General features: G+C 68.9%; 54 protein-coding genes and 1 pseudogene (1 of these 55 cut by a window edge). 11 read left to right on the plus strand and 44 right to left on the minus strand.

Going from position 1 to position 57,671, the window contains the following annotated elements:
- From RH94_RS41360 to dndB, 15 genes and pseudogenes are all read right to left on the minus strand, one after another.
- The coding region (locus RH94_RS41360) for a DUF4158 domain-containing protein (protein ID WP_199880946.1) at positions 1–1,629 on the minus strand (1,629 nt) is incomplete at its 3' end.
- 306 nt (positions 1,630–1,935) lie between these two features.
- Positions 1,936–2,094 (minus strand): annotated as a pseudogene (locus RH94_RS14005) (dihydrofolate reductase family protein); the annotation flags it as partial.
- Between the two features lie 92 nt (positions 2,095–2,186).
- Positions 2,187–4,547, minus strand: coding sequence for a UvrD-helicase domain-containing protein (locus tag RH94_RS14010; protein WP_073947932.1), 2,361 nt, complete (start codon positions 4,545–4,547; stop codon positions 2,187–2,189).
- Between the two features lie 54 nt (positions 4,548–4,601).
- Positions 4,602–7,235 carry a sigma-70 family RNA polymerase sigma factor gene (locus tag RH94_RS14015; protein WP_073947933.1) on the minus strand — a complete coding sequence of 878 codons (2,634 nt, stop codon included), beginning with the start codon at positions 7,233–7,235 and terminating at the stop codon, positions 4,602–4,604.
- A 166-nt stretch (positions 7,236–7,401) separates the two neighbouring features.
- The gene (locus tag RH94_RS14020) at positions 7,402–7,866 is read right to left on the minus strand and encodes a DNA phosphorothioation-associated protein 4 (RefSeq protein ID WP_073947934.1); all 465 of its coding nucleotides are present in this window, start codon (positions 7,864–7,866) and stop codon (positions 7,402–7,404) included.
- A complete protein-coding gene (locus RH94_RS14025) occupies positions 7,866–9,902 on the minus strand; it encodes an AAA family ATPase (protein ID WP_234425757.1) in 2,037 nt (678 codons plus the stop codon). The genes RH94_RS14020 and RH94_RS14025 overlap by 1 nt, the downstream gene beginning before the upstream one ends.
- A 17-nt stretch (positions 9,903–9,919) precedes the next feature.
- Complete coding sequence (locus tag RH94_RS40730; RefSeq protein ID WP_019524112.1) at positions 9,920–10,084, minus strand: hypothetical protein; 165 nt, start codon at positions 10,082–10,084, stop codon at positions 9,920–9,922.
- Positions 10,085–10,130: 46 nt separating this feature from the next.
- Entirely contained in the window at positions 10,131–12,275 is a 2,145-nt protein-coding gene (locus tag RH94_RS14030) for a DEAD/DEAH box helicase family protein (RefSeq protein ID WP_073947936.1), read from the minus strand.
- Positions 12,275–14,257, minus strand: coding sequence for a hypothetical protein (locus tag RH94_RS14035; RefSeq protein WP_073947937.1), 1,983 nt, complete (start codon positions 14,255–14,257; stop codon positions 12,275–12,277). Before RH94_RS14035 ends, RH94_RS14030 begins: the two co-directional genes overlap by 1 nt.
- An 83-nt stretch (positions 14,258–14,340) precedes the next feature.
- Complete coding sequence (locus RH94_RS14040) at positions 14,341–16,572, minus strand: ParB N-terminal domain-containing protein (protein ID WP_073947938.1); 2,232 nt, start codon at positions 16,570–16,572, stop codon at positions 14,341–14,343.
- A gap of 7 nt (positions 16,573–16,579) precedes the next feature.
- Positions 16,580–17,266, minus strand: coding sequence for a GIY-YIG nuclease family protein (locus RH94_RS14045; RefSeq protein WP_143204017.1), 687 nt, complete (start codon positions 17,264–17,266; stop codon positions 16,580–16,582).
- Between the two features lie 890 nt (positions 17,267–18,156).
- Positions 18,157–18,537 carry a DNA sulfur modification protein DndE gene (dndE, locus tag RH94_RS14050; RefSeq protein WP_073947940.1) on the minus strand — a complete coding sequence of 127 codons (381 nt, stop codon included), beginning with the start codon at positions 18,535–18,537 and terminating at the stop codon, positions 18,157–18,159.
- On the minus strand, positions 18,527–20,554 hold the full coding sequence (gene dndD / locus RH94_RS14055; protein WP_073947941.1) for a DNA sulfur modification protein DndD: 2,028 nt from the start codon (positions 20,552–20,554) through the stop codon (positions 18,527–18,529). Before dndD ends, dndE begins: the two co-directional genes overlap by 11 nt.
- Entirely contained in the window at positions 20,541–22,121 is a 1,581-nt protein-coding gene (dndC, locus tag RH94_RS14060; protein ID WP_073947942.1) for a DNA phosphorothioation system sulfurtransferase DndC, read from the minus strand. The genes dndD and dndC overlap by 14 nt, the downstream gene beginning before the upstream one ends.
- Complete coding sequence (gene dndB / locus RH94_RS14065) at positions 22,118–23,257, minus strand: DNA sulfur modification protein DndB (RefSeq protein ID WP_073947943.1); 1,140 nt, start codon at positions 23,255–23,257, stop codon at positions 22,118–22,120. The genes dndC and dndB overlap by 4 nt, the downstream gene beginning before the upstream one ends.
- 262 nt (positions 23,258–23,519) lie before the next feature.
- Between dndB and dndA the strand changes: the two genes are divergently transcribed.
- Positions 23,520–24,674: a cysteine desulfurase DndA gene (gene dndA, locus RH94_RS14070; RefSeq protein ID WP_079189021.1), complete on the plus strand. Its 1,155-nt coding sequence runs from the start codon at positions 23,520–23,522 to the stop codon at positions 24,672–24,674.
- Here the strand turns inward: dndA and RH94_RS14075 are convergent, their stop codons facing one another.
- Together RH94_RS14075 and RH94_RS14080 are read right to left on the minus strand one after the other, a co-directional pair.
- Positions 24,675–26,117, minus strand: a complete 1,443-nt coding sequence (locus RH94_RS14075) for a DNA phosphorothioation-associated putative methyltransferase (protein ID WP_073947944.1) — start codon at positions 26,115–26,117, stop codon at positions 24,675–24,677.
- 102 nt (positions 26,118–26,219) lie between these two features.
- Positions 26,220–26,876, minus strand: coding sequence for a DUF6308 family protein (locus tag RH94_RS14080; protein WP_158073050.1), 657 nt, complete (start codon positions 26,874–26,876; stop codon positions 26,220–26,222).
- Between the two features lie 85 nt (positions 26,877–26,961).
- Between RH94_RS14080 and RH94_RS39600 the strand changes: the two genes are divergently transcribed.
- On the plus strand, positions 26,962–27,120 hold the full coding sequence (locus RH94_RS39600; protein ID WP_234425758.1) for a hypothetical protein: 159 nt from the start codon (positions 26,962–26,964) through the stop codon (positions 27,118–27,120).
- Positions 27,121–27,546: 426 nt separating this feature from the next.
- On the opposite strand, the gene RH94_RS14085 is transcribed toward RH94_RS39600, so the two are convergent.
- From RH94_RS14085 to RH94_RS14215, 27 genes are all read right to left on the minus strand, one after another.
- Positions 27,547–28,914, minus strand: coding sequence for a DUF317 domain-containing protein (locus RH94_RS14085; RefSeq protein ID WP_073947946.1), 1,368 nt, complete (start codon positions 28,912–28,914; stop codon positions 27,547–27,549).
- 63 nt (positions 28,915–28,977) lie between these two features.
- A complete protein-coding gene (locus RH94_RS14090) occupies positions 28,978–30,102 on the minus strand; it encodes a DnaB-like helicase N-terminal domain-containing protein (protein WP_073947947.1) in 1,125 nt (374 codons plus the stop codon).
- A complete protein-coding gene (locus RH94_RS14095; RefSeq protein ID WP_073947948.1) occupies positions 30,102–31,376 on the minus strand; it encodes a DNA cytosine methyltransferase in 1,275 nt (424 codons plus the stop codon). Before RH94_RS14095 ends, RH94_RS14090 begins: the two co-directional genes overlap by 1 nt.
- Positions 31,373–33,160, minus strand: coding sequence for a type IV secretory system conjugative DNA transfer family protein (locus tag RH94_RS14100; RefSeq protein WP_073947949.1), 1,788 nt, complete (start codon positions 33,158–33,160; stop codon positions 31,373–31,375). The genes RH94_RS14095 and RH94_RS14100 overlap by 4 nt, the downstream gene beginning before the upstream one ends.
- 42 nt (positions 33,161–33,202) lie before the next feature.
- Positions 33,203–33,976 (minus strand): DUF317 domain-containing protein, encoded by a 774-nt coding sequence (locus RH94_RS14105; protein WP_073947950.1) that lies wholly within the window; start codon positions 33,974–33,976, stop codon positions 33,203–33,205.
- Between the two features lie 626 nt (positions 33,977–34,602).
- Positions 34,603–35,418 carry a DUF317 domain-containing protein gene (locus RH94_RS14115; protein WP_073947986.1) on the minus strand — a complete coding sequence of 272 codons (816 nt, stop codon included), beginning with the start codon at positions 35,416–35,418 and terminating at the stop codon, positions 34,603–34,605.
- On the minus strand, positions 35,409–35,765 hold the full coding sequence (locus RH94_RS14120; protein ID WP_073947951.1) for a hypothetical protein: 357 nt from the start codon (positions 35,763–35,765) through the stop codon (positions 35,409–35,411). Before RH94_RS14120 ends, RH94_RS14115 begins: the two co-directional genes overlap by 10 nt.
- A 28-nt stretch (positions 35,766–35,793) precedes the next feature.
- Positions 35,794–36,594 (minus strand): DUF317 domain-containing protein, encoded by an 801-nt coding sequence (locus RH94_RS14125; protein WP_073947952.1) that lies wholly within the window; start codon positions 36,592–36,594, stop codon positions 35,794–35,796.
- Positions 36,591–36,974 (minus strand): hypothetical protein, encoded by a 384-nt coding sequence (locus tag RH94_RS14130; protein ID WP_073947953.1) that lies wholly within the window; start codon positions 36,972–36,974, stop codon positions 36,591–36,593. Before RH94_RS14130 ends, RH94_RS14125 begins: the two co-directional genes overlap by 4 nt.
- Positions 36,975–36,999: 25 nt before the next feature.
- Entirely contained in the window at positions 37,000–37,188 is a 189-nt protein-coding gene (locus tag RH94_RS40345; protein ID WP_143204019.1) for a hypothetical protein, read from the minus strand.
- A gap of 64 nt (positions 37,189–37,252) precedes the next feature.
- Positions 37,253–37,723, minus strand: coding sequence for an AAA family ATPase (locus tag RH94_RS14135; protein ID WP_199880947.1), 471 nt, complete (start codon positions 37,721–37,723; stop codon positions 37,253–37,255).
- A gap of 229 nt (positions 37,724–37,952) precedes the next feature.
- Positions 37,953–38,711 (minus strand): hypothetical protein, encoded by a 759-nt coding sequence (locus RH94_RS14140; protein ID WP_073947954.1) that lies wholly within the window; start codon positions 38,709–38,711, stop codon positions 37,953–37,955.
- 121 nt (positions 38,712–38,832) lie between these two features.
- A complete protein-coding gene (locus RH94_RS14145; RefSeq protein ID WP_073947955.1) occupies positions 38,833–39,273 on the minus strand; it encodes a hypothetical protein in 441 nt (146 codons plus the stop codon).
- Positions 39,274–39,374: 101 nt separating this feature from the next.
- Positions 39,375–39,872: a hypothetical protein gene (locus RH94_RS14150; RefSeq protein ID WP_073947956.1), complete on the minus strand. Its 498-nt coding sequence runs from the start codon at positions 39,870–39,872 to the stop codon at positions 39,375–39,377.
- 73 nt (positions 39,873–39,945) lie between these two features.
- Complete coding sequence (locus RH94_RS46340; protein ID WP_324614268.1) at positions 39,946–40,305, minus strand: hypothetical protein; 360 nt, start codon at positions 40,303–40,305, stop codon at positions 39,946–39,948.
- Positions 40,280–41,047 (minus strand): hypothetical protein, encoded by a 768-nt coding sequence (locus RH94_RS14155; RefSeq protein ID WP_324614269.1) that lies wholly within the window; start codon positions 41,045–41,047, stop codon positions 40,280–40,282. Before RH94_RS14155 ends, RH94_RS46340 begins: the two co-directional genes overlap by 26 nt.
- A 425-nt stretch (positions 41,048–41,472) precedes the next feature.
- The gene (locus RH94_RS14160; protein WP_073947957.1) at positions 41,473–41,928 is read right to left on the minus strand and encodes a hypothetical protein; all 456 of its coding nucleotides are present in this window, start codon (positions 41,926–41,928) and stop codon (positions 41,473–41,475) included.
- A gap of 35 nt (positions 41,929–41,963) precedes the next feature.
- On the minus strand, positions 41,964–43,064 hold the full coding sequence (locus RH94_RS14165) for a hypothetical protein (protein ID WP_073947958.1): 1,101 nt from the start codon (positions 43,062–43,064) through the stop codon (positions 41,964–41,966).
- A 108-nt stretch (positions 43,065–43,172) separates the two neighbouring features.
- Positions 43,173–43,955, minus strand: coding sequence for a hypothetical protein (locus RH94_RS14170; RefSeq protein WP_073947959.1), 783 nt, complete (start codon positions 43,953–43,955; stop codon positions 43,173–43,175).
- A 319-nt stretch (positions 43,956–44,274) separates the two neighbouring features.
- Positions 44,275–44,934 (minus strand): hypothetical protein, encoded by a 660-nt coding sequence (locus tag RH94_RS14180; RefSeq protein WP_234425759.1) that lies wholly within the window; start codon positions 44,932–44,934, stop codon positions 44,275–44,277.
- 210 nt (positions 44,935–45,144) lie between these two features.
- The gene (locus tag RH94_RS14185) at positions 45,145–46,650 is read right to left on the minus strand and encodes a VirB4 family type IV secretion system protein (RefSeq protein ID WP_073947962.1); all 1,506 of its coding nucleotides are present in this window, start codon (positions 46,648–46,650) and stop codon (positions 45,145–45,147) included.
- Between the two features lie 28 nt (positions 46,651–46,678).
- Positions 46,679–47,134 carry a DUF6238 family protein gene (locus tag RH94_RS14190; RefSeq protein WP_107428710.1) on the minus strand — a complete coding sequence of 152 codons (456 nt, stop codon included), beginning with the start codon at positions 47,132–47,134 and terminating at the stop codon, positions 46,679–46,681.
- A 54-nt stretch (positions 47,135–47,188) separates the two neighbouring features.
- On the minus strand, positions 47,189–48,661 hold the full coding sequence (locus RH94_RS14195; RefSeq protein WP_073947964.1) for an SCO6880 family protein: 1,473 nt from the start codon (positions 48,659–48,661) through the stop codon (positions 47,189–47,191).
- A gap of 81 nt (positions 48,662–48,742) precedes the next feature.
- On the minus strand, positions 48,743–50,134 hold the full coding sequence (locus RH94_RS14200) for an SCO6881 family protein (RefSeq protein WP_073947965.1): 1,392 nt from the start codon (positions 50,132–50,134) through the stop codon (positions 48,743–48,745).
- A gap of 15 nt (positions 50,135–50,149) precedes the next feature.
- A complete protein-coding gene (locus RH94_RS14205) occupies positions 50,150–50,836 on the minus strand; it encodes a hypothetical protein (RefSeq protein WP_073947966.1) in 687 nt (228 codons plus the stop codon).
- Positions 50,836–51,147, minus strand: a complete 312-nt coding sequence (locus RH94_RS14210) for a DUF6112 family protein (RefSeq protein WP_107428712.1) — start codon at positions 51,145–51,147, stop codon at positions 50,836–50,838. The genes RH94_RS14205 and RH94_RS14210 overlap by 1 nt, the downstream gene beginning before the upstream one ends.
- Positions 51,148–51,243: 96 nt before the next feature.
- Positions 51,244–52,359, minus strand: coding sequence for a C40 family peptidase (locus tag RH94_RS14215; protein ID WP_073947967.1), 1,116 nt, complete (start codon positions 52,357–52,359; stop codon positions 51,244–51,246).
- A 510-nt stretch (positions 52,360–52,869) separates the two neighbouring features.
- Between RH94_RS14215 and RH94_RS14220 the strand changes: the two genes are divergently transcribed.
- From RH94_RS14220 to RH94_RS14260, 9 genes are all read left to right on the plus strand, one after another.
- The gene (locus RH94_RS14220) at positions 52,870–53,625 is read left to right on the plus strand and encodes a DNA-methyltransferase (protein WP_073947968.1); all 756 of its coding nucleotides are present in this window, start codon (positions 52,870–52,872) and stop codon (positions 53,623–53,625) included.
- A 209-nt stretch (positions 53,626–53,834) separates the two neighbouring features.
- A complete protein-coding gene (locus RH94_RS14225; protein ID WP_073947989.1) occupies positions 53,835–54,368 on the plus strand; it encodes a DUF4913 domain-containing protein in 534 nt (177 codons plus the stop codon).
- A complete protein-coding gene (locus RH94_RS14230; RefSeq protein WP_073947969.1) occupies positions 54,365–54,850 on the plus strand; it encodes a hypothetical protein in 486 nt (161 codons plus the stop codon). Before RH94_RS14225 ends, RH94_RS14230 begins: the two co-directional genes overlap by 4 nt.
- 59 nt (positions 54,851–54,909) lie before the next feature.
- On the plus strand, positions 54,910–55,629 hold the full coding sequence (locus RH94_RS14235) for a hypothetical protein (RefSeq protein ID WP_073947970.1): 720 nt from the start codon (positions 54,910–54,912) through the stop codon (positions 55,627–55,629).
- Between the two features lie 151 nt (positions 55,630–55,780).
- Complete coding sequence (locus RH94_RS14240; protein WP_199880948.1) at positions 55,781–56,128, plus strand: SH3 domain-containing protein; 348 nt, start codon at positions 55,781–55,783, stop codon at positions 56,126–56,128.
- A 58-nt stretch (positions 56,129–56,186) separates the two neighbouring features.
- Complete coding sequence (locus RH94_RS14245) at positions 56,187–56,648, plus strand: hypothetical protein (RefSeq protein WP_073947971.1); 462 nt, start codon at positions 56,187–56,189, stop codon at positions 56,646–56,648.
- On the plus strand, positions 56,645–57,094 hold the full coding sequence (locus tag RH94_RS14250) for a hypothetical protein (protein WP_073947972.1): 450 nt from the start codon (positions 56,645–56,647) through the stop codon (positions 57,092–57,094). The genes RH94_RS14245 and RH94_RS14250 overlap by 4 nt, the downstream gene beginning before the upstream one ends.
- A 7-nt stretch (positions 57,095–57,101) precedes the next feature.
- Positions 57,102–57,515: a hypothetical protein gene (locus RH94_RS14255; RefSeq protein WP_073947973.1), complete on the plus strand. Its 414-nt coding sequence runs from the start codon at positions 57,102–57,104 to the stop codon at positions 57,513–57,515.
- A gap of 41 nt (positions 57,516–57,556) precedes the next feature.
- Positions 57,557–57,671, plus strand: partial view of a winged helix-turn-helix transcriptional regulator gene (locus RH94_RS14260; RefSeq protein ID WP_073947974.1) — the 5' portion only. Its footprint extends 746 nt past the window's final position; only the first 115 of its 861 coding nucleotides appear in the window; its start codon is at positions 57,557–57,559; the stop codon falls past the right edge of the window.

Below are 57,671 nucleotides of genomic sequence, written 5' to 3' on the forward strand. Positions count from 1 at the left end.
CCCCGCCGGTGGTGTCCTCAACCAGCGCCGTCTCCAGCCGGTCCAGGGAGGTCGCAGCCGGCCCTGCAAGGCGGCGATGAACTCCTCCGGGTCCTGCGGCTGGCGGATCGCCGCGTAGTGCACGTCCCGGTTGTCCTCGAAGTCCGGCGGCAGGTCGTCCTCCGGGTTGCGCCACCGGTTCGCCCCGGCCACCCAGATCGACCGCCGCCGCAGCGCGTCCCGCAGGGACACCAGCACACACAGCTCGTACGGGATGCGCTCCACCCGGCCCCGCTCGTCCACCACGGCCGCCCGCCACTGCTCGGGCACCACCTCCTTCAGCGGAATCCGCTCCGCCTCGTCGAAGAACGCCCCCTCCTTCAGCGGCTGGTCCAGATAGCGGGTGAGCAGGCCGATCGCGTCCATCACCGGCCGGTAGGCGGTGTTGTTGCACTTCAACTCCAGCGCCTTCAAAAGCGGCTTGAGCATCCGCCGCCAGTGCGCCGAGTACGCCGACCGCAGCACCGTGCGCACCCTGGCCTTGTAACGGGCCTCATTCGCCGCGGCCTCCGCCGCCAGGGCCTTGAGCGTCTTCTCCCCGCCGACCACCGGGTAGATCACCCGCCGTACCACCCCCGCAGGCTCCGCCAGCGCCGCCTCGGCGACCCGCAGCAGCATCGCCTCCTTGCCGCGGACCTTCTTCAGCTCCGCGCCCAACTCCCGCTCGACCTTCCGCTCCGCCCGAGTGTTGATCTTCAGCACGAGCTGGATGAACAGCTCCACCAGCGAGTCGGTGATCTCTGTCTGCCGTACGTGGCACAGCGCCGCCAGCAGCGTCAGGCGCACCGGCCGCTTCATCCGCAGCAGGTTCGCCGGGTACTCCTTCGACGCCCGCGCCCGCCAGGCGTCCACGAGCTTCTCCGACACGTCCGCGAACAGGTCCCCGGGCAGCTCCAGCCGCTTGACCCGCTCCAGCTTGGTCACCTCCGCCAGCAGGCTCTCCAGCCCCGGCGCCCCCGGATCGGCCTTCAACTCGGTGAAGAACGACCGTCCCCCGCCCACCACATCGGCCTCGCTCTCGCCGCCGGCGAGCTCCTCACCCAAGATCAGCTCATCCAGCCGATCCCGGGTCGCCCGCGGCAGCCGCTCCGTCGTGGTGCGGCAAAACCGCTCCTCGAACGCCCGGATCGCCCGGCCCACCAGGCGGTCGACCTTCGCCAGGGCGGGCGGCTCGATGCGGTCGTTGCGGCAGCGGGTCACCACCGCGGCCACCAGGCGTTCACGCGACAGCTCCACCGGGCACAGCTCCGCGCTCAGCCACTCCGCCAGCGCCGCCTGGTCCTCCTCGGTCGACTCGCGGAACTTGTACGCGGCCCGGATCTCCGACCGGTGCCGCGTGATCGCTCGCCCCGCCCAGTCGTACGACGCCCACTCCTCGGCCGACACCTTCACCTGCTGGGCCACGTACGACACCACCGGCTCCGGTATCTCCCCGGCGCTCTCCGGGAAACGAGCCTCCACCTCGAAGAACTTCAGCAGCAGAGCGAACCCCAGCCGGTTCGCGCCGGACTTGTTCCGCAGCCGCTTCATGTCGTCTTCGAGCAGCGTCCAGACCTCGATCAAGTCCTCCGGCTCCCACTCCTGCCGCACTCTGGCCTCCTCCCGGTCGCCATGACCTGACCACCGTGACCGCGCCGCGCAGGGAAGGGGACGGGAAGATCGAAATCCGAGACAAGCTCACCCCTGATCCGCTACAGAGAGCTACTTGTCGGGTGGCGGCAGTTATACGAGAGCAGGGCCTCTTCAAGGACTCCGGCGTGCCGATGCCACCAAAGATGAGCGGCCTGCAGACCCCCGAATAGCCCCTGAACAGGCAAAACACCTCACCGAGGCGTGGACACACGACCCCGACGGCACCTCACGCCCGTTCCCCCAGGTCAGCCCCAGGATTCAACCGACTCGTGTGCCCACCAACTGATGAACTCGGGGTCGAGTCTCGTCGATCCAGAAGCGAAAGACCTCCTCGTCGGGCGCCGTCCAGTCGAAGTCGCCATCCGGTCCGACGATGTAGCCGTCAAGTGAGACGCTCATCGAAGAATAGGTCACGCTGCGCATCAGAGGTCCTCCTCAGTGACGGGTTCGGCAGTACGACTGCCGGACGCCGCAGGACTCATCGCGGCTCGCGGGATCCCCTGGGCCGAGTCACCTCACGAGATCATTTCGTTGAGAAAACCTTCAGTCGCTGTTTTGGTCAAGAACGGGCTGGGAGTGCCGTGCCAGGTGATGGTGAGGGCGTCACGGGCTCGGGTGGCGGCGACGAAGAGCATCGAGCGGGCCTTGCGCAGCTCTCGCCGGTAGCGTGCGGGGTCTTCGGTGCGGTACCGGTCGATGGCCTCCATCCTCGGCACAAGGCGGTCGTTGGCGCCGACGATGACGAGGCGCTGGTATTCCAGTCCCTTGAAGCGGGGCATGGTGCCGACGTGGATGGCGCCATCGCCGCGGGGGCCATCGGAGGTCAGCTGGGCGTAGTCGAGGCCGGCTTTGGTGGCGAGGTGGTAGATGACCTGGCTGACCTTGTCGCGGTCGGGGACTGCTACGGCGATGAGGCCGCGCGTGTCGCGCTCGGTGCCGTTGTCATGGGCGGCGAGTTCGTCGCGCCAGGTGCGCAGTGTGGAGGCGAGGCCGTCGAGTTCGTCCTCCCACGTGGTGTAGCCGTGCAGCTCGGGGACGGGGCCGTGGAGGACGGAGCGGTAGCCGGCGAGGGTGTCAGTTCCCTCATCGAGGTCGTCGTATGTCTCGCCGGACATCACCGAAAGGGCTTGGGCGAGGATTTCTTTGGTGGTGCGGTAGCTCAGGGAAAGACGGGCGGAGCGGCCTCGGACGTTGATGCCGAGGGAGCCGAGGGAGACATGGTTGTCGTAGACGCGCTGGTGGGTGTCGCCGGCGATGAACATGTCGTTGTCGCCGGGAGCGACCATCGCCCTGAGCATCTTCCAGTGTGCGGCGCGCAGGTCTTGTGCCTCGTCGACGACGACGTGCCGGTAGCGGTGTTTGAGGTCGTGCAGTGATGCCTCGGCGTCGCGGTGGATGAGGTCGCGACCGCCGACCTGTTCCTTGTATGCCTGGCGGGTTTGGACGCGGGCGGCGCGTTCCATCTCATAGCGGGCGGCGCGTTCGGCGGCTTGGCCCCAGGTCTCGATGCCTTTGTTGTCGAGGCTGGCGGTGAAGCGGTCGAGGATGTTCCAGACGGCGGCGCGTTCAGGGCGGGTGAGCGGGTGCCCGCGGCCGGCTCGGCGGGTTTGGAAGTAGGCGGCGCGGGTGGTCACAGACTGGCCGAGGATGACCTGTTCCCACTCCTCGAGGAGGAACTCCGGCTCCCAGGAGCCCTGCTGGTCGAATTCGTTCAGGACGGCACGCAGCTCGTTCAGGGCCGTGCGGTCGTCGATGCGGCGCTTGTTGCGGCCGCTGAGTGCGTTCTCGGTGATGACCTTGTAGGCGAGTTCGTCGATGTGGGTGATGTCGACGCGGGCCAGGAGGGCGGGATCGCCGATGAGGTCGCTGAGGCGGGCGTGGAGGTCGGCGGCGAGGTTCTTGGTGAAGGTGGTCAGCAGGATGGGCTTGTCCCGGCCGGGCTTGAGCTGCTGCAGGAGGTGGTGGATGCGGTGCAGGGCGACAATGGTCTTGCCCGTGCCGGGACCGCCAGAGACCCGGGCGGGGCCGTTGTAGTCGCGGTTCACCAGGCGCGCCTGGGTGGGGTGCAGGAAGACCTTCCATGCCTGGAAGTCCCCTGCTTCCAGAACCTTCTTCAGGGCGTCGTCGACGGTGGTGACGGTGGTGCGGGCGAGGGCGGCGCCGAAGTCGGCGAGGTCGATGTGCTCTGGTGAGGCGACCGCGTCGGTGATCTCGGCGCGTACCTCGTCCGGGCTCATCCCTGCGGCCAGGCCATAGAGGATGTCCTGGGAGAGCAGGGGTGCTCCGGCGACCAGGCGGTCGAGGTCGGCGGTGTCGGTGAGGGTGAGCGCGACGTCGATGAGGGATTCGGCGACGCCGAGTTCCCGCAGCAGCTGGGGGGAATGGGCGGCCAGCAGTGGAGGTGTCGCGGCAGCCGGCTCCCCGTCGCCGGGGGAAGCTGGCCCGGGCAGTGCGGGGGGTTCGGTTTCTTCTGTGCTGGTGGTGTCCGGTTCGGCGGGGACGAGTTGGATGCCGGCGCGGCGCAGTGCGCTTTCGCCGACGACCGAGAGGTCGACGAACTCGATCTCTCCGGAGACCCGGTTGATGGCGACGGAGAGTTGTTCGTAGACGTCCCGGCGGTGTCGGACCGCGATGATCAGCCAGTTCTCGTCACCGCGCTCGTCGGTTCCGGTGCGGGTGAGCAGGGCACGGTAGGAGTCGTCGATCCGTGCGGAGAAGATGTGCGAGTCGCCCTTGAGGGCCTTGAGCTGCAGGCCGTTGCTGTGCGGGTTTTCCCGGAAGCGGTAGGAGAAGTCGTAGAACTTGGCCTTCACCGAGCGGTCGAGCTTGTAGAGCTCGTGTTCGGCTTTCTGGTACAAGCTGAGGCGAACGGTCATCAGAGGGCGTCTTCCGGATGGTGGAGGGGTCTACCTGGGGGCTGGTGCTCTGTTTCAGCTGTCTTCGGGGACGTCGGGGAGCAGAGCGAGCAGTTCGTCGAGGCGGGTGAGCCAGTCGGTGGCGCTGCGGATGGTCCAGCCGGCGGCTTGGTAGGCGCTGTCGCGGCGCTCGGTTTCAGGGCTGAGGCCCGCGTGGGGCGCGCAGGAGACGATGGCGACTTTGGTCGTGTCCTGGTCCCAGGCGAAGTCGGCTTGCCAGCCGCCGTCGCCGAGTTCGTAGCCGAAGATGGGGGCTGTCTTGCCGCGGGCGGCGACTGCGTGGGCGACGTCGATCAGGTCGGCTTCGCTGTCCGGGTCGAGCAGGGGGATGATCTCTTCGTCCCAGGCGGAGTCGCGTAGCGCCGCAGGCTGGTGGGCTTCCTCGACGGGTTCGCCGGTGGGCTGCGCATCGGGCAAGGGGGCGGGCTCGGGTGCGGGGGTGCTGGCGGGTTTCGGGGTGGGTGTGACGGACGGATCGGGCGCTATTGCGGTGTTCGGGGTGTCGAGGGGGGTGGGGTATTGCGGGCTGAGCAGTTCGAGGATGTCCTTGTCGCCTCGTGTGCGCAGGTGGGTGAGGACGTCGTCCATCGTCGTGGCGTCGTTGAGACCGATACGCCGGCCCAGGACGGCCGGCATGTCCTTTTCGAGGATCTGGCCGGACAGGGCCATCAGCCGCAGGGCGCGCTGGGTGTCGGTGAGGTCGCGTTCGTCCTTCTCGGCCAGGCGTAGTGCTTTGAGGTGGCCGTCCTTGGCTGCCAGGAACACGTGGTCTCCCTCTCCTGCTTCGATGTGTTCGAGCAGGGTGCGCAGGGAGCCGCAGGCGGGCTGGTTGCGCCAGACGAGGTGGGTGGTGCCGACGGCGTGGGACAGTTCCAGTCGGCCGCCGGGGGCGAGGCCGAGGTGTGCGGCGAAGCCGGTGGGGATGGTGAAGCCGGAGCCGCGCAGGTGTTCGCCGTTGACGTCGAGCCGGTACCACCAGGTGCCCTGGCCCGTCTGGAAGCAGCGCCGGGTCCGTGCGACGTCGCGTCGTGGCTGGTAGTCGGCGAGTGCGGGATCGTCGGGGGCACTCAGGCGGACCCAGCCTCGTTGGAAGCGGTCGTATTCCGGGGCTGCGAGGTAGGCGCGAACCGACTTTTCTGACACGTCGAATTGCGAGCAAAGCGAGGTGACGATGTCCTCGGTCTGGGCCTCGCCGCCGGCGCTCTCAAGTTCCCGGTTGATCATTTCGCGGATGCCGAGGTAGGGGGTGCCGCCCCATCGGCGCAGGCCATACAGGTCTCGGTCGCGTCGCAGGAAGCGGTCGTCGGTTTGGATCTGGTTGCGCAGGCTGGCCAGGGCCGTGGTGTCGTCCAGGCGGCTGTAGAGGTCTTCCATCGACAGGGGGTGCCCGACCAGTGCCAGGACGGCTTCGGCCCGGTCGCTGATCGAGCGGCCCCAGGGCAGCAGGTGCCCGTCGATGACGCGGAAGCCCTTGACCGCCTGCAGCCAGGCGTCGGCGTCGGTGTCGCGGATGCCTTGCTGGGCCAGCAGCTCCACGATGTCGGACCAGGCGGGCACCGAGGTGGTGCAGCGTTTTGCGAGCTCGATGCGTGTTTGTTCCAAGCGTTGGTCGAGATCGCCGTGCACCAGCCAGCCGCTCGTCCAGGTGCGGTCAGGCAGCAGTGAGGCGATGACCTGCCACAGGGGCAGGCCGAGGGCGGAAACGGGTTGCTCGTGGGCGGGGTGTAGGGCGCGAAGGCTCGCTTCGGTGGCCACGGGCCCGAGGTGTTCCTGGACGGCGAGGAGGTGGCTGAGGAAGGGCTGGCCGTCGTCGGAGTGGAGCCACAGCTGGAGGTTCTTCTCGAGCTCGACCTGGATCTGCCGTGCTCGTTCGCGGCTGACTCCGAACTGCTCACCGAGGCTCTCCAGGGAGGTCCGGCTCTGGCCGAAGGTGCGTCCGGCTGCGATGGCCAGCTGCCGTTCGCCCCAGGTGCTGACGAGAGATTCGAGTGCGTCGAGCGGTTGTGCTGCCAGGGCGGGCACCGCGGTGCCGGCAGGGGCGGGTATCCCGGGCGTCGTGACGGCGGCTGGCTGGCCTGCAGGAGCGGTGGTGGGGGTGTCGCTGCCGTGCCCGGGGTGCTGGGCCCACGCGCACAGCGTTTCTGCGGCAGCGTGGATGGCGGGGGGCGCATCGGCGGGGAGCAGGCGCGCCAGCAGGGCTGTGACGGCGGCGACGTCCGTGTCGAGCTCGGCGGCTGCGGTGTCCGGTGCGGCGGTGGCGGGTTTCGTCAGGTCGCGTCCGCCGGTGAGGAAGGGGCGCAACAGGGGCAGGACGAGCTGCGGGAGGGTCTCCTCGCCGACGACGTGGGCGATGGTGGTGGTCAGGTCCGTCTGCTGGCCTTCTGGGCAAAAGCACAGCTGGGGCAGTGCCGTGGCGAGCATCAGGTGCGGCCAGTGGGCCGAGAGTGCGTGTGCAGCGCGCTGGGCGACCTCTGGTGCGCTGGTGGTGGCGATGGCGTCGCTCAGCGGTGTGTCGATCCACCAGGTGTCGGGTAGGCGGGTGTCGCTCAGTACATTCCCCAGCTGGTGCGGGTCGCCAAAGCGGAGAGCTGGCAGCAGGTCGGCGAGGACGTGGTGCCATGGCGGCTTGGGTTCGATCAGACCAGTCACGTGAGGTTCCGCATCTCGTACGTTCGATGGTGTTGGCATCGGGGGTGTCACCTGCTGGGGCGCGCTGCCTCACACCGTGGGTGGCACGGTGCGAGGCGTTGCGGCTGAAAGATCCGTCAGACGTGGAGGGTGTGGCGGTCGGCCGCTTGGCCGGGGGTGCGCCGTGCTACCACTCCAGGGCGTCCAGCATGTCCTTGACGGGGTCATCGGTGGTGTCTGCCGTGGGGGTGAGTGCATCGAGCACGAGCGAGCTGACGATGGCGACGAGGTCCCTGCTGCCCCGGGTGTTGATCTCTGCCTGGAGGCAGTGCAGGCCGCCGTTGGCGTACTCCTCGAAGATCTTCAGCCGCTCGGCGAGCCGGTCGTCGGCGAGGATCTTTGCGTCTTCGGGGACCTCGGCTGCTGCGATCAGGTCGATGAGCACGTCGCCGTATTCCCGGTTTTCCACCAGCGCGTAGCGGATCATCTCCCCCGACTTCTCGAACGGAACGCGGCGTTCCTTTCGGCGGCCCAGGGAGGCGGCGAACAGCAGCGCCTCGTAGTTGGCGCGGAAGGGGCCGTCCTTACCGGTGAGGAGGGACAGCAGCTGTTCGTGCTCGGCCGGGCGGCGAAAGCGGATCTCGACGGCCATCAGAGGGTCACCTCTTCCAGGACGGTGTGGTTGAAGTCGCCGTGGGAGACGTAGGGGTAGGCACGGCCGTGGATGGTGATGGTGTCCTCGTCGGCGTCGGTGTTGGTGATGTAGGAGCGCAGCACGTACATGCGGGATGCCGCCCCTCCGAGGTGGTCCAGCACCATGCCGCGGGACTGCGACTTCGACAGCAGGGTGACGATCTGCGAGGTGAGCTTGGGGAGGGATTCGGCGATGTCGTTCTGGTAGGCGACGTCGAGGTTTCCGAACGGGGCGTCCATGACGACCGGATACACACCCCCGCCTCCCAGGACGGCGTCGGGCGTCTTCTGCTTGCGATCGTGGGTCTCCTTGGCCAGTTCGGAGACGGCTCCCACGAACGACAGCCCCAGGATCTGGTTCTCGCCGGTGCTGCGGGCGGCGGCAACACCAGCCGAGTGGTTGACCAGTTCCAGCGCGAAGGCAGGGGTGAGGTGGGGAGTGAAGGGTTTGATGCAGATCCGACCGAAGACGCTCTTGACCTTCTGGTCGAGCTGCTGGCGGACCTCCTCGGTCTTGACAGCTAGGATCCGTTGGAAGGCGGTGAGAACTTCGTCGACTAGGGCGACCTGCCGCTGGATGCGCTTGGACTCCTCGTCCTGCACCCGCGCGGAGTGGAACTGGCGCCTGACCTTCTCGATCTGCTCATCCAGCTCGGTCAGCTGGGACTGGGCCTCACGGTGCTGCTGCAGGGCGTCCAGGCGCTTGCGGTCGAACTCCTTGCGCCGCTCCTCCAGGCGCTGGACGTCCATCACGTCGACGCCCTCCAGCTCGCGGGCGATGTCGCTCTCTTCGGCGTCGATCTGCCGGATAGAGGACTCGATCTCTTCAATGTCGGCGACGCACTCTCGCAGCTTCGCCAGCAGGTCCGCCCGCGCCAAGGTCAGGTCGGCTGCCTTGCCGCGCAGGTACATCCAGCGGGTTTCGACATCGGCGAGCCCGGCGTTGTAGCGGCGTTCCTCCAGCGCCATCCGCGCTTGGGATCCCTCGGGCAGGTCGCGCCCGCACATGCACAACCCGTCTTCGAGGAGACCGTCGATGTAGTCGCGCTGGATGCCCGCGGGCAGCTCTCGGCGCTTGCGCATCCCTTCGGCGAGATCCAGGACCTGGTTGTCGATGCCGCCAGTGAAAGCAAGGAAGCTGCTCCGGGCGAGCAGGTCGCGCTTTTTCTCCTGGCGTTCGGCCCGCTTGGCCACCAGATCGTCCAGGCGTACCTTCAGCTTGGCACGCTGGCGCTGCAGCGGCGCCGCCTTGCCGTTGGCAAGGAGCGCTTGGTTGGCCGCCTCGACTTCACGCTCATAGCCGCCGGCGGTCTCCGACAGCTGCAGCAGCTGTTTGTGGACGTCGAGCTTGTGCTGCTCCAGCCGTTCCTGTTCGGCCGTCAGCGCCTGTAGGCGTCCGTCGCCGTTGCTGCCGATCTGTCGGCTGAGCTTGCGGGAGGCGTTCGGCAGGTGGGTGGCGATGGCTCGCTCGATCTCCTCAAGCCCCATCAGGGTCTTGATCGCCTGCTTGACCTCGTCCGTGCGGTCGCCGGTGAACATGCGCTCCATGCGCTCACCGTTGAAGAAGAAGAACTGCCGCAGGCCTTCGGGGAGGATCTTTTGTATGCGGTCCTGGCCGTTGGTGACGGTGGCGCTGACGCCGTGCTCGGATTCGGTGACGATGAGCTTCGCCGTCAGCGCGACCTGCTCTTCAGTTTTCTTGGTCGTCGTGACCGTACGCAGCACGGTGAACAGCAGTCCTTCGTGCTCGAATTCGACCTTCACCGAGGCGCTGACCACCTCGCCGAAGGGTGTCTGCGTCCACGCATGGTCGTTGATCACGCGTTCCTGATGTTCGACATCGTCGGAGAAGGCGCCGTAGAGCGCCCACGTGAACGCGTTCAGGAGAGTGGTCTTGCCCGCGCCGTTCATGCCGAAGATCAGGATGGCCGGCTTGTCTGGGGTGACCTCGAGATCAAGCTGCTGGGTTCCGTAGAAGACGCGGAAATTGTCCAACGTGAGCTTGAGCAGTTTCATTTGGCCAGCTCCTTGGTGGCGCGGACGATCTCGTCCGTGAGCAGGGTCGGGTTCTTCACATGCAGGTGCTCACGCTCGAGCTGCCACACTTTCGCCACGAGCTTCCTGGCTTCCGGCGACAGGTCGTCCATGATGTCTTTCAGGCTTTCCGTCGTCCCCATGGTCTTTCTCCACACGTCGGGCTGTCTGTCGGTCGTGCACGTGCTGTCAGGTGTCCATGAGCCCGTAGCGCAAGCGCAGCGGGCGCAGGATGTCGAGGGTGTGTGCCTCGTTGTCGGCGAGCCGGGCGAACTCCGTCACCCGTGCCAGCTCGCGCGCCACCATGCGGCGTTCGGTCTCGTGCTGCAGATCGCTGGCAGCGCTGGGGGGGACGACGATGAAATCGACGATGTCCGCGCGTTCCTTTCCCGGTGCCTTGCGTAGGACGCGGCCGCGGCGCTGAATGAACTGGCGCGGGTTGGAGGAGCTGGCAAGGAGGTAGGCGGTGCGTGCGGCCGGCACGTCCACTCCCTCATCGAGGCACTTCATCGACAGCAGGACCTGCAGTTGAGTGCCGGTGGCGAACTGACGCAGCAGGTGCTGGCGTTCAGGGCGTTTGGTTTCGGCAGTGTAGGGCGCTGCGGGCATGCGCAGTTGCGTGCCGACCATGGCCAAGGCCTGCTGTAGCTGCGTCGGCTCATGCGGATCACCGCCCTCGAAGGACAGGGGGTGGCGGCCCTCGGCGCAGTACAGCAGCTGGTACCAGTCGTTGCGCCGCGCGGTGATCTCGCGGCGCAGGGCGGGCAGCTTGGCGCGGGCGTGTCCGAGAATGTTGGAGCGTCGCCGCAGCAGCTGGCCCAGCGGGCTGTCGTCGTCGGTGTCGTGGGAGAGGCCCTCAGCTGCGATGATCTTGGCGATTTTCTCGGTCACCTCCGCGTAGAGGTAGGCCTCCTCGTCGTCCAGTTCGACCAGTACGGGTGTGTAGGTGTAGCGGCACAGGGCTCCGGCGCGGATGGCGTCGCCGATGCCCATCTCGAAGACGACGTCGCCGAAGTAGTCCGTCAGTGCCGCGGTGCCCTGATCGTCGAACCAGCGCTCCGGTGTGGCCGACAAACCCAGCCGGTATGCGGCGGATGCCGGGAGCTTTTCCCGCAATCGTTTGGCGCCGAGGTTGTGGCATTCGTCCGCGATGACGAGGAGGCGGCCGCGGTGGCGGGCCAGGATCGACTGCAGCGGGCCGGCGGCGAAGGTGGCGTTGGTGGTGACCAGGACTCCGCCCTGGGCGCTGCCCAGGGCCAGGGCGTCCAGCAGCGAGGAGGCTTTGCCGTACCAGCTGTTGGTGGATTCGTAGGCGCGGATGGGTTGCACGCCGAACCAGGCGATGTCTTTGCACCATTGGTCGACCAGGTGCTGGTACGGGGCGATGACGAGGGTCAGCAGTCCTTGGTCGCGTTTTTGCAGCACGCGGGTCAGTTGGGCTGCGGCCGACAGCGCGGTCAGTGTTTTGCCCGTGCCGGTAGCCATGCGCAGGATGCCCCGGCCACCTTGGGCGAACCAGCGTTCGACGGCTTGTTTCTGGTAGTCCCGTACGGTCAGCTCGCCGGGGATCGCCAGTCGTCCGGACGTCTCCGGGCGGGGCAGAGTGATTAGGGCACCGTCCAGCAGCGGCAGTTCCACCTCGCGTGCTGTGGACCGGGCGCAGCGTTGGATGACCGTGTGGGCGGCGGCGGTGAAGTCGATCACTCGCAGCAACGGAGTCCGGTCGTCCCAGAGGTCTTCGAAGTCCTGGCTGATGCGTACGGCCCGGCTCCGGTCGCCCGGCTCCCAGGTGCGGAAGACCTCGATGGATTCGAAGTTGCCGACCAGTCCCGGCATGGTCTCGTTCGCGCTGCCTTTGAAGGCGACCAGGTCGTGGCCGTCGCGGAAGATGCCGATCTTCTCGTGGTAGATGCCAATCCGGTCGTGGGAACTGATGTAGGCGAGCTTGATGTCGAGGCGGCCATCGGCGATGAGCAGGCCGAGCTTGCCCAGCCCGCTCGCTGCCCGCGGGTCCTGGGCCGCCTGCTCCATGTCCCGCACGGCAGCCTGTTCCAGCACGGCCCGCAATTCGTATCCGGCGTGGATCTGTTCCACGTCCTCAGCCGTCAGTTGAGGGGAGGCGATGATGCGCATCGTGCCGCCGCGCGCGGCGAAATCGTCCAGCCCCTGGCCAAGGACGGCCAGCACCGAGGCGCTGAAGTAGCCGACCGCACGGTCGTAGGAGGTGGCCGCGTCGAGGGAGGGGACGTAGAAGTCGCCGACGATGTCGCAGCGGTCGCTGCGGTAGTCGGCGTGCAGATCGACCGCGCGCAGCCCGTGTGAGTGCCCGGTCATCACAGCCCCATGAGGTTGATCAGGTCGTCGGAGGACGGCCCGTCGTCGCCGGAGCTGGCGCTGCCAGCCGATGGCTGCTCACCGTCGTCTTCAGCGCGGACGTCGCTGAGCCGGCGGACCACGCCATTGCGCGCGGTGAAGGGAGGCGAGGAGGCGGACACGCGAACACTGGCGGCGGCGATGGTGAACTCAAGGGTCAAGGTGGCGACCAGCTCGTCGATGGGGATCGAACCGCCCGCCCAGTCCACCTCTTGTGCGATCAGCTCCTTGATGCTGGTGTAGGGGCGCAGTCCCCACTGCGCGAGCGCCCAGGAGTTCACGTCGCTGCGCACGAACCGGTCGTCTTTGGACAGCTGGGCTTTCAGCGAGCGAACGTTCACGCCCGGGCCCATACGGTTGACCAGCAGCGGCCAGTCCAGGGGGTGGCCGAGTTCCTCGAGCACGGCAAGAGCGCGGTCGGTCAGCGATGCGCGCCGCGCAGCGTCGGGTGCGGCGGGCTCGTCGGCGGGCAGGTCGGCAAGATTCTCGGAGATATCGGGGCCGGAGGCGTCGTCGGGCAGCTGCCAGCCGTCGGGGGTGGCGACTGCAGCGAGGGCGCGTGCCACCAGCGTCCGCAGTGGCTCGGGCAGTTCCTCGCTGTTTTGCAGCAGATCGGTCAGCTGCTCGCCCGGGCGCTGCCGGCAGGCGTACACGCGGAGCTGCTCGAAGACTTCCTCTATCTGCGGCGCGCGCTCTGGCACGGATCCCGGAGGGGAGTCTGCGCGCGTGGAGGGGGCAGGGGAGGGTGTGGTGGCAGCTGCAGCGTCGAGGGGAGCGGCCGGGGCGGCGGGCCGCGGCGGTGCCAGTTCATAATCACCGTCCACCGCTGCCACACGGTGGGCTACGACGGCGGACTGCTGTGCGGGCGCGAGTTCGACCTGTTGGCCGCCGACGACACGCAGCCCGCAGTACTGAAGCCACTGCTCGGTGGCTTTGAGAGGACGCCCGGTGTCCTTCAGCAGCCGCACGGCTGCGGACAGCGACAACGCCTCCCCCGGAACCAGGCCGAGCGCGCTGCGGGTCAATTTACGGGCGTGCGCCAGCGAACCGCTGAACAGCCAGTCGCCGTCACTGCTTCCCGACCAGTGCAGGGCGAGTAGCAGCTCAAGCACCCGCACCTCGCTGCCGGGCAGCCGGTCGGCGAGCCAGGGGTGGTGGTCCGCCAGATCGGCACGGGTAACGGGAGCCTGGGTTGCGGACTCAAACAGCTGCAAGGCGCAAGCGAGCTTGGAGGACGTCAGCGCCGCGTTCTGCAGCTGCTGGGGCAGCTCCTCCAGCAGCCGTGCCATCCACGACCGCATGGTGCTGTAGCGGACGGCCAGTTCGTCAACCGGCACCGGGACAGGTGCGCACAGGTGCAGGGTGATCAGGTCCTGCTGGCGGGCATCGAGAGAGATGAACCATCCCTGGACCGCATGGTCGGGGCTCTCCGGCTCGGTGTGCGCAGGCGACGCGAGCGCGTGCGGGGGCTCGTCCTGGGACGGCTCCGGCTGCGAAGACAGGGCTGCGGCGCGCACGAGAGCCGCGAGTATGTCGCGCTTTGTGTCGGTGCGGACCTTCGCCAGGCAGGCAATGTTCGACGGAGTCAGAAGGGCCACGTCGGCCAGTGTCCTGCCACCTGCGGCCTGCAGGATGTCCAACGCCGTCGTCTCCAGTTTCAGCTCTGCCGTCGGCATCTGCTGCGGTAGCGACGGAAGCAGCAGGTGCAAAGGCCGTGCGTCCAGCTCGGGCTCACCGCTCCAACCCAGGAAGGAGGCGAGCAGGTCGAAGACGTCATCCATGTACGGGCGGCGTGCGCTTGTCTCTTCCGGTGTCTCGTGCAGCCACCACTGCGCTGGCCCTCCCATCCGCTGGAGTGCGAGCAACTGCTCGGGCCCCAGCTGATCCAGCCACGGCAACGCGACGTGCCACGTTGGCTTGAGCAACGAGAGCGAAGCTGACATCTTTCCCACCCTGTTCGTGCCGGTGAACCCGCTGCGGTGCCCGGCGGCAAGGACTTCTTTTGGTCCTCGCCGCCGGGCACCGCTCACTCACTCAGAAGATCGTTCACACTGCTCACCGGCTCGTCTTCGATCTCCTCGGCGCCGGCTGCACCGTCTTCGCTCTCCGCCTGCGCGTCCTGCGGCTCCTGCGCGGGCACCCCGTGCTGGTCGAACTGCGCCAGCCAGTTCTTGTACGGCTCGTCAGAGCCGTAGAACCACTCCTTCAGGGCGCGGCCGAGCGCAGCACGGGCGGCCTTTTCCGCCTCCTTCCGCAGCTTCGTCGTGTCGGTGACGCCGGGCCGGCTGGTCTTGAGTGCCTTCAGCTGCTGGTCCTGGCACAAGCTCAGGTACAGGCCCCGCGCAGCGCCGAGCTTGTCGTCGAATCCGGTCCGGTCGGTGAACCAGACAGAGATGTGCGCCCACGCCTGAGGGGTGTCCAGTACCTGGAGCCAGAAGTAACGGAAGTAGACCGCCTGCGGGGTGTCCATGTTGGCGATCTGGTTCAGAGGATGGGCGATCTCGTTCTTGTTGAAGGCAAGCCTGCGGTCCTTGGCCTTGCCCGCCTCCAAAGCGAAGTAGGCGTTCCACGCCTTCACCAGCGCCTCCGCGAACTGCGGCAGGTCCTTGATGTCGGCGCCGCCGGGCTGGTCCTTGCGCAGCTCCCAGAGTGAGCCCAGGGTCATCATCATGCCCAGCTGGCAGGCGTGGGTGTTGAACACGGCGTAGGCAGCCTTCGACTGCTTGAGCGCGGCGCTGCGACCGGAGTCCAGATACGCCTGGGCCCGGTAGGTTTCGAAGATCTCCTCCCGTCCCTTCAGCGCCTCCCAGGCGCGGATCACATCGGACTTGGTCGTCTTCCTACCTGCGGTCTTCTCATCCAGATAGTGCTCGTAGCTGTCGCGCAGCGTCCAGAACACGCCTACCCCGCTGAACAGGGCATCGTGGGCGAGGGTCAGGCCAGTGTCGTCTATGTGCCAGTCCTCCTTCAGCTGCGTCAGGGCCGTGGCGTGGGCAGCGTAGGGGGCGGTGCGCGAGAGGAGGGTGAGGATCGCCCGGCCCCAGGTGGCGGCGAACTGGTCGCTGATGGCGTCCATCCATCCCAGGGGGAACGCCGTGTTGCCGATCTTGTCCCGCTGGTAGGTGACGCCGCCTTCCTCGAGCTGGTCGGGCAGGAGGTTGATGAGGTCCAGCTGCCCCTGCATGAAGGCGTCCAGCACCGGCTGGCTGAGCCGGCCGCCGATCTTCTGAGCGACATCCCTCAGGTATTTTGGAGGCCCGAAGACGCAGCGATCGACGGTGAACTTCAGCAGGTGGATGTTGGTCAGCACCGACCACCGGGCCGGCCGGGTGGAGTTCACCTCGGGGTTGTCGTACTCCACCGCATAGATAGGCAGCAGCGAGTCGCTCTTGTCGTTGCGCAGCTCGCTGAGCATGCGGCGGGTGAGCACATTGCTCAATTCGGCATCCGACAGCAGGATGATCCGGGACTCCGACGGTGGACGCGCTTCCTTGTTGACGTCCACGAACAGCTTGCGCGCAGCCTCATGGGGCCGCGCGTTCTCGCCGGTCTGGTCGGGGAACCAGCACACGGTCACCGGCACTTCGATACGGCTGAGGTCGACATCGCCGAAGTTGTCGAGCGCCTGCAGGACCTGGTTCTCGTAGAAGGAGCGGAAGCGGGCACCGCCAGAGTTCTGCCAGCTCTTGGTCATCGTGCGTTCGATGGCCAAGAGAGCCATCGCACGGTGCTGGCCATCGAGGACGACCAGCTGCGCCTCGGTCTTGTTCCACCACAGCTTGCCCACACTGGCCGGGTGGAGACGGTCATTGGCTCCGATCAGTCGCTGGATCTGGAACGCAGTGCCCGCCTGCTCCTGCTGCCACTGGGCGCCGTCGTCGGCGACCACGCTAGGCTGGCCCAGCGATTCGAAATGGGAGGGGCGCTTGCTGCGGAAGGGCAGCAGCACCGCGACGATGGGCGGCAGGAACGCAGGCCCGGTCGGCTTGAGATCTAGCAGGTAGGGGATCAGCTTGACCGCCACGCGATGATCGTCCAGGTCACGCTGCAGCAGCTGGTTGAAGTCCAGATCGCCGGCTTCCATGACCTCACGGACGGGAGCCAGGCTCTTGGTGAGCTGGCGCTCGGGATCGTCGGTCTCCTCGCCGAGCCGTGCCTTGGTCATGATGTAGTCCACCCGACCTGCCGGCGTGGTGAACGTGCCCCACGTTCCCTGAACGTAGTCGCGGAACGTGAGCTTGGTTCCTGAGCCGAACATCGTTTCCCTATTGCCTTCCGAGAATCGGCGCGTACAGCCGGTGCAGCAGCCACTCTGCTGACTGTGCAGTGTGGCGCAGATGCTTGAGAGTCACAGCGTCGTCTTCTTGATCGCTCAGATCGATCACCCAGGCTTCGAGCTGACGCATGGTCATGTTGCGGGCAGCCGCCCGCGCGCCGAACGTCTTTCCCTTCGCCCGGACCGCCGCGGCGTCCTCGGGGTGCTCACGCAGCCAGTCGTACGCCTTGGTGAAATCACGGCGGTGAGTGCGCAGACGCTCGCGCAGGTTCTCCGCCACACCTATGTACAGCGGTGAGGAAAACACCGGGGAGGCCATTTCCAGGATGGTGGCCATCACCCGCCGCCGCTCCTGGTTGTCCAGCGAGTCCATGAGTATCGCCAGACGCTTGTCCTCCTCCGCGGGGGAAGTGCCGGCTTCCTCGTCGGGCTGTCGCAGCGGCGTATCGAGTTCGAGGTCGCCCTCCCATGCAGCGCCGTAGGAACCGCGTCCGCGCAAGGCGATCGGCAGCGGCTCGTAGTAGCCCGCGTACCTTCTGAGCAACCGCAGGAAGCCCTCGATGGCTTGATCGCCCTGCGGGCTGGGCTGCATCTTCCAGTCATGCGGACTCGCCCTAAAGCTCACATACCAGGCGTACAGACCGGGAGTCTCAGGCGCTTCGTCGACGTCCAGCATGGAGTAGCGGCTATGCGAGAGAGTGTTCAAGGCCGATGTTCCTCATTCACCATGCGTGGGGAACATTCAGCCCGACCGTGCCCCCTTGAGCAATACCGCTCGCGCGGTGCGACCGGGTTGCGGGCAGGCTGGCTGGACTCGTCTGTGCAGGCATGCCGTTACGCAGCGGAGCGCCATTAGGGATCTTGGCGTATACGTGCACTGATACTCGATCCTCTCCCCCGGACGCGGCAGCGCCCCCGCAGGTTGCACCTGCAGCGATTTGTGAAAAATTTAGCGTAGACGATCACACTGACACGCAGGACTCCCAGAAGGTTGCCCTCGGATACCGGACCGTACTCAAGCACGGCGACCCTTGGGGACCTCGGACTGCATCCACCGCTGCGTGGGCGACATGCGACCTTTACCTCGATCAAGGCTGCCACCTACAGGAACGGCAGGCGTCGACCGCCTTCCAACGGGACACCGACTGCTCAGCCCGGGCCCCCTGCTGCATCCGCATGTGACTCGTGCGCCTGTCGCCTTCCATGGCAGGAACCGCAACACCCACCCCACCCCAGAAGCTTGACCGTTACACCTTTCACAATATGATCACATCATTGTCGCATGCGCCAGGCGCGCACAGTACGAGGTTGCGGCGCACCCGGACGATGAGATGATCTGCGGGCCGTGAGGGGAGGGCAGCAGTAGCACTACCCGGTCCTACGGCTTGGCGGCTGTCTCGACCGGCTCCGCCTGGAGTGCCAGGTGCTGGGCAGCCGCTCCCGCTTCATGCCCGCGGAAGACTTGGCGACTCGTCCGGTCGCTGCGGCAGCCCTCTGCCGGGCCGCAAAGCGCAGATACGACGATCCCCCCAGACGGTTTGCCTGGGGGGATCGAACAGAGGTGCGTCAGGCGGGCACGACGGCGCCTACCAGACCTTCGATTGTGGCCATCTGCTTGTCGGCGCCGAGGTAGCCGATGCCGCGATGCAGATGGACCGTCAGGATGCGCTGGATGTTGTCGTCGGTGGGTTCTTCGCCTATGGCGACGCAACGCTGTTTGAGCAAGGCCAGGTAGACGTCGCCGTGCTGGCCGGCGAAGGTCTTCCAGCTCATCTCAACGTTGGAGTCGGTGACGATGTCCTTCACCAGCGGGGTGGAGGGGTCTTTCAGTGACAGCAGCAGCGCCCAGCGGCACAGCACGTTCCACTGGGTGATGCCGGTGGTGCGCTTGAGGTAGATCAGCCGGTCCTTGGCCGGCTGGGACAGGCGGACGTTGTCAACCGGCATGCTGTGCTCCTGCACTCCACCAGTAACCCTCGACGACGGCGGTGGTGAACTCGGTGTCGTCGTGGACGAGCGTGTAGGTGTGGGCGACGAACTTCTTCAAACGGCTCAGCAGGTACTCGTCGATCTCCTCGTCGGTGGACAAAAGGAGGACTTGGTCGCTGGCGTTGGGGAAGTAGCGGTCGACGAGGTGTTCGCGGTGGCGGCTGTCGAGTCGACCCAGGGGGGTGTCAATGACGCTGGGCAGCCGGTTGCCGGCGACCCGCATCAGGCCCCACAGCAGCGAGACGGCCAGGAGCTGCCGCTCGCCGGCGCTCAGGCGTGCGGGGTCGATGGGCTCGCCGTCGGCGTCGGCAAGGGTGAGGGTGAACTTATCGGTGTCGATGCGCAAGTCATGCACGAGAGCCTGCTTGCGCATGAGGACCTTGAAGCTTTGCAGGACGGCCACTTCGAGCCGGCTGATGTGCCGTTCAAGGAGTGCGGAGCCGAAACGCTCGAGAGTGTTGCGGGCCTTCTCGGAGTACTTGATTATCCGCTCGACTTCTTCCGCTTTGACCTTGGTGCGGACGAACTCCTTGTGGGCACGCTCCAGCAGGGTGGTGACGTGCTCGCGGCGCCGCTTGAGGTCCTCCAGCTTGGCCGCGGCACGGTCGCGGGCCGCCTCGCGGCGGGCGACCTCCACGATCTGCTCATCCCGGGCCACCTGCAGGGCCTCGACCTTGTCCTGGGCGGGAACGCCAGCGAGCTGTCGGTCCAGCTGGTCCAGTTGCTCGGCAAGTTCCGCGGCGCTGTGCAGCAGCTGCGCGGAGCGCTTGGTGTCCCGCTGGAGCAGTTCGTCGAGGATGGTGAGCTGGGCCAGTGCGTCGTGGGGCAGCCGCAGATCCACCGGCAGCTGCGTCTTGGCGGCGCGCTCGGCGCGGTCGTCGTCCAGTCGCTTGATGAACTCGGCGCGGACGGCGTCGGGCATCAGCTCCAGCAGCCACCGGTCGCGCTCCTCCAGGACCTCAAGGACCTGGGCGGACTGCTGGGCTTCCTGCTCGCTCCTGGCTTGCCGGCGCACGTCGTCCAGGAGCGGCTTGACCATCAGCAGCGGCAGGGGTCCTGCGGCGAGCTGCGTGAGCTCCGTGCGCACCTGAGCCAGGTGGGCGAGGGTCTGCTTCTTGTCGTTCTCCAGCTCGACGCGCCGGGTGAACAGCTCGCCGCCCTCGTCGGCGAACGCCTTCTCCAGGCTCTCCAGCTTGCGCTGCGCCTTGCCGAGCTCGCTGCGGGACTGGGCGAGTTCCTGATGGGCGATGTCGTACTGGGACAGCACCGCCTCGCGTTCGGCTTCCTGGGTGCGGATGTTGTCCAGGAGGTGTTGTTCTTCGTCGGAGAGCTTCTGGCGCCGCTGCAGGGCCAGAAGGTCGTTGCGTAGCTGCTGGACGGTGCTGACGCCGAGCAGGGAGTGCACGGCGGACTCGATGACGGACGCTGCCCGTTCGGGGTTGGCCAGCGATTCGATCTTCTCGCCGTCGAAGAAGGCGAGGGAGGCGATCTCCAGCGGCAGCAGGGACTCGACGTGGTCGGCCCAGCCCTCGCTGAGCAGGCGGTTGAACTTCTCCTCTGGCGCCGCGTTGCGCCGCGTCTTCACCCGCTCGCCGTAGGTCTCGTCAACGTAGACGTTGAGGAACTCTTTGAGGGTTTTGCCGCTGATGTGCCAGCTGCGGACGATACGGTAGTAGTGCTCGTGCCCACCGGTCATGACGGTGAACTCGAGGGTGATGGCAGAGCCGCGGCTGGGGTCGGCCTTGCGGTTGATGCTCTCCCGCAGGTATGTCTCGTACGCCTTGGTGCCGCGGCCGCTGCAGCGGGCACGGTTGCCGTAGAGCGCCAGCTGGATGGCGTCGAGCAGAGTCGTCTTGCCGCACCCGTTCAGCCCGCCGATCAAGATGATCGGCTTGTTCTTCTTGGGGGTGAGGTCGAGAGACTGCTTTCCGCGGTAGGCCCCGAATTCTTCGAGGGTGATCTTACGCAGGAGCATCGAGTTCGTTTTCGTCGTCGAAGGTCAGGTTCTCGGCGATTTCGTCGCGCCACTTCTTCTTGCGCGTAGCGAATTCCACGGCGTCTTCGTGGTTTTCGTAGTAGCCCTTCTGCACGGCCTGCTCGAGTGCCTGGAAGAGGCCGGAACGGCGAGCCATGGTGCGGTACTTCCGCTCGACGGCGAGGAGTTCGCGGACCATGTTGTAGTGCAGGTCATCGCCCTCGCACACCTGCTTGAGGACATCCATCTCATCGGAGCCCATGACGAGCTGCTCGTCGAGCGGGCCTCCCGGGAAGGGCTCGCCGGTAGACTCCTGGTAGATCCGCGGCAGGCTGTCTTCGACCTCGTGCTTGTCGAACACCCAGATCCGACGGATCTCGTGCAGTTCCTCGAGCGTGACCAGTTCGATGTTCTTAACGTGTTCGGGAGCGTGGGCACGGATCCAGGTCTGGGCCCTCAGCAGTTCCTCCAGCCACTCTTCGCGGTAGGACTGCAGGTAGGGACCGTGGATGGCGCCGTCGTTGAACAGCATCACCTTGCCGTTCATCCGGCGGAAGTCACGAGCCGGCTTGTCCGGGCGCGGGAAGGGTGCCTTGCGGCCGGGCGGAAGGTCGGGGTCGCCCTCCTGGTAGTGGCCGAAGGGCGCATCGAGCTTGTTCCGCAGCTCCAGCAGAGGGAGCATCCACTCCTTTTCCTCGTCGTTCTGGATCATGGCGGACATGGACTTGTCCTCTTCGACGAGGGTGCAGGTCCAGCAGCCGAAGCGGCTAGAGCCGCAGGAGGGGGTGCTGGAGTCGACCACGAGCGGGCATTCACCGTCGCCGGAGGCGCCCTGGTACATGGTGAGCAGGTCCTGATTGTTGTAGCCCCATGGGTTGGGCTTTTGCATTAGGAACTCCCACACGTCGTCGTTGGTCCAGTCCTCAACGGGGCTGTAGACGAGGGAGTTCGGCAGGTTGGCGTTGGGTGAGAGGCGGTCGCGGACACGTCGCTTCTCGTGCTTTTCCATGGCGCGGGCGCGGGCTTGGCTTTCCGCCTTGCGGATACCCAGCACCATGATCGCCTCGCCGTGGGCGGCGACCACACTGCGGATGAAGGCGTTCGACGGCTTGATCTTCAGGCGTTCAGTGCACCAGCGGAACTTCGGGCGCGGGGCGGGATAGCCACGGCCGATCAGGTTCACCCAGAAGGTGTCCTTTATCTCCGGGGTGAGGCGGTGCGGCTTGATCGGCAGGTCCTGTGCCTGTGCCGCATTCTGCATGGTGCCCAGCGAGGCGGACACCCAGGCAGCGACGACCGGGTTCTCCACGAGGGTGTCGGTGCTGATGACATGCACGGTCTTGGTGCGCTGCCCGGCGGGCAGGTCTTTGAGGGCCATCCACACCAGCTGCAGGACGGCGGTGGAGTCCTTGCCGCCGCTGTAGCCGATGACCCAGGGCACCTGGTCGGCGGTGTAGAGCTCGCGGATTTCTGCCGTCAGCTCCGCGATGACCTCTTCCAGCGATCGCCCATTGAACGGCTTGCGTCGTACGGGGGTGATCGGGAGATTCAAAGGAATGGTGCTCATGCATCGCCTCGCAGGTAAGCATCTTCCACGCGCTGCTCTTCCGGGCTCAGCTCCAGGCCCAGACGCTTTCGCAAGTAATTGACAGTAAGTGTCACGTTTTGGTGGCTCTTGGAGACGCGGCCACCGACGATGGCCCGCCCTTCCCAGTCGGTGTTCGACCGTGCCCAGTCCACGTCCTTCAGCGGGGCCAGCCGTTTCTTCCACTGTGCGGGCTTCGCGGTCTCGCGAAGGATTGCGTTGCCGACCCGACCGAGTGCGTGCAGAGCGATGCCGTGGCTGTGGATGAAGTCCCGGCGCATCTCCTGAGCGGACAGCTGCTTCTGGCGGACCAGAGCCCACTCGGGAAGCGCTGCGTCGATAGTCTCCCAGAACGCCTGGGCCAGGGCGGTGGCCTCGTCCTGCTTGAGCTCGAGGCCCTGCAGCAGGGAGCGGTTGCCGTAGTACAGGGCGCTGAGGGTGAACAGCTTGCGGGAGCGGGCCGACAGGGTGCTCTTTTCCATCTCGACGAAGCCCTTGAAGATGGCGGAGCGTTCCGTGAGGGCGCGGGTGATCTGGGCGTTGACGTCCCGGTGGTCATACAGCACGCCGATGGAGCGGGCCGGCCGCACCGCGTGCCGGTTGAGGTCGGCGAACATCTGCTGCGACCGGGCAAGACCCGCGTCATGGAAGAAGACGACTGCGATTGTCTCATCCCCCAAGTCGGGGTCTTCCTTGAGAGCGAGTTCGATGGCTGCGCGGCGGTGCTGCCCGTCGTTGATGAGGAAGCGCGCATCCATGGGGATGCGCAGCTGCCCGGTACGGTGTGCTGGGCCTTCGTCTCCCTGGCTTTCGAAGACCATGTCTCCGTCCACCGACGCGGTCAGGGCACTGAAGACGTAGTCGTCGGGGTTGTCCAGGATGTACCGGGCCAGTGCGGGAAGCCGCCCCTTGTTCAATACACGTTGGGCTCTCAGCTCGGCCGAAAGATCATCTTCATCGAAGAGGAAGATCTTCGGGATGAGCCGCAAGGGACACATCGAGGCGTAAAACTCTCGTCCCGCCTGCACTCCACGAATGGCAGGGAACGTGTATTCAAAGCCAGTTGACGCTCGCGAGACAGCCCGCCCCGCAGCCTTGCTCGCCGCTTCAGTCTGCACAGCGGAACTGTAGCGTACGTGACTAGGGAAACGTACGTTGCTCTCGTTTCAACGTACCCGTGCGTGGGAGGTGACGTACGACGCCCCCGGTGGGCACACAGCTGGCTGCCAGCAGGAAGAAGCGGACAGCTCCTGCCGTTGACACCGTCCAAGCAGCTTCTGCTGTAGACACCTTCCAAGCAGATAGTTTCGTGCGGCAGGAGTGCAGCGTGTACGTTAATCACTTGACGTACGCAGTGGCGTGGGACGGGCACAGAGGCGGGTGAGCGCCGTGGTGGCGTATCTGGATGTGGCGGCGACGACGCGGGTGGACCCGAGGGTCGCCGAGGTCGTCCTGCACTGGATGACGGAAGACTTCGGCAACGCCGGCAGCCGCACCCACGAGTACGGAGCCCGCGCCAAGAAGGCGGTACAGCAAGCTCGTTCCTTCCTCGCCGACACGGTCAACGCCAAGACCGAAGAGATGATCTTCACCAGCGGGGCAACGGAGTCCAACAACATCGCGCTGCTCGGACTCGCCCCCTACGGCGAGAAAACCAGCAGGAAGCACATCATCACCTCCGCCATCGAGCACAAAGCCGTCATCGAGCCCCTCCTGCACTTGCAGGAAACCCGCGGCTTTGAGGTCGACTTCCTCCAGCCCGGCTCCTCCGGCCGCATCTCCGTCGAGGCGATACTGGAGCGGCTGCGCCCCGACACCCTCGCCGTGTCACTGATGCACGTGAACAACGAGACCGGTGTCATCCAGCCCGTCGCCGAGCTCGCCGAGAAACTGCGCACCACGCCGACCTACCTCCACGTCGACGCCGCTCAGGGATACGGCAAGGTCCCGGGTGATCTGACGGCTCCGATCGATCTGATCAGCATCAGCGGCCACAAGATCGGAGCGCCGAAGGGCATCGGGGCCCTCGTGACACGACGTCGAGGATGGGACAAGGTGCCGCTTGAGCCCATCATGTTCGGCGGCGGCCAGGAGAGGAAGCTGCGTCCCGGCACTCTCCCCGTTCCCCTGATCATGGGCTTCTACGAGGCCACTAAGATCTTCCACGAGAGCCGGGAGAACTGGGAGCGCGAGGCGCGAGCGATGCGCGAGCGGATCTTGGAGGCGCTCGGCAAGACACGCTTCCGTCTCAATGGAGACCAGACGCACACGGTCCCGCACATCCTCAATGTCACTTTCGACCAGCTCAACGCTGAAGCACTGATCGTCCGGCTCAAGGACCAGGTCGCCATTGCAACAGGATCGGCGTGCACCAGCGCCTCCTACACCCCCAGCCACGTGCTTAAGGCGATGGGCCTCCCCGACGACGTGGCCGCCAACGGGCTGCGGTTTTCCTGGTTTCCTCCGCAGACGAGGGATTTCGACCCGCTGCCCATCGCCGAGACCATCGCCCACATGCAGCCTCAGGAAAACTGATCACTCTTGAACGTCGGTGCGACGCACCAGGCGGTGCCCACGCAGCTGCCGGCCGCACCTGACGAGCTCGGCTTCCCAGCCGTTCTCGGTCCCGATCAGGTGCGGCCGTTCATACAACCCCGCCCGCATCTCAGACTCGGTCAACCGCCGATACCGCGGCACGTCCGGATCATCCGGCGCCAGAAACTCATGCTTGCGGTGCAGCAGCGGCCGGTTGGTCGAGCTCTCATAAGAGAGATGGGATGCCTGAAGCGTCTGCAGGTCCACCATGTAGGAGGACCTGATCCGCGGATGTGGGTCTTTGTCAAAGTCCGGGTAGTCCAGCCACGACACGGCCCGCCCCTGATGCTTGAGCTTCGCCACCGTCCACTGCTCCGGGCGACCCGCAGCGATCGATGCGCAGTGCTCGTACAAGCGCAACACCGTCGGGATCCGCTCCAGCGCGCGCCGATGCACATACAGCGCCGTCGGGGTCACCTTGCCCGCAACAGAGGCACTCATAGCATTGCGCACATAGCCGTCGTCACGGAGCTTGAACAATAGTCGGTCAGCCCGCTGGCACGCCTCCTTGTAGGAGCTGAAGAACGTGCGCACGTCCTGCTGCAGGCCCACCGGCAGACTCCCAAACGGCCCCCGACCGTTGAACAGCTCCACCGCCAGATAGAGCAATGTGTTCAGCGTCGAACGCTTAGCCCCTGCTGCAGCCCGCTCAGGATCAGCGCCCTCCCGCACCAGGCGCTTCACCTCGCCGGGCCGCAGATGAGCCAACAGCTCCGCAACGGTCCGCGGCATCTCCTCGATACCCGGCGCCCGCCCCCTACGCTCAAAGAAGTCCACCACGGCACTGACCGCTGAAGCAGTGTCCTCGGAAGCAAGCCACTCGGCATCCGGGATCACACGCTGCGCCAGATAGCTCAGGCGGGCACCCTCGTCTCGGAACGCGTAGACGACCCCGGGCGCAGCCGCCACCACCCGTGCGCCGGTCACCTGCTCCACGTACTCTCGCAGCTCACTCGCGGCATACAGATGCTGGAACGTCTGCCGGCTCGTCAGCAAACCGTCACCGAACTCCTGACCGCGGACCTTCGACTTCTCCCATGTCAGCCGGGCTGAGACAACCAGCAGCGTCGAGGTCAGCTCCCACGCCCGCTCCAAGGTCTGCCGACGCTCTATCGGATCCTCGATCACGTTCAGCACGTAGGTCAGCAACACCACGTCGCTGGTGACCAGTTGCGTGTCGGATCGGTAATACGGATCCCATCCCACCACCTGGCAGTCCAGCTGCTGCAAAGCTCTGACATCGTCACCACGACCACAGCCGTAGTCGAGGATCGCCCGCTCCGGTATCAACTGACGATCCGCCAATGCCTGACGCGCGGGCACCGACAACGTCATCCGCCCGATCGCCGTCCGGCGACGCTCACTACCCCACATCTGCTGCATACGGACACCTGCATCCAGGCAACGACACCACCAGCAGGGTAGAAGATGCCCGCCCAGCACGCTCACGCAACGACGAACACGGCCAAGAGTCAGCAGGCACCGTCACGTGTCGCATCCACTGGCCGTGTGCTCCCAGATAATGATGTCTGCCGCTCGAAGAATGCTGAGAGGCCTCTCGTCAGGCGTGCGGATGGGGGCGATGAGGTCTTTGATCCACTCCTGCTGACGGCGTAGGTCTGCTTGCAGGAGCGGCCACAAGCGGCGAGGGGTGTCCTTATAGGCTCCGAAAACTGGCTTTTCCCCGAGGTAGAACTGGTAGATGCTGCTGTCGAAAATCGGCACTAGGTTAGGCCGCTTGCGGTGGAGGATCTTGGTGACGGCAACGGCCTTGAAGCCCGGCAGTCCCGTACCACTGGCTTCCCCTGTAGCGACCAGAGCTCGATCGACCAGGGACCAGGGCCCCGTGGACGTATCTAGCGTCACGTCCAAGAAGTCCGCTGTCGCACATGCTCTGTCGGCAAGCACCGCTTCCATGGCCTGTAAAACTTCAGCCCCTGGACCGTCAGGGCGGAACAACGGAACTACCTGCTTGTAGCCAATGCGAACGCTCAGCAAGGCCGGCGCCAGACAGTCCAACGGGCTCAATCGTTCCGGATCGCCCTGCCAGTCATACGTACGGAAGGCTCTGGGGCCCCGAGGATCTGTGTAGGTTTGAAGGTGCCTCTCCGCACAACCACGCAGTGTTCCGACGGTCTTCACGTAATCCCTCCCCGTGCTCTCTCGATGATTTGTACGGCAACGCCCAGCCGTGACCAGAGCAATGCTCATGCGCATGCTACGAGCTGTGGACTACGTGACAAACCGGCGCCTGGAGGTCGCCTACCACCGGGAGGGCTGGCTGGTCGGCGCCCTCACCATCGGCCGAACGGCCCGGCTGGCGGCGTACTGGACGGCGCTGCGCGCACACAGGGAACCGACGCAGGAGCCGGCGCCGATGGCCTGATCCGAGCCGAGCGGGTTCGTACCAACATCCCCTGGGTACGGGCCCGCTTTCTGCACGGAAGCTGAACGGAAAATCGACATGCTCAGCCAGGCAGGCGGCAGCATCCGTTTGCGAAGCGGAACGGATGTCGCGGATGGGCGGATGGTGTCAGGTCGTGGAAGTGAGGGTGACCTGGTGGCCGAGGGGCTGGAGCTGGCGGACGTTAGGGGAGGCCGATCCGTAGACGCATAGCGCGAGCTTCCTCCGGCCTCGAAGACGTGAAGGAGACGGACTAGTTGTTGCGGGACAGGACATCGGTGACACATTTGCGCAGCGCAAGTCCTGTGGTGGCTCGCGCGCGGTACGCTGCGCATGTGACCCCGCGATATCCCCCGTTCGCGGGGTCACGTGCGTGTCCGCGAGCCGGGGCTGCTGGGATGTCAGCGGTCAGCGGTGTGGGCTCGGCTGCGTTCTGGGGACGGCCGGAGCGACTGTGGGCGGTGCGGTGGTGAGCTGAGGACGCTGCTGCCGTGGGGCGGGCATGCGCTGGCGGGTGCCGGTGCCGTGGGCGAGTTCCTCGGTCAGCCGGGCGATCATCGGGGCGGGCGTGTACGGCGAGGCGTGGATGGCCCAGGCGGGGTGGTCGATGCTGGGCCCGGCCCACAGGGTCCAGGTGGCGAGAGTGCTGTGCGGGCTCTGGGCGGCGAAGGCGTCGAACTGGACGCCTGCGTCGCCCTGGGCGGTCTCCCAGCAGATCCAGCGCCCGTCCACGGTGTGCCGCCAGCCGGCGTCGGTGAGGGCGCGGGTGGCCTGGGTGACGGTCTTCTCCGTGATGGGGCTCTTGATCGCCGTCTCCCATGCGTCCCCTTCCGCGAGGCTGTCCAGCAGGGTCTGGAGCACAGGGGCGGGCGTGGCGCCGGTGAGGGTGAGGTGCCACATGCGGTCGGAGACGGGGGTCTCGTAGGCGGCCACGGTCCAGGCGGTCTCGCGGGGGTGGGCTTCGTGGATGCGCTCGATGCGCAGGGTCTGGGATTCGTGGATCGCGTGGGTGGTGTCGTCGGACCAGGTCCGCCACTTCTCCCAGTCGCCGTGGGTGTTGAGGAACTGGTCGAGGGCGGCGTCGTGGTTGCCGGGGTCTGCGGTGTAGGCCGGGACGGTTTCCGGCTCCGGGGTGGCCGGTTCGGGCTCGGGTGTTGTGGTGAGCGAGGTGCGGGCTTCGGCTGCCTGGCGCTCGGTGTCGGTCGTCGGTGCGGGGCCGGGGCGCATCGTGTCTTCGTGGGCGCGTTCGAAGGACATCAGGGCCTGGGCGGGTGAGTCGAAGGTGTCGGCGATCTGGCGCAGGTGGTTCTCGCCGTGGAGGTGGACGCTTTTGCCGCTGTCGAGGTAGGTGCCGACCGCGACGGTGGTGTGGCCGTCTTCGGCGTGGGCGTGGATGAGGAGCCGTCCGTGGCGGATGTCGTCGTAGATCTTCTGGGCTTCGTTGGAGATCTCGCGGACCTCCTCCCGTGTGCACCAGGGCATGGGGTGGTTGGCCCATTCCCATTCTTCGTCGATCGCTCCGCGTAGCCGGGGGGTGATCTCTGTGGTGATGCCCTGGGAGGTGAGGGCCTGGGCGGCTTTCTCGGCCCAGTGGGGCTCCTCGTGGTCGATGCGGGCCATGACCAGGGTGTGTTCGTCGAGGGGTTCGAAGCCGTAGGCGGTCAGCACGCTGCGGGCCAGGTCCTGGTTGGTGCCGGTGAGGACGGCGGTCACGGCGCTGGGGTGCGTGGGGTGGATATCGAGGCGGACGTGGGCGTCGGCAACAGGCGGCGTCACGGAGTTGGCGCTCTCTTCTGCCGGTGGCCGGGCCGTCGGGGGTCCGGCCACCGGCGGTCGGGGTCAGCGGGAGATGCGGGTGGTAGGCGGCGTGGCGGTGCGTGGCGGCCCGGCTCGGGGCGGAGTCGCGGCCCTGGTGCGCGTGGGACGGCTGCCAGGGGGTGTCGGCGAGGTGGCGTGGTCCCAGCGGGTACGGAGCGCGTTGAGGTCGGCCAGGGCGCGGCGGCTGCCGATGACGAGCTGGTACGGGGTGGTCGCCGGGTCGTCGGTGTATGCCTCGATGCGGCGACCGGTCTCGTGGGCGGTCGTCAGGAGGGAGCGTTGGAGGATGCGCTCGCCCCAGTACTGCGGGGAACCTGCCGTTGCCGTGAGGAGGTTGAGCAGGCCGGCCGGCTCGACTCCGGCGGTGAGCAGGCCCCGCTGCTGGGCCTCCCACAGGACTGTGACCGGATCGACGGGAGCGCCGCGTCGGGTCAGGGCGGTCAGGCACTGCCACAGGCCGGCGTGTAGAGGGTGGGTGAAGTCCTGGACGGTCAGCCACCGCATTTGCGCGGTTTCAGCGGGGTGGGCGGTCGCGGTCGCGAGCAGGAACCGCTCCTCGTCGACCGCTTCGTCGTCGGCGTCCTGCGCCTGGGGCGGCGGTGGCGCGGGTGTGCGAGGCAGGGAGCCGGGATGTGGGGGGAACCGCGCGGCGAGATCGGCAAGGCAGGCCGTAAGCGCGTCGGCTGCGGCGAGAGTCGCTGCCACGGGTTGGGAGAGGGTGGCGTCCGTCGCGGTCTGGGTGAGGTGGTGGGCGTGGTGTTCCAGGGTGCGGCGGGCGTGATCGGTCTCGATCATCCGTGCGTACGCGGACGCGTGGCTGGGCGAGGGGCAGTTTTGGATCAGCGTGTGCAGGTAGGAGGCGGTCAGTCCTCGGGTGTGCTCGCGTGCGGTGGCGAGGGCCTCGTCGAGCCACTTGGTGTTCTTGGCGTGTTGGGCCGGGTCGGGGGCTGCCAGGGTGCGGATTGCGGTGAACAGGGCGCGATGCGCGGGGTGGGAGAACGCGTCGGGCTCGATCTCGGTGGTGTCGTTCAGGTGGTGAGGTTGAAGGAGAAGGGCGCCGAGGAGAGCCTGTTCGGCGTAGTACACCGGTTGCGGCGGATGAGTGTCGGGGTGGTCGTCCTCGTCGGGGTCGGTGGTGCGGGGCATCAGGAAGCCAGGGTGAAGTCGTCGGGGTTGAGGGGCACGCGCAGGTGCGGTGCGAGGAGGTGGGCGGCGAGCAGCGGGGGGACGGCGTTGCCGATCTGGGAGAACTGCTGGCCCTTGTTGCCCTGCCAGGGGTAGTTGGCGGGGAAGCTCTGCAGAATGCCGGCCTCCGGGGCGGTGATCCGGATGGGGTCGGGCGTGGGATGGGCTTCCTCGTGCGGTGGGGCGCTGGCGGGCTCGGCGATCCAGGTGCACTCGTTGGCGCGGTGTCCGAAGAACAGTGTTCCTGCCGGCTCGGTCGCTGGCCGGACGGTGGCGTTGGCCTGGTTGTTGCTGCGCAGGGACCACTTCCAGTGGGTGGCCTTGCTGGTGAACGTGGGCGCCGGCGCGTGGGCGGGAGTGGCGGCGCGTGCACCGTGCTGGGCGGTCCGGCCCGCACCGCGGGTCTGGGGTTCGAGCACCACGTGTGCGCCGGCGTGCTGGGGCTGCCAGTGGCCGCGGTCGCGAGCGTGGGCGAGAGTCTGGCGGGAACCGGAGGGGAACGGTTCGGGCCCGCCCCCGGGGCCGCCGCCGGCGCAGACCGTTGGGACGGGGCGGTCGGTTGCGCCCCAGCCCAGAGCCTCCGCCATGCTGACCCAGCAGGCGCGGCCCGGCCCGAACAGCGACTCGGGTTCTGCCTCTCGGGCGTGGGTCGGCGGGGGCGGCTCGGCGGTGCGGACGCGGGAGGCGAGCAGGATCGCCCGCCGCCGTGTCTGCGGCACCCCGTAGTCGGCGGCGTTGAGGATGCCGGTCCATACGGAGAAGCCCCAGGACCGCAGCACGGCCGCGTACTGCTTCCACAGGGGCAGAACGTCCGGCACCTCCTCCATGGCGACCCATTCCGGCTCTCCGGCGAGGTTCAGGGCGTGGAGGTAGCGCATCGGTTCGGCCGCGAGAAGCGAGCGATCGTCCTGGCAGGCGGCAAGGAGCCGGTCACGTGTGTCTCGGCCGGAGGCGAGGTCGGCGACCGCCTCGTGCACGAGCGGCTGGTCCACCAGGCCGAGGCGCTTGCCGGCCATCGACCACGCCTGGCACGGCGGACTCGCGATCAGTCCCCGTGTCCGGCCGACCCATGGCCACGTCGGGTACAGGGCCACGTCGGTCCGGATGGTCAACTGGCCAGCGGCGGCGCGGGTCTTGCAGGCCCATTCGTCCCACTCCAGGCCGATGTCGCGTGCGCCGAGCACGGTCAGGGCGTGACTCCAGCCGCCTGGTCCCGCGAAGAGGTCGAGGATCAAGAGGCCAGCCCGAAGTCGTCCTGTGCGGGGGTGTGCTTGGCGACGGCGCGGGCGGTGATGGCCTTCGAGGCGCGGGCGGAGGCCGCGGACAGTTCGTCGGCGCCGGGCTCCAGGTACCAGGGGCGCAGGTCGAGCATGGCGGCGCGCATGCCGGTGGCGAAGCACAGGGCGGTGCCCTTGGGCAGGGCGCGGATCGCGTCGGCGGGCAGGATCCGCTCCTGCCGCATCGACACCGAGGTCGACCTGCCGGACTCGGAGTGGGAGGTGGAGGTGGTCTCGACGTCGTGGTCGCCGATCAACCGGGACAGCTTGTCGGCGAAGTCCGGGTCGTCGATGCCGGAGCCGATGACCTTCACGGTGGAGGCCGACCACATGGCGTCCATGCCCGCGTCTCCCCAGACCTTCTGGCCCTGGCGGTAGGACTGCAGGATGGTGATCGGGATGATCCCGCGGCTGCCGAGGTGGGAGTACAGATCCGGCAGGTCGGAGATCTTGCAGACGTTGGCGGCCTCGTCGAGGATCGCCAGCATCGGCGGGTCGAGGCGCCCGCCGACGCGCTCGGCCTGGGCGGTCGCGGCCCGCATCACGGAGTCCGCGCACGCCGCGATCAGCGCGCTCGCTCCGCCTCCGCCGTCCTTGCTCAACAGGTAGAGCGTGTCGGTGGAGGTGACGAACTGCGACGGGCGGAACTCGGGGACGTCCTTCTGCGGGGTGACCCAGGCGGCGATCTCGGAGTTCAGCAGGGCGGCGGCGTACTGGCGGGCGGTCTCGTAGATGCCGTCGCGGGTCTCGGGCGGGCCCTCGACGGTGCCCTTGAGCTGGGCGGCGACGGCGGTGAAGCCGTGGTCGCGGAGGATGTCCAGCGGGGTGCGGTCGGCGGGGAAGGCGAGCCACTGCATGACGTCGGTGATGGGCCGGTCATCGAGCGCGGCGGCGAGGAAGAGCTGCGACAGGATGTTGGATCCGGCCTTCGACCAGAAGTCGCCCTGCTGGGAGGCGTCCACGCTCGCGGCGAGGAAGTGCCCGGCCAGGCGGCCGGCACCGTCCAGCGTCTTGGCGTCCGCGAGGGGGTTCCACCACATCTCGCGGGCGGCGTGGGCGATCTGCTGCGGGTCCATCGACCACACCCGCCCCACCGCGGCCCGGGCGTCGATGGTCGCGGTGTACGCGTCGCCCGCCGCCTTGTTCGAGGTCAGCAGGACCGGGCCGGGCGCGTTGAGGATCGAGGGGACCGCCAGCGACGTGGTCTTGCCGGAGCGCGGAGCCATGATCGCGACGGCGACGTCCTCGTACCCCATGCGGACCTCGTGCTTCGTGCCCTGCAGGTTGCCCAGGAGGACGCCGGTGTCACGGGCGTCGATGCGCTTGGCGGTCTTCAGGCTCGGCCGCAGGGAGCGGGCCTTGTCGGTGATGGCCTTGGCCATCAGCGGCTCGATGTCCCGGGGCTTGGCCATGCCGGCGATCTTCTTCTTCCGTCCTCCACTGGTCTTGTGGCGCGACCACAGGACGCCGCCTGCGGCGGCGAGCGCGAGCAGCGCGGCGACGGGGACGATGCGGGCCCCAATGAGCAGGGATGTTTCGCCCGTGTGGGGCCAGAGCTGGTCGGGGTGGAGCAGCGCAGTGGTGGGCGCGTATGCGGCCCAGGGCCGGCCGGCCAGCCAGGCGGTGATGTTGCCGGCCAGCCACGCGAGGTGGGACAGGGGGACGACGACGGCGGCCACGCCCAGGAGGAGGCGGAAGGCGATGTCGTAGCCGTCGGAGGGCTTGTTGGTGGAAAGGGGCAAGGGCGATGTGCTTCCGGGCGGGGGCGGGGCGGGAGGCGTGGGTCAGCGGGTGCGGCCCGGGTGGGCAGGCGGGCGTCGCGGGGTGCTCGGGGCCGCCAGGTGTGCGCTGCGACGGGCGGCGAGTGTGCGGATGCGGTTCTCCAGGGCGAAGGCGATCAGGTCGACGGGCACGTTCGCCTCGGTCCGTGTGATGCGGTTCGGGTCGCGGGTCGGCAGGCGTCCCGGGGCGGTGCGGATTGCCGGAGTTGGGGCGGCGAGGGCGGCGGTGAACGCGGCGATCAGATGCGGGGGCGTGTGTTCGTCGAAGCGGGCCTGCCAGACCGGGCGGGATGCACTGAGCGTGGCGGTGGCGACCCAGGGGCCGGTCTCTTGGCCGACGGGGCGTTGGACGTAGGCCGTTGCGTCGGGTGAGGCGAGGCCGTTCTCGGTCGGCGCGGGTCCCCAGCCGGCTTGCCGGAGCGGGCCGTAAGGATCAGCCTCCTTGCCGCGCGTGGGGCGCGGGTCGGTGAGGGCGTCGACGAAACCGGCGATGATCTCGACCGGGGTGTGGGCACCGAAGCTCGCGTACCAGGCGAGCCGGCCGCGGTCGGGAGCGTGGTGGAGGGTCCACCACTGTCCGTCGGGGGCGGGATCCAGCCGGAGTTGGGCCTTCTGGTCGGGACTGGTGAGGATGACGCGCGGCATCAAGGGGTCGTCGCCGTGGCTCCAGCCGCAGGCGCGGTGCAGGGGCACGGTGATCCAGGCGGGGTCACCGCCGCCGGCCAGGTGGCGTGGCGTGATGTACTCGACCTCTACGGTCTCGGGAGACGGGGGCACCACTACCTCCGTACCGGGGCGGTCCGGCCGGACACGGGCGCCGGCTTCGCTGTCGGCGGCGGGGCCAGGGGCGAGGGGGTGCTGCGGGCAGCGGTGTTGATGTCGATGACGGCGTGGCCGTGGGTGGCCCAGTCGTCGAGGTAGCTCCACGCCTCGGCGTCGTGGTCGGCGAGCGCGTCGTCGTACGCCGGCGCGCCGGGCCGGGCGGTGAGGGGGAGGTCGGCGCAGGTCTGCTGCCACTCCTGGCGTAGGGCGTCCAGGCGGTCGAGCGCGTCGCGCAGGGTGCCGAGCTGCCAGGCCCAGCGGGTCTGGACCGCGCGGGCGGGCAGCTGGGCGAGTTGTTCTTCCGCGGTGGCGAGGAGTTGTCGCGCGGTGGGGCGGACGGCCTCGAACGCCTTGGCGGTCTCGCGGTCGCGCTGGCTCTGGCGGAGGCCGTAGGCGTGCTCGTCGAACGGCCAGCCGTCGAGGTCGGTGTTCTCTTCGGAGTAGTAGTCCCAGTTGGCCAGGATGTAGGCGCTCTCGCGCAGGAAGGCGGAGAGCTGCTTCAGCGCGGCGCGGTGGGAGTCGGGGATGGCGGAAATGACGGGTCCTTGAAGAGCGGTGACGTTCGGAGTCCCGTTCGGCGGTCATCGCCGCAGGGAGGCAGACGGGGATGGCGGCGGAGCGGGGGCCTTGGCCGTCTCAGGCTGGGGGCGCCGCCGGGCGGCACGGGCCCGGGCACGAAGGGCGCGGACGCGCTCGGTGTGCGCGTCGACCACGTGCTGCGGGGACAGGGGGCTCGGCTCCTGCACGGCGCCGTGGGCGGTACGGTCGAACATGCCGCGCTGGAGCGGGACGGGGTCGGCGAGTGCGGTGACGAAGGCTTCCACCAGGCGGGTGGGCGTCTGGGCATCGAACCAGGCGTGCCACAGCCGGGGGCCGCGGGAACCGTGTCCGGGCTCGTGCGCCTCCACATGCCAGGACACGGCGGCGTTTCGTTCGGGGCGCCGTTCGACGTGGCACGCGGCGTCCGGCGAGCTGGCCGCACCGCGCGCATCGATGAGCCAGCCCGCGGCGTCCGCCGCGTCCAGGGGGTCTCGTGGCTCGGCGGCCGAGGGGGTGACGAGGGCGTCGGTGACAGCGCCCAGGACCTCGGCGGGGACGAGTTCGCCGAATTCGGCGTACCAGCCTGATTCGGTGTCGGTGGGCTCGGCCCGCAGCCGCCACCGAGCGGAGGTGGCGGACTGCGGGTCGAACTGGAGGCTGTAGCGCAGGTCGGGACTGATGAGGACGATCTCGGGGCTGAGTGGGTCGGAGGTGCGCCGCCAGCCGGCGGCGGCCAGGCCGTGGGTGACGTGCCGGGCGTCGCCGGGGCCGGCGAGGTGGCGGGGGCTGGTGTCGAACGGGATTCGCCAGGCGTGGGTGTCGGCGAAGGCAGCGAGCTGCTGCTCAGTCACCGGCACCGGCCGCACCCCGGTGTGCTCGTCGGTGCGTTCGCGTACAGGGCGCGCAGATCGTCCAGGACGTAGTGGAGGGTGTGCTGGTCGGCCTGCTCCCAGGCCGCGGTGCGCAGCTCCTGGAGGAGGAGGTCGACTGCGGCGGTGCGCGGGGTGTCCGGGTGGTTCTGTATGGCGCGGGCGAGGGCGCGCAGGGCGTCGGCGAGCTGGACGGGAAGGCCGGTGTACTCGTCGAGCAGCGGCTCGACGAGAGCGAGTGCCTCGGCGGGATCCGGGTCCTGGCGCAGGTATTCGGTGAGGTGGGACAGGGTGTCCGTGGTGGCGCGGATGGTGTCCGGGGTGAGTGCGGGCACAGGGTTCCTCGGTGATCGGCTTCGGGGGTCAGCGGCGGGCGCGGGCGGTGCCGGCGTGAGCGTGGGGACGGACTGTGGTGCGCGGCCGGTTGGCATTCCAGTTGCGGGTCCAGGTGGCGGCGCGGGCAGCGGCGACACGGGCCTGCTGCCAGGCGCTGAGCTGGGAGGGCAGGACGGAGACGGACGTGGTCCGGATCTGCGCGCTGTGCGGGACGCGTCCGCGCGGGCGCATCACCGGTTCGGGACTGGCCAGGGCGGCCGAGAAGGCTTGCACGAGGTGCATCGGGGTGCTGGGGGTGAACTGGGCGGTCCAGCCGTTGCCCTGCCGATCCCTCGCGCCGGACCACCACATGGCGTTGCCGTTCGGGTCCTGACGGAAGTGCAACCACGCTGCTCCGTCAGGGCTCGTTGCGGTGTAGTGCCTGCCTTCGGGCCGGGTTTGCCAATGCTGTTCTTCCAGGGGTGCCCACACGTTGGGGGCGTGGGCGGAGCGCGGACGGGTGAGGGCATCGGTCAGCCCGGCGACGATCTCCACCGGCGTCTGCCGGCCCAGGACCGCCCACCACTCGGCCTGCTGTCCCTGCGCCGTGCCGTGGATGGTCCATCCGCCCGGCAGCATGTGGGGGTTGTAGGAGATTCGCACCGTACGGTCCGGGCTCTCCATGATCAAACGCCCGTCCTTTTTGGATTTGTCCCGCCAGCCGGAAGCGCGCAAGAACTCGGAGACGTGGCGGAGGTCGCCACCGCCGGCGAGGGCGCGGGGCTCGACGAGATAGTGCTGTTCGGGCTGCTCGCCCGGCCCCCAGTGCTGCCGCTGTCTCTTTCTCACCGGCGCCGCCGGGCAACGAGCGGTGCAGGGGACGGCGGCTTCGACATGCTGGTGGCGGTCTGTCTGCTGACACGGCGCAGGGTCTCGCGGTGTTCGTCCAGGTCGCCGCCCATGGCGTCAAGCTCGTTCGCCGCGCGGCCGAGCGCGAGCCATACCTCCGCCGGCAGCGCCCCGCGCTCGGCCTGGACCTTGGCGAACCTGCTGCTGGTGGTGACGAGGCCGGTGACGCCGCCGAGAACTCCGGCGTCTGGGTCGAGTACACGTGCGATGACGTGCGTGGCCTCGTGTGGGGGAAGTCGGGCGAGGTGGTCGGTGAGCTGGCCGAGCCGGCGGGTGATCTCGTCGGCCAGCCGCACCGGGTGCGGGGTGGGGTGAGGCATGCTCCTCCAGAACGCGGTGTCGGGATCAGTGATGGTGGTGGCCGGTGCGCTGGGTCTCGGCGAGAGCGGCCTCGGGGCGTGCGCCGGCCAGCGGCGTGGTGTGGTCGGGGCCGATGGGGATGCGGGCGCGCAGGTAGCGGCGGAACAAGGCGGTCGCGAGGCGGAGCTCGTAATTCCCCAGGTGGTGGAGTGCTGTAGCGATCGCCGACTCCACCTGTGACGCGGCGCGGGGCAGTCTGTGGTGTCCCGTTGCTTCCGGGGTTGCGGCTGTCCCGAGGTCAGTGCTCGGCGAGTTCTTCCAGCTGCTGGACGACGCGTTCGACGGGTGCGGTGGCGTCGATCTCGGCGGTCGCGGTGGCGCGCAGCAGCGGTTCGACGGTGGTCAGGTGGTGGAGAACAGCGTCTCGTTCTTCGGGCCGCTTGCCGTAGGGGTTGTCGGTCCGGGCTGCGATCCGAGCCAGCAGCACCTCGGCCGGTGCGCTCAGCAGCACGATGTGGTCGAACAGGGGATAGAACCGGCCTTGGTTGGTCTTGCAGCCGGCCACGAAGAGGCTGCCCTCGGTGTGGCTGCTGAGCAGGTCCGTGATGGCCTGCTCGCGCCAGATCCAGTCGGTGGAGCCGTCGGGCAGCGTCACCCATTGACTCCAGGCGTTGGTATCGGTGTCCACCGTCCTGTGCCCTCGCCGGTGCAAGAGACGGAGTGCCGTCGACTTGCCGGTGCCCGACATTCCGGTGATCAAGACCTTCACGGAGCGAGCCTATGCGAGCCGCCTCGCTCCCGGGGCCGGCTGACGGGGGCCGGACCGTTGCCCCCAACCTCCTTGCTGCTTCGGCTACTTGACCGGGGGTGTCGAGGAAGCCGGTTCGCTGAAGAATGCCGGCCGCTTGCTCGGTGCCGCCGAGGGCAATGGCCAGCCCGGTGCAGGGGCCTTGGCGATGGTGATGACTCCAGCATCAGGAAATCGGGTTCGTTCTGCCTCACCGGGATCTGGTCGCCGACGCGCGGGGCGTAGCCGAGGCCGGGGGCGCGGCCGGCGGTGTCGCCGTTGGGGCGATCCGCCCCGAGGGGTGCTGCAGCGCGATCGCGATGCCCTGGTCGCCCAGCTGCTGGCCGGTGTTGCGTACCGCGCGGGCCTGCACGGCGGTGTCGTCGCCGCTGAGGCGGTAGACACCGGTCTGCTGGTCTGGGACGAAACCGTTGGCGGCCAGTACGGCGGTGGCGGTCTTTCCGACGGGGGCGGCGGCGAGGCTGCCGTCGGACTGCCAGGTCAGCACGACCCGATCCGGCTGCGACGGCTGGACGTTGGCCGCGGCGTTGTGGCGGACCTGGGCGAGTGCGATGTCGTAGCGGGCGAGCAGGTCACCGGCGACTTGCTCGGCACCCTGGAAGGGATCATCCGGCAGGGCGATGCCGTTGGGCTCGCGCACACTGCGGTACGCCTCATCGGGGAGATCACGCGGGGCGACAGCGGCGATGAGGAAGCCGTCGCGTTCGTCGTGCCGGTCGAGGAGGACGAGCTGAGCGCCGTCCGGGCGGGTCAGGATGGCCGCCTGCTGCAGCGGGTGCTCGGCCAGGGACTCGGCGATGAGGTCCAGGTCCCAGACTCGGTGGGCGAGTTCGGCGAGGTCGTCCTTGTGGTCGGACGGGTGGTAGGTGCTGGTCCAGGCGCCGGGGAGTTCGCCGGCGAGGACGTCAGCGTAGGAGGCGAGGCGTTCGGAATGTTCGTGGTGGTGCATGGTGTCCTTGGCGAGGTGGGGGTCAGCGGCGCAGCCCGGCAGCCACGGGAGGTGTTGGTGGTGGTCCGGGTCCGTGCACGCGGGAGCGCGAGGGCGCGGCCGGGACGGCGGATGGGGAGACTCACCGGGCACCCCGGGCGTCGGCGATGTGGACGAGCTGGCCGAGGGCCGTGGTGGTATACCAGCCGCAGTCGATGATCGCGTCGCTGTGTCCGGCGTACTTTGGCAGCAGGTGGTCCTCCATGGCCCGCAGGTGGATCAGGCAGTCCGGGCAGCTGCGCTTGAGGTGCACGAGGTAGCGGGAATGGGCGGTGATGAAGGTCTGCGCGCCTCCGTCCGGGTCGCGCAGCCGCCATCCGTCCTCGTCGGTCGGGGTGTGCCAGGACGGGGCGACGACGCGCATCGCATCCCCCCACAGCTCTTTGCCGGCTACGCCCTTGAGGACGACAACCCGGTCACCTGCCTGGAAGTGCTGGTGCGTGATGTCCCGGGCAGGGGTGAGCGGGTCAGGTGTCGGCGCAAAGGCCGGAGTCGGCGGAGGGGTCCAAGAGGGCGGGAGCATGCAGGTCCTTCCACGCGGAACGGGGCGGCGGCGGGAGGATCAATGGTCCGCAGAATCGCCGGTTTGGCTAACCGGCGATCTGCGGCTACGTTCCGTCCGGTTCAGCGGAACGGGTTCTCCGTGCCGCGGTCCTGTTCCGTCGCGGCGTCGAGGAGTTCGAGCAGGTCAGAGCCGTCCTCGTCGCGCTGGTCGATCCACCATCCGGCCCGGGTGACCGTGCGGGCCTTCTCCTCCAGCTCCGCCCAGTCGGCCTCGTCCCAGACACCCTCGACGACGAGCGCGGTGTGCGCGGCGGTCATCAGCTGGTGGCGGGAGCGTTCGCCCCAGTCCAGGGCCCGCTCCGGGCCTTCCAGCGGCGGCATGTCGAACTTGGCGGCCCACTCGGCGGCGGCCTGCTGCTCCTCGACGCGCTTGGCGGCGAGCCACTGCTCCCTGGAGGCGGTGTCGGTATCGCGGGCGGCCTTCCAGCAGTCGGTGCAGTCCCGTTCCGCGAGCCAGCGGGCGAAGCCGGCCCGCCGGTCTGCGGGGCGGTCGGACAGATCACGGACGACCTCGTGGCCACAGGCGTGCTGGACGGTCCACTTCGTTCGGACAGCCATAGATCGATCTCCTCAAAATTGTGTGGAAGGCGGGAAGCTGGGTCGTGTGCTCAGGCACATCCGCGGCAGGGCGCTATGGGCTCCGCGCGGGGGCCGCGCTGCGGTGGACCGGCACCGGAGGAGTGGTGTCCAGAGCGGGGCGCGGCCGGGGACACGGCGGCTTGGGAGTGCGGTGCGGTGGCAGGACGGCGACGGTCGCGCCGAAATCTTCCGCCGCCTCGTGAACCTCTCGGATGAGAAAGGCGAGCTGCCGGCCGAGAGCGTCGATCCGGGCACCGATCTGCCGGCCCTGCACGGTGCCGAGGGCGTGCGAGAACTCGGCGGCGGCCTCGAGAAGGGACCCCAGCCGCACCAGGGCACCGGCGTCGTAGCCCGTTTGCGTGACGCTCAGCAGGGCCTTGGAGACGTCACCGGCGGCACGGGCCTCGATCACCTCTCGGAGCAGCTCCTGCAGAGGCCGCTCGGGCGCGGGCTCCGGACGGTTGAACCGAGACGAGGCATCCGGGCACTCCGGACGGGACCGGCCGTGGCAGCGCCTGCCCGGCTGCGTACTCGTTGTCGTAGTGCCCGATCACCTCCCAGCCCGCCGCGTCCGGGTCTCCGGCAAGCGCGATCACGGTGGAGGCGTCGTCCTCGACCAGATACGCGAGGCTAATGAGGCGACCGTCGGCCGCGTACCACGACTCGAACCGCTCCAGCTCGCCCCGCCGCCGGGCCGCGTGGGCCATCTCGGTCCACATCTGCCGTTCCTCGGCGGTCAGCTCGGGGGCGGGCTGGTGACGCTGGTCGGCGAGGTCGGCGGCGATGGAGCCGCAGTCCATCCAGAAGGCGAGGTGCGGCCACAGGGCGGTGTGCTGGGCGCGCTCGGTGGCCGAGTCGGTGGTGGCGGGACGGTCGAGGACGCGAACGATCTCGACTTGGGAGGTGGCGAGGGAGTCGAGCAGGTCGCGCCAAGCACTGGCGTGCCGGGCCGGAGGCAACTTGTCCACGACGCTGCGGGCCGCGTCCAGCAGGCGGGCGCCGTGCGGGGCGAGATACGTGGCATACGCCGTGAGAGCTGCTTCGTTGCGGCGAGCGAGTGCGACTGCTGCGGCGTGGTGGTGGTGGACGGTGCGGCCGTAGCGGTCACGGGCGGCGTCGAGCGCCGTCTCGGTCTCGCGGTCAATGACCATCATTCGCAGTCGGAAGCCGCGTGCTCGGGAAACCAGTTCGCTGTGTCTGTCGTGGGGGTATCGGGGATCGCTTCCTCCTGGAGGCGGGCTCAACGGTGCGACCGGCGGCCGGGCGGGGCCTGCGCGGTCATGGCCGGCGGGCGTGCCGGCCCNTGGCGCGACCTGCCGGCGGGTGTCGTGGCGGAGACCGGGGTCGAGGTCCACGGGGTAGCGGGCGGCGGTGAGCATCTCCGCGGCCCAGGTCGCGCGCTGGTTCTCCCAGTCGCGTCCCATGTCGAAGGGGAGCCGGATCCAGTGGCCGCGCAGGGCTGGCTCGAAGAGGAATCCGGCGTGGCGCAGGATGCCCGCGGCGAGGGAGTCGAAGCGGCCTTCGACTTCGACTTCGCCCCCTGGCCCGCGGGTGATGCGGATCGGCTCGGTGTCGGGGTTCACCGGGACCGTCCGATGGCGGAAGCGGTCAGGTGAACGGTCGGTGCGTTGGGTTTCGATGGGACGGGACGTGCGGACGGGGGTGAGGTGCTCGGTGCCGGCCCGCGCTGCGGGGAGAGAGATGCGGCGGCCCGCGCGATGCGGCTACGGCGTTCGGCCAGCCCGTTCGGGCGAGTCGGCCTGGGCGGTGCGGCCGTCTGCGCGGGGTCGAGACCCACATCGGCGTGCACAGCGTATCCCTGACGACGCAGGTCCTGCACGGCCTGCCGGGTGCGGCGTGGCCCGTCCCGCTCGGGGTCGGTGAGCCGGAAGAGTCCCGGCTTGCCGGGTACGGGCTCGAACTGCTCCCGCACAAGGAACCAGTGGGCCAGGCGGGCGGGTATCGAGGAGGTGGCGGAGGCGACGAAGCCGTGATCTTTGTGGGTGCCGAAGACGAAGTGCGTGTCAGGATCCAAGGAGGAGATCTCCTTCCGGTGGAAAGTGGGATGGGTCAGCGGCGGGGCGCGTGTGGGCCGCGGGGGAGGGCTTGGCGCGGTGGGGCGGCGGCCGGGACCGTGTGCTGCCGAGGGGGAGTTGCCGCGCGAGCCTGGCGGAGGAACGGCTCGCTGTGGGTGAGCCAGGTGTCGAGGGCCGCCCAGAGCCGCGTATCCCGCTCCGTTCGCGTGAGCGACGCGTCCCTGCCCAGGCCCTCGGCATCGGTGAGGGCGTCGGCCAGCTGCGCGAGGACGCGGGCGTCCTCGGGCCAGCTGGTGGCCGCAGGGCGGCACCGGTCGAGAAGGGTGGGAGCATGTTGCATGACGTTCAGGAACTCGGCCCAGGCTCGGTTCAGGAACGTCTCGGCCGCCTCGCCGAGCGCGGTGGCGCCGAGCGGGGGCGCGGCGCTGTACCGGCCCGAGGCGACGATGGCGGCCCAGGTGTTGTGCTCGGTGCGGATGCGGTCGAGGGCCTCGGCGACGGCTGCGATCCGGCGGGCGTGGACGGCGCGCTCGTAGGCGGGCAGGAACCGGTCCGCGATGGTCCGGGCCGCGCGGCCGGCGAACGGGGGCAGGGTGAGGCTGCGCGGGGCGTGCGGGTCGCCGTACCCCTCCTCGAACGGTTCGGGCGCGAAGGCGCCGACCAGGTAGTCGAGCTGGTGGCCGGGACGTTCGACGAGCAGCAGGGTCGTCCTGGCTGTGTCGGTGAGGGTGGCGGCGTAGGGGATCCGCTCGTTCTGGACGACGCGGGCGAGCTCGCCGCTGTCCCACAGCCATGGCACCAGGTCCTGTTGCCATACGGGGTGAGAGTAGAGCTCGATGCGTACCTCCCACTGGCCGGGCAGCAGGCGGGCGATGTCCCGGGCGGTGTCGCCGATGAGCCGCCGGCTGCTGGTGGTCACTTCCACCCCGTGCACCGTGGCGTGGCGGACCAGGCCGGCCACGGTGGCACGTGAGGCGTCCTCGTCTGTGTTCGGCAGGTGGTACACCCAGTCGTCGCCACGGCGGAAGCCGGACGCGGCGAGCGCCTGGTGCGCAGCCTTGTACCCCTCGCCGTGGCCGATGGCGACGATCCCGGTGTCGCGGCCGTAGGCGAGGATGATCCGCGCGTCAGCCATGGGCCGACGTCCGGTGCTGGGCGGCGGAACGGAGGGCGCGCCCGTACTGCCAGGCGTATGTCCGGGTGCTGTCGTACAGCTCGAAGTCGGGATGTTGCATGCGGTCTCCTAGACGGCGGTGCTGGGGCCGCTCGCCTCGGCGTCCGTGCGGCGGCATCCGTAGCCCAGCAGCCTGGACGGCTCGGGCGCGGTCGGGACGGCGGCGACGTCCGAGCAGGTGAAGGTGTAGGTGAAGGCGGGGCGGGGCGTGGTGCCGAGCCAGGCGCGGTCCTGCTTGTCCGGCACGATCACCAGACCCGGCGAGGCGGCGGCGTCGTGCTGGGTGTGGTTGTGGGAGAAGACGACGAGCGCGCCCGTGGAGGTCTTCAACGCGTAGCTGTCGGGGAACTGCGTGGCCGCGGACGCGAACTGGGTGGTGCCTCGGGTGCCGAACTTGTGGACCGTGTCGTTGTGGACCTTGACCTGCCGCTTGGCGGCCTCGGTGGGGGCAAGCACCTTGCGTCCGGTGAGGTCGCCTCCGGTGGCGAAATTGTCGGTCACGGCCGAGCGCAGCAGGTCGACGGGAGCGGCCAGGGACGTGGAGGCGGGGTCGACTGCGGTGGCGTAGCCGTCCTTGTTCCGCACGATCTTCGGGAGCTGGGAGGGGTTGTCGAGGTCGACGGTGGCGACCATCTCCCACCGCTTCGACTTCGCGTTCTCGGCCAGGACCAGGACGCGGGCGTACTGCTTGTTGCTGCCGGCCCGGGTGACGGCGGCGAACCACCGCTGCTGCCCGTGCTTCAGGCGCGGGATGTAGAGGTCGGTTGCGGCAAGGTCGTACGACCACGGCCGGTAGGGCTCTCGGGCCGCCTGCGGCAGGGCGTCGTCTTCCTTGAGGTCGGCCAGCGACATCGCGTACCGGGGGCCGCCCTCGACGGTGTCGAGGAGGGCGCGGTCGCGCTTGATGTACGCGAGGTTGTTCGTCTTCGAGTAGGAGGCGATGGCGTCGCGGGCCTCGGCCGGGGTGAGCGCGGGGGCCGGCTTCGGTGCGGCGGTGGGCGGCTTCGTCTGCTCTGCGGCAGCCGGGGTGGTGCCGTCGGTGTCGCTGGAGCAGGCGGTCGCGGCGAGAGCGAGACAGACAGCGGCGGTGATCAGGGGCAGCGTGCGGTGGGCGGGGCGGATGGGGGCTCCTCTTGGCTGGGAACGGGAAAGGGCGCGGTGAGCGGTCGGGTCATCGGCGGTGGGCAGTCACCGAGGGGCCGGTCGGTATGGGGACGGCCGGGCGCGGGGCTGCAGTGGTGGGTGTTGGGGTGTGGCGGAGGTTCACGCCGATGCCCTTCTGGGCGAGCTGGTGAACCAGCGCCCGCAGGCGCAGGTCGCGGCCGTCCTCGCCGTACGCGGCAGGAAGCAGGAACGCGGCCTGGTAGGGGTGGTGCTGGAAGCCGAGCCCGTACAGGTCCGTGCGGGCGTCCTCGGGGACGCTCTTGTAAGGCGTGCCGAGGGCGCCGTCCTCGTACCAGGTCAGGGTGACAACGCGCGCCACCTGCGGCGGCGGAGGCCGGTGGGGCGGCTCGGGCTGTACGGCTGCGTTGTGCCGTACGGCTGCCAGGGCATCCCGGAGCCGGGGCAGGACCCGCCGGCTGACGGCGGCTGCGGCGCGGACCGGATCGTCGGGGACTGCGATCCCGTTGGGCTCGTCGACCCCGCTGAAGTGGTGCGGTCGGAATCCGTCGGGCTGCACGGGGGCCACCAGGTACTGGCGGGGACAGCGGGGGCGCTCCATCACACAGAGCTGCTCGCCGTCCGGTCCTTCGAGGAAGGCCGTAGGGGCGTCGGGCCAGTCGAGCAGGGCCGAGTGGGCGGGACCGCAGTCCCAGATCCGGTCGGCCACATGCGGCTGGCCTGCGGGCGGGGGAAAGCCGGCGTACCTGCGGTGCCACTGTCCGGGCAGGTGCGTTGCGAGTGCTGTGGCGAAGGTGCCGAGGTGGAGTGGATGCAGGGGGTCCTCCTGGATGCAGAGGGGGGCAGCGCGGAGCTGTCGGCGGCGCAGCGCAGATGGCCGACTTGTGGTTCACGATCGGCGTCCGCAAGTCCGCTGGTCTCAGTGCATGCGGGCGTCGGTGTCGAACAGGGCCAACTCGTGGACGTGGAGCAGGTGTTGGACGATGAAGCTCCTGCCGGCGACCTTCCACAGGCCGCGTCCGCGGTTGAGGTGGGCGATGGCTTCGGCCTCGACGGAGGTGAGGCCGAGGAGGGTGGCTGCGGCGTGGAGCTGGTCGGTCTCCTGGCGGTAGATAATCCGGGTGGAGCAGTCGGCGAGGAGTCCTTCGGCCAGGGCGCGGCCCTGGGATCCGGCGTCGCCGGCGGTGAGTAGGTCGGACAGCCGGTGGATGACCATCAGGTTGGCGATGCCGAGACCGCGGGAGAGTTTCCACTGGGCCTGCATGCGCTGGAGGAGTCCGGGGTGGCGCATCAGGCGCCACGCCTCGTCGTAGACGATCCAGCGCCGGCCGCCGCGCGGGTCGGTGAGGGCGGATTCCATCCAGGCGGAGGCGCAGGTCATGGCGAGGACGAGGGCGGTGTCGTCGCCGGATCCGCCCAGCCGGGACAGGTCGATCGTGAGCATAGGTGCGGCGGGGTCGAAGATGACGGTGGAAGGGGCGTCGAACATCCCGGCCAGGTCACCGTGCACCAATCTCCTCATGGCGTGGGCGAGGTCGCGTGCCGAGTCGCCGAGCCGCCCGGACATCATCCCGGCGGCTCCGTCGAGCTGGGCGGGGTTGTTGAGGGCGGTGGCGACGTCGCCGAGGAGCGGGGTGCGGCCGGTGTCGGCGGCGCGGGTGACCACCAGGTCGAGGGCCACATCCAGAGCGGTGTGCTCCATCGGCAGCAGGTCCCGGCCGAGGACCGTCTGGGCCAGGGAGCCGAGTAGGAGGAGGCGCCGCTTGCGGATCTCACCGACCCAATCCGCCTCGGAGATGCTCTCCGGGCGTGGTGCTGCGTCGAGGGGGTTGAGACGGCCGGGGAGCCCGGGGCCGAGGGCAACGGAGGTGCCGCCCAGCGCGTGGGCGACGGGCGTCCACTCACCCTTCGGGTCGCACGGCACGTAGATGCGGTAGCCGAAGGCGACGGACCGCAGGGCGAGCGACTTCGCGAGAGCCGACTTGCCCTGGCCGATCACCCCGGCCAACAGGACGTTGGGGTTGGTGAAGCCCTCGACTTTGCCATACAGCGCGAAGGGGTCGAAGACGAAACTGGCCTCGGCGTGGACGTCGCGGCCGATGTAGATGCCCTCTGCGCCGAGCCCGCCTTCGGCGAGGAACGGGTACGCACCGGCTGCGATGGCGGTGGTCATGCGGTGGGCCGGCAGCCGCAGCCGGTTGCCGCGGGCGGAGGCAGGTCCGGGGCGCCCGTTCGGCGGGTAGAGGGGGGCGGGTGCTTCCTGCTCGTCGGGAGCGGTGCCTGCGGAGTGGGTGGCCGCTTCGGCTCGGGCCTTGGCGGCGGCTTCGGCGAGCTGACGGCGAGCTGCCTTGCGGCTGGCCCGGTCGGTGCCGTGTGGGGTGAACAGCGGGGACGCGGAGGCGCGTCGGGCGGGCCGGTGGCTCATGGGAGGCCCTCCGTTCGGCGAGGGGTGCTCATCGCGCGCATGCGGTGGTGTGCGGGCGGTTGAGGTCGGTAGGGGTGGTCTTGCGGCGGACGATGTGTCCGGCGGCCAAGTGGCGCTGGCAGATCGTGAGGACCGGCGGTCCTTCCGGAAGCTGTTCCGGGGCGCACTCTGTGGCCTCGGCCGAGGCGGCGGGGAGGACGTGGAAGGCTGAGTGGACCTCGGCGGTGGCTTGCCACAGCCGGGTCTGTGCAGTGGCGAGGTGCCGGCCTGCGGCGGGATGCGGTGGCCGGGTGGATTCGGCTAGCTGGTCGAGGAGTTGGTGCAGGGCGGTCAGGTGAGCGTGGAGCACGTCGAGGTGCACGCGGTCTACTGCCGTCGAAGCGGTGAGCGCTGGACGTGTCAGGGCTCGGGTGTGATGGCGGACGCCGGCGGTGGAGGCCCGGAGGTAGGGGTGCGCCTCGGCCGGACGCATACGAGAGGTCAAAGTGTGTTCCTTCCTGTCGCCGTGGCGGGACAGGGCGTTCTGTGAGGGATGTGCTCACAGGGCGGTGCGTGCGAGAGGCAGCGCGGCCAGCGTGAAGGCGTCAGGCTGCTGGTAGTTGAGGCGGCGCAGGTCGACGCCGGCGGTTACGGCGGCAGTCTCGATCTGCGCACAGGCGGCGTCGAGGAGGGCGTCGGTCTCGGCGGTGACGGTGACCAGGCCGGTCAGGGCGACGTCGGCGTGTCCGGCAATCAGCTGGCGTTCGCGCTGTTTGACGTCGGCGTACTCGACGGAGTCTTCCTCGGAGTCGACCTGGCCGCGGCGGGCCCGTTCGTTGGCGTCGGCGATGATCGCGGCCTTCTTGCGCTGGACGTCACGCAGCGCGGACTCGAGCCCCTGGGGCACGTAGATGAGGGAGAGGCTGCGGCGGACCCCGGCCGTAAACATGATTCCGTGCAGGAACCCGGCGCCCATTTCGGTGCGCGGCCAGTTCTCCACCCAGTACGTGGCGTGGCGAGCGGTGTCGGTGGCGAGCCGGTCGTACTCCTCGACCTGGACGACGGGTCCGGCGGCGGCAGGGTCGGCTTCGGCACGGCCGCTCTCGGACCACTGCTGCAGTGCGGCAAGGGCCTTGGGGTCGTAGGCGGTGCGGATGACGGCGGCGATTTCCCGGGCGGACAGCCAGCCGGTCACCATCAGGCCGGCGTTACGGGCGGCTTGGGCGATGGAGGCGGTGGTCTGTTGCATGACGGTGAACGCGCCCGGGAGTCCGCCGCCGGCCTGGCTGATGAGGCGCTTGGCGGCCCTGAGGTCGAGGGAGAGGGCGAGGTAGGTCTCGTGCGGCGCGGCTGCGGGCCCGGCGGAGGCGACCAGTTCGGAGTAGATCTGCCCGGCGACGGGGGTGTGGGGCTGGCCGTTCTGAGTCCAGTGGCGGGTGAGGGTGTCACCGGAGTCGGGGACGGTCCGTTCCAGGACCTGCACGGTGGCGACGTGGCCGGTACGGGCGATGCCGGCCAGAGCCCGTCCCCAGCCGTTGACGTTGTGGTTCTGCGTTGAGGGGTCGAGCAGGGCGAACGCGCGGGACGTGACGCGGGCGACGGCGGTGAGGGTCTGCTGGTGCGGGTCGTGGACGGCGGCGGCACCGTTGGCGGAGTCGCCGGGGGTGACGACCTTGAGCGAGGCAACTGTGCCGGGCAGGTGGAGGACGCCGTCCTGCCGAGGCCGGGTGACCGGCCGGGCCAGCCAGAGGGTCTGCCCGGTACGGCGACGGTTGGCGTAGCGGATGACGATCGGTGCCCAGTCGATCAGGGAGCGGCCGTGTCGTCGAATCAGCACCAGCGCGGCGACGGCCGCCCACAGCGGGGTCAGGGCGATGGCACCGAGCAGTCCGGTGGAGACGACCGTCATCAGCAGCAGGGCCAGCGCTGCCGAGACGAGAACGAGTTGCGGGAGGGAGAGGCCGAGGAGGATGCCGCGACGGGACCGGTGGGGGAATTTCACCGTGACCGGGGCAACGGGGAGATCAGACAAAGGGGCTGGTCCTGAAGGCGCGCGGGCGGGATCCCAGAGACGAGACGTGGTGGGTCCCGCCTCTGGGGATCGGGCGGAGGGTCAGAGGCCGGTCGGGGGCGGAGGCGGAGAGGCCGTGCCGCTGGTCCCGACGGTCTGGTTGCTGGAGGACGGTGGTGCGCCCTGGGGCGGCGGAGTCGTGGTCGGCGGCGCGGACTGCCAGCCGCCGACCTGGCCGGCTGCGGCACCCGCCCCGGAGCCGCCCGTACCCGGACTGCCGCCCACCCGACCGCTGGTGTCCTCGGAGACACTGGTCGGCGCAGGCTGTACGGCCTTCTCCAACCCGGACTTGACGCCGTCCCCTCCGGGCGAAGCGCCTGTCGGGGGGTTCTGCGCCCCGTTCCGGCCGACGCTTCCACCGCTCGGGCCGGGCGCGATGTCGCCGGGAAACCCGCCGCCACCGGGGATCGAGTCCGGCCCCTGCGGAGCGGCCCCGGCTCCCGCGCCCGCTCCGGCTGCCGCACCACCGGTTCCGGCGGTGGCCGCCATCGCGGCCGCCTTTCTCCCGGCGCGCTCGGCGTGCTGCTTGGCGAGCTGCGCACCGGCGCCGCCGGCACGGTGCAACGTTTCCCCGTCGGACCCTTCGGCCGCCCAGTGCACGAACTTGAAGGTCGCGTAGGGGCAGAGCAGCACCAGGATCATGATCACGATGCCCGCGAGGACATCGGCCAGCGCGGCCAGGCCGTCCTCGGCCTCGGTCCTGCCCATGGCCGCGACGCCGAGGACGAAGATGATCGTCATCAGCAGCTTGGAGACGACGAGGGTGGCGGTGGCCTCGATCCAGCCCTTGCGCCACCGGCGTGCGACCTCCCAGCCGCCGCCGGCCCCGGCGAACGCGGCCAGCGTGACCATGACCAGGATGCCGACCTTGCGGACCATCATCACGCACCAGTAGAGGAGCGCTCCGAGGGCGGCTCCGAGCGCGGCGAGCACCATCACGAGCCAGCCCAGGCTGCTGACGGCGCCGAGCTGCCCGACCTTGACGATGCGGCGGACCGCGGACTCGATGTCCAGGTTCGCGGCTTTGAGCAGGCCGGCGGACAGGGCGTCGACCACTTCGATCGCGACGGTGGTCAGGGAGATGGCGGCGAACGCGAAGAGCACACCGGAGGCCGTGCCGGTGAACGCCTGCGCCAGGGCCTGGCTGTCGCGTCGGATCGCGGCACGGACGAGCTGGGCACAGAACGTGGCCACCAGAACGACCAGGGCGATCGGAAGGATCGTCTCGTAGTTGTCGCGGAACCAGGTCGCGTTGAGATCGACGCGGGTGGTGGAGTCGACCGCCCTGGCCGCGAGGTCGGCCGAGGCGGCGGCGAGTTCGCCGGCGCTCCGGGCCATCCAGTCGCCGATCGCCTTGCCCGGGTCGGAGGCGAAATCCACGGCTTCGCCGACCGCGCAGACCTTGTCCGCGAGGGGGAGATCACAGAACCCCATGAGGACTCCTCTCGGTCAGGGCGCGACGCTCGGGGCGATGGCGACGAGCGAGCAGTCGGCCGAGGGCCGGCACTGCACGGCGAGGGTGATGGAGCGGTCCTCCGCACCGCCGCCACCCTTGGCCCAGGCGATGGTCTGCTTGCCGGTGACGGTCACGGCATAGATGTACGCCTCGGTGATCGCGGAAGGGTCCTCGGCCAGGGCCTGCTTGAACGCGGCCGGGTAGTGGGCCTCGGCGGCGGTGGCGGTGGCGTGCTGCCTCTGGTCGGCCATGCGCGACCACAGGGTCGGGTCGGGCATCTGCGCGGAGACCGACGCCCAGTCGCTGTACTCGCTCTCCGTCGTCATCCACGCCTCCATGCCGGCGAGCTGCTGCTCGCGGCTGGTGTCGCGGGTGTCGTAGGACCACAGCATCTCGGCTGCGGCCTTGGCGAAGGCGACGGGATCGGAGATCCGCGGCGGCGCGGGAACCGAGCCAGTCTCGTCCGCCGGATCCTGCGTACCGGCCGAAGGCGCTGTGCCGGGCGACGAAGTCGCTGCGGGACTGCCGGGCGATCGGGGCTGCTCGCCGCGACCAATGAAGTAGGCGGTTGCGGCGGCGATGGCGAGCAGGCAGGCCAGCCCGATCGCGACCAACGTGAAACGGCGGTTCGCGGACCAGCCAGCTCCGTAGCCTGACAAGGAGAAGAATCGGTTGCGCATCAGCGGACCTGGGAGCCGAGGGCGGAGAAGAACGCGACGATGCCGTTGGCAGCGCCGAGGCCGAGCGCGGCGCCGGCCGCGACGACCGCGCCCTTCTTCCCGTTCGCCTCGGCCTGGTGGCCACCGGTGTGGTGTCCCCAGGCCCATACGCCGAGGGAGACGGCGAGGGCGCCGACGACGGCCACGATGCCGAAGAGGTTGATGCTGCTGACGACGTTCTTCAGGACGGAGAGCCCCGGCAGGCCACCGCCCTTGGGGGAGATGCCAGGGTCGTAGGCGAGCTGGATGAAGCGGTCGGCGAAGGGGGTCATGGGTATGGCTCGGCTCCTTGCAAGCACAGGCCGACGGGCCCGGCGGGCGGGAAGACTGAAGGGGGGTGCGCAATGGGCGCGAGGAAGGGGGTCTCGTCAGGCGACGCGGCGGGCGGCGAGGACGTCCCAGTCCTTGAGCGGGGTGATGCGCACGGGCTTGCCCGTGCGCGGAGCTTCGATGACGAGTCCCTCGCCCAGATACATGCCGACGTGCTCGGGACGTGCGGCGGTGCCGCGGCTGAAGATCAGGTCACCGGGCTTCATGGCCTTCACGGAGACGGCCTTGCCCTCGCTGACCTGCGTGTACGTGGTGCGGGTGAGCTGGATGCCGGCCTTGGCGAACGCCTGCTGCATCAGCGAGCTGCAGTCGCAGCGGCCCATCGGGTCCGGTCCGTGCGGCGCGGTGCAGGTGCCGCCCCACTGGTACATCGTGCCGAGCTGATGCATCGCCCAGACGATCGCCGTGCGGGCGCGCGGGTCGGCGTCCTTGGGGATCTTGTAACCCTTCGGGACGGTGCCTTCCGGGATCTTCCCGAAGGGCGAGCCGTCCTGCGTGGTGCAGCCGGACAGTGACAGGGCGTCGTCGGTCTCCTGGCCGGCATCGTCGCTGGCGCCGGGGAAGGTGGCGGCGATGGCCTTCTGCAGCGCGGTCGCCAGCGGCTCCCACTGGGCGTAGGCGTCCGGGTAGCCGGACTTCTGCACGGCTTGGGCGGCTTGGGTCACGGTCATCTGCTGCCAGCCGCTCACCTGCAGGAGCGCCTGGTAGAACCTCTCGGACGCGTGGACGGGATCGCGGATCTGCTCGGCCGTGCCCCAGCCCTGGCTGGGCCGTTGCTGGAACAGGCCCAGGGAGTCGCGGTCTCCGTAGGCAAGGTTGCGCAGCCGGGATTCCTGCATGGCGGTGGCGAGAGCGATGATCTGCCCGCGCTTGGGCACGTGGAGACTGATCCCGGTGGCGACGATGGTCTGTGCGTTCGGGATCTGCTCACCGGGCAGGTCCAGGCCCTCGATGGCGACGTCGGAGGCGTCCGCGCCGTCGAGGATCTTGGTGACCTGTTCGGTGACCTTGTCGGTGTCCAGGTCGGGCAGGCACTGGAAGAACGCGCTGCTCTGTGCGGCGGCTTCGCTGGACGTGGCCATCATCATGGCCGCGCCGCCGAGGAGGACGGGGGAGAGGACGACGACGCCGATGCCGGCGGCGAGCGCCTTCAACCTGCCCGGCCCCCTCGCACAACGGAGGGCGCAGGCAGGGGCGGGTGACGAGACGTCACGAAGGTCTCCTTCAAAGAGGGTGTCCGGCGTGCCGCGTACGCGTGGAGGCGGGTGGAAGGGCGCGGCGGCCGGGGTGGGCGATCGAGAGGCGCCGGCCTGCGGGCGAGTTGCCGCTCGGTCCGCGGGCCGGGGTAGCTAGGTGTGCCGGGGCAGGGGGTACCTCCGCGAGGTGTGGTGGGAAGGTGCCAGCGGCGGTGTGCGCCGGGCGGTTCGAAAACAGTAGGCCCGGATCGGCGGTTGACCAAAAAGTCGTCGCGAGGGGTCGGAATCCGTCCCCCTGGCAGGGCACTTCTTGGTGAGCGGCCAATTCGCCTCTACAGTTTTGGGACTCCCCTCGCCCTCCGGTTCGCGGTTTCCCGGGCTTCTGCATGCCCGATTTCCAGCCTGCCTGGATTCTCTTGCGCGAGGGGTGTCCCCTCGAATCCCTCCCGCCCGAATCGGGGTACCTCTTTGCCTTTTTCCCTTCATCAGGGCGACGCCCTGCGCGTGCTGTCCACGCTGCCGGACGACTGCGTCGACTCCGTGATCACCGATCCGCCGTACAACTCCGGCGGCAGGACCGCCAAGGAGCGAACGTCCCGCTCGGCCAAGCAGAAGTACACCTCCGCCGACGCCAAGCACACCCTGCCGGACTTCACCGGCGAGAACATGGACCAGCGCAGCTACGGCTTCTGGCTGACCCAGATCATGACCGAAGCCCACCGACTGACGAAGACCGGCGGGACCGCCCTGCTGTTCACCGACTGGCGGCAGCTTCCCATCACCACGGACGCGATCCAGGCCGCCGGATGGCTGTGGCGCGGGGTGCTGGTCTGGCACAAGCCGCAGGCCAGACCGCAAAAGGGCAGGTTCACGCAGAACTGCGAGTTCATCGTCTGGGCGTCCAACGGACCGATCGACGCCGCCCGCAACCCGGTTTATCTGCCGGGTCTCTACAGCGCCTCGCAACCGTCGGGCAAGGCTCGTCAGCACATCACGCAGAAGCCGGTCGAGGTGATGCGCGAGCTGGTCAAAATCGCCCCGCCGGGTGGCACGGTGCTCGACTTCTGCGCCGGGTCCGGCTCCACCGGCGTCGCCGCGCTGCTGGAAGGACGCGACTTCATCGGCGTGGAGAAGACCAAGCACTATGCCGCCATTGCGGCGGACCGACTCACGGAGACGGTCCGCCAGACCCTCACCCAGGATGACGTCGTTCTGACGGCCTGAGTCTGCACCAGTCGTTCCACAACACGGATTCGGGGTCCTTCTAGCGGCCGTCAGTACGCCGCGGCGCCCCCTCACCTGTTCTCCCGCGATTCAAGGAGGCCCGCCTTTCCATGTCCGAGTCCGTTGACTCCCACAACGGTGGGGGACTGGAGCCGATAAGGGTTCCGGACCCGCACCTCGAAGGGATCGAGGCAAGCGTCCGGAAGCTGATGGAACAATCCGCCCAGCAGGCCCAGCAACTTGACCATCTCGCCTCGGCTCCGGCATCAGCCTTCGCCGCATTCGGCCTGCCGGGGCTCGGCGGACCTGCCTCCGCCGCGCCGCCCGAGCCGCGCCCGATTCTGGAGCTGGAGGGCGAGGAGTACGAGGACGAACTCGACGCCTTGTCGGACTGGGTCGACGACTTCCTCCTGCCGGTCTACGGGGCCGAGGTCACCACGGCCGCCCCGTGGTGCTTGCAGTGGCAGGAGCACAGCGACGTCGTGGCCTGGCTGCACGCGCTGTGGCTGGCCTACCAGCAGCACAAGGACCCCGAGGCCGGGCTGAGCGGTCTGCTCGTGTGGCACCGCGACTTCCTCACCCACACTATGGTTGCCGTCAGAGGACCGGGCGGTCCGCTGTCGGCGTGCATGACTTCACCGGACCGGCCCGCGCACCGCCTCCTGCCCGGCCCGCCGCCCTCGGCCCGTACAGAGAAGGCGAACGCCTCGGAGGCCGACGTGCCCGGCGAGTCGACGTCGTGAGCGCCGGGCAGCAGCCGGCCTTCGGGCTCAGCTTCGACCCGCGCGCCCTGACCGACCTGATTCAGGCCCCCGGCGACATCCGCGACCTCACCCTCGCCTACCTGCAAGAAGTCGTGAACGCCGAGCGCTTCGGGACGAGACTCACCGGCGACCTGGAGGGCTACCGGAAGCTGTTCGTGGATTCCCGCAAGGAGTGGCGCGTCGTCTACGGCATCCGTCCGGCGCCCGAGACGTCCGCACACCGACGGGAGGTCCACGTCGTCGCGGTACGGCCCCGTGCCGGCAACGACGTATACGACACCGTCGGTAAACGCCTGGGCATGAACCGCAGGCCCCTCAGCGCCCGGACCCACGCAGCCCGCTCCCGTTCCCCGCAGCTCACCACCCGCGGGCCCATTTCGAAGCCAGGGCCGCTGCCCTCTGCGATGCCCGGCCTTCCCCGCCCCGCCCAGGCGCTCACGTACCGTCAGGCAGCCCGCTGACCTGAAGCCCAGGCAGCTACCGCTGACCCCAGCCCCAGCTCCACCCATCGAAAGGTCCTATGCCTCCACCTGAACTCGCCCTTCGTCTGGATGGCTTCGAAGCCGCCGACGAGCAGACCCAGGAAGCGTTCTGGCGCGCGATCCAGATCGAGCAGAGCGAACTCACCCTGTTGGCCGAGCATCACGCCCCTGATGGCGCGAGCTACCACGTCCTCCATAACGGTGCCGTCACCTGGGGCACCCCCGGGGAGCCGCAGCTCGTCGCCCTGCACCTGCAGCGCGACCTTGAGGCGAAGACGTTCCGCTTTGCTCACGCGACACTGCCTCTGCCGGCGATGGCACAGTCCTGGCTCATCCACCGCGGCTGCCCGCCCAAGGAGATCAGCCTGGCACCCGGTATGGGAACAGCCCCGGCGGACGAGACGACCCGTGCGCTGGAACACCGGCTCATGAGCGACGGCGACCACTTCGCTCTCCTGCATAGCTACACCGACGACAACCCCGACAACGCCGTTACTGTCGTGGTCCTGCGCTCCCTCGACGTGGGCAGCCCTTCCCCGTTTCGCGTGCTCCACGAGGCCGTGGACACCGGCGCGTGGACCCACACCCTGCGCGAGGGCGGCTTTGCCACCTACGCCGAAGCCCTGCAGTGGTGCGAGGACGCCCTCAGTGGGGAAGCGCCTCCTTTGCCGCCGGTCCAGCCCGCTGCCCGGTCCACCCAGAGGCCGGCCAATTCCCTTCCGGCTCCCGCACAACGCCCTGCGGGCCGCAGCCGCTGAGCACCAATTCCACGAAGCAGCCGGAAACATAGACGACGATCGCCGGTTAGCCAAACCGGCGAATCCGTGGACTCTAGTAGCGGCCGACGGGGCGAACGCCCGGTCCGCTTCTCTCTGCATTCCCCTTTTCCTGTATGGAGGTTACTTCCGCATGCGCTCATCCCGAATAGCGCTGTCCGCCGCCGTGCTCGGCGCGCTAGCCCTGCCGATCGTGTCCGCGACGGCGGCCACGGCAGCTCCGGCATCCGCGCCGAGCACGCTGTCGGCCACCCGGGCGTGCGACCGGCCCGGCCCCTGGGTCATCGGCATGCAGGCCGTCGTCATCCGCTCCAAGGCATCGGCCAAGTCCACCCGGCTCGGCATTCTCTACCGCGGCCACCGCTTCACCGTCCACAAGACCAGCGGGAACTGGCACTACATCACGGACACGACTACCGGAGTGAAGGGCTGGGTTTCCGGCACTTACGTCTATCGCGATGTCCGCATGTGCCTGGACTGACCCAGCGTTCGAACTCCGCCTGCCTGTATCCCGTGTGCCTCCCAGGAAGGAAAGCCCTGTGTCCGACGATGCAGACGATGTCGTGGGCGTGCTCACCGAGCAGATCGAGCAACGCTTCGGCATGAGCATCGGCGCGCTGAAGATCGCCGCCGCAGCCGCCCCGGACGCTAATCTCCAGGCCGCCGACGTCGTGCGCTGGCACGGTCTGCTCACCGAGTCCCAGACCGCTTTGGAGCGCGCGGAGGACGACCTGCTGCGGGCCTTGGAAACGCAGCCCAGCGAGGTCGACGACCCCACGATGGACCTCGCCCACCGCGTCAACGCGGCCGTCTCCGCCCGCGACGGGCGGGCCATGGTCGTGCGGTGGCTGCTCGACCCCGACGCACCAGGCAAACGGGGTCCCGACGCCGACCGGCTGGCCCGCCTCAACCGCGGCCAACGACAGAGCCCGGCCGTGCCTACCAGTGCACCGGCCCGGCCTGCGACGGCGCCGACCACCGGCCGGGGAGTCCTGCGATGAGCGTCCGCGACAAGCCCTGCACCCAGGACGCCCGGCTTCACGAGGTCTTCGGCGTCCCGGTCACCGACCTGTACGAGCAGGCCGCCGGCCCGGACGCCTCCGCGGCCATCACCCGGGCCCTGGAACTGCGCAGCTTCCTCGCCCTGGCCGAGGAGCAGGTCACCCGGATCCGCGACCGCGTGCACGAGGCGATGGCGCCCGAGCGCGACATGGACGAACTGTCCGCGGACGACCTGCGGATGGACACGCAGTGGCTGGAGGCAGCGCTGGCAGCCCGCGACGGCTACCGCGCCGCGTTGGACGACCTGCTGCGCACCATGCCCCCGCTCCACCAGCAGGCCCGCCCCGCCCGATTCGCCCAGCAGACGGTCACCACCACCCTGCCCCCGGCCTCCGCCGCCCCGGCACCCGCGCGTGCCGGGGCGGCCCGCAGCCGAAGACGATGAGCGCCGATTGACCCATCCCACCGCCGCTGAGATCGCCGTGCGGATCGAGGACCTGTACGGCGCCGAACTGCCCAGCCTCGAAGCACACGCCCAGGACCAAACCCCAGGCATGCTGGCCGCGCTCCTCGGCAGCCACCACACCCTGGCTCTCGCCGAGCAGAGCATCACCGTGCACCGAGAGCGGCTGCAGCACCTGACCCACCCCGAGCGGCAGATCGGCGCCCACGAGGTCTCCCACATTCTCGACTGCGCCCGCCGCCTCGCCGAGGCCGTCGCCGTCCGAGACACACAAGCCGCAACCGCCGACGCGGTCCTGCGCAGCCTCGGCCGCACTCCGACACCGGAGCCACCCACCACCTCGGCGGCAGCACCCGTTCCCGCTCCGCCCGTACCGGCCGCAAGCCCCGCCCCGAGCCGCTGACCCGACAGCACCCGGCCTTCCGCACCCAGGAGTTCACCCCCTTGGCCACCACCGGTCTGCCACCCGCCGACGACGCCGATGTCGCCCGGGTCACCGAAGCCCTCCAGATGATCACACCGCGCTGGAACGTGCGGATCCTGCTGGCCCTGAACCAGC

The sequence above is a fragment of the Streptomyces kebangsaanensis genome (genome assembly GCF_001906585.1).
Taxonomy (GTDB): Bacteria; Actinomycetota; Actinomycetes; order Streptomycetales; family Streptomycetaceae; genus Streptomyces; species Streptomyces kebangsaanensis.

Bases quoted from the DNA above. Each gene is read 5' to 3' on its own strand.
- RH94_RS14170 (WP_073947959.1), bottom strand. From the start codon at position 43,955: ATGTCGCTGGCCGACCTCAAGGAAGACGACGCCCTGCCGCAGGCGGCC.
- RH94_RS14020 (WP_073947934.1), bottom strand. From the start codon at position 7,866: ATGGCCGTCGAGATCCGCTTTCGCCGCCCGGCCGAGCACGAACAGCTG.
- dndD (WP_073947941.1), bottom strand. From the start codon at position 20,554: ATGCTCCTGCGTAAGATCACCCTCGAAGAATTCGGGGCCTACCGCGGA.
- RH94_RS14145 (WP_073947955.1), bottom strand. From the start codon at position 39,273: ATGCTCCCGCCCTCTTGGACCCCTCCGCCGACTCCGGCCTTTGCGCCG.
- RH94_RS14155 (WP_324614269.1), bottom strand. From the start codon at position 41,047: ATGATGGTCATTGACCGCGAGACCGAGACGGCGCTCGACGCCGCCCGT.
- RH94_RS14235 (WP_073947970.1), top strand. From the start codon at position 54,910: ATGCCTCCACCTGAACTCGCCCTTCGTCTGGATGGCTTCGAAGCCGCC.
- RH94_RS14140 (WP_073947954.1), bottom strand. From the start codon at position 38,711: ATGCACCACCACGAACATTCCGAACGCCTCGCCTCCTACGCTGACGTC.
- RH94_RS14200 (WP_073947965.1), bottom strand. From the start codon at position 50,134: ATGGGGTTCTGTGATCTCCCCCTCGCGGACAAGGTCTGCGCGGTCGGC.
- RH94_RS14075 (WP_073947944.1), bottom strand. From the start codon at position 26,117: ATGCAGCAGATGTGGGGTAGTGAGCGTCGCCGGACGGCGATCGGGCGG.
- RH94_RS14030 (WP_073947936.1), bottom strand. From the start codon at position 12,275: ATGACCGGGCACTCACACGGGCTGCGCGCGGTCGATCTGCACGCCGAC.
- dndC (WP_073947942.1), bottom strand. From the start codon at position 22,121: ATGAGCACCATTCCTTTGAATCTCCCGATCACCCCCGTACGACGCAAG.
- dndE (WP_073947940.1), bottom strand. From the start codon at position 18,537: ATGCCGGTTGACAACGTCCGCCTGTCCCAGCCGGCCAAGGACCGGCTG.
- RH94_RS14210 (WP_107428712.1), bottom strand. From the start codon at position 51,147: ATGACCCCCTTCGCCGACCGCTTCATCCAGCTCGCCTACGACCCTGGC.
- RH94_RS14010 (WP_073947932.1), bottom strand. From the start codon at position 4,547: ATGACCGTTCGCCTCAGCTTGTACCAGAAAGCCGAACACGAGCTCTAC.
- RH94_RS14205 (WP_073947966.1), bottom strand. From the start codon at position 50,836: ATGCGCAACCGATTCTTCTCCTTGTCAGGCTACGGAGCTGGCTGGTCC.
- RH94_RS14130 (WP_073947953.1), bottom strand. From the start codon at position 36,974: ATGCCTCACCCCACCCCGCACCCGGTGCGGCTGGCCGACGAGATCACC.
- RH94_RS14040 (WP_073947938.1), bottom strand. From the start codon at position 16,572: ATGTTCGGCTCAGGAACCAAGCTCACGTTCCGCGACTACGTTCAGGGA.
- RH94_RS14240 (WP_199880948.1), top strand. From the start codon at position 55,781: ATGCGCTCATCCCGAATAGCGCTGTCCGCCGCCGTGCTCGGCGCGCTA.
- RH94_RS14185 (WP_073947962.1), bottom strand. From the start codon at position 46,650: ATGAGCCACCGGCCCGCCCGACGCGCCTCCGCGTCCCCGCTGTTCACC.
- RH94_RS14225 (WP_073947989.1), top strand. From the start codon at position 53,835: ATGGAACAATCCGCCCAGCAGGCCCAGCAACTTGACCATCTCGCCTCG.
- RH94_RS14250 (WP_073947972.1), top strand. From the start codon at position 56,645: ATGAGCGTCCGCGACAAGCCCTGCACCCAGGACGCCCGGCTTCACGAG.
- RH94_RS14090 (WP_073947947.1), bottom strand. From the start codon at position 30,102: ATGCCCCGCACCACCGACCCCGACGAGGACGACCACCCCGACACTCAT.
- RH94_RS40730 (WP_019524112.1), bottom strand. From the start codon at position 10,084: ATGGGGACGACGGAAAGCCTGAAAGACATCATGGACGACCTGTCGCCG.
- RH94_RS14165 (WP_073947958.1), bottom strand. From the start codon at position 43,064: ATGGCTGACGCGCGGATCATCCTCGCCTACGGCCGCGACACCGGGATC.
- RH94_RS14150 (WP_073947956.1), bottom strand. From the start codon at position 39,872: ATGGCTGTCCGAACGAAGTGGACCGTCCAGCACGCCTGTGGCCACGAG.
- RH94_RS14045 (WP_143204017.1), bottom strand. From the start codon at position 17,266: ATGCTGGACGTCGACGAAGCGCCTGAGACTCCCGGTCTGTACGCCTGG.
- RH94_RS14035 (WP_073947937.1), bottom strand. From the start codon at position 14,257: ATGTCAGCTTCGCTCTCGTTGCTCAAGCCAACGTGGCACGTCGCGTTG.